Consider the following 54666-nt stretch of genomic DNA (forward strand, 5'->3'; position numbering starts at 1 on the left):
TGTGGTGCGGCGGGCCGCTGGCTTTCGGCGCTGTGTTGATAGCGACTTCCTACAACGTGATCTGGGAGATGCGCCTCAATCAAGTGAATTTGTGGCAAACCTCTGTGGTGCAGTCGGCGTTGCGTCGCCTTGATCTCAGCACAGATGGTTTCAGCCCCGCCCATTTGGAGCGCACGAGCTGGCTCGGTGGTGCGCTCCCCAAACTCATCGAGTACCTCACTCAATACTGCATTCCTCTCCTGACAGTGTTTGCGCTGCTCTTGTTGTTCCGGCTTCTGGCTGGGCTGTCATCTGATGGACTGACGCCACGACGACTTCAAGATCCGGGTGACTTGGTTGGTGATTCGCCTCGCCTTCTGATGCTTTGGAGCACTGGTCTTTCCTCCTTGCTCTGGGTGGTGACGATGAAAAACCTGTTCGTTTTTCACATTTATGCAGGCATGATGATCCTTCCGTTTCTGCTGCTTTGCTTGGCCAGTCTGCTGGAACGACTGGTTGTCGAAGTGGGTGATTTCTGGGCCATCAGTGATCGATCACTTCATTCCATTCTTGTTCTCAGTGCTGTTTCAGTGTTTCTCCTGGTTCTCCTGCTTGGGCCTTCAGCTGAGCAGCGACCTGATCAATCCAGGAAACTTGCACTTGAGGGGTTCTTTAAGGAATTGAATCACTATCGTTCAGCTTCTGAGACTTTGCCGCCGGTGCCGAAAAATGACGGTTGGTTTCCCCGTTCGCCATATGCCCAGTGTGCGCTGCTCGACGGACCGACGCTGCTGGAGCCACCAGCAGATGGAATCCAAGCTCCTCAGCCACCTGCATTCCCCCCCAAGCCTAATTCGCGTTGACGGTTCGATCAAAAATTCTGTTGCTCGCCACCGGCGGCACAATCGCAGGAAGGGCGAAAGATGTCACCGCTCTGAACAACTACTCAGCAGGCGTCATCCACGCTGAGCAGTTGCTGCAATCGGTGCCCCAGCTGCAACAGCTCGCTGAGATTCAGGTGGAGCAGATTGCCAACGTCGACAGTGCGGACCTGACCTTTGCCCATTGGCAGACGCTCGTCACCCATGTGCGTTCAGCCTTTGCAGCTGATGCCGATCTCGCTGGTGTTGTGATCAGTCACGGCACCAACACCTTGGAGGAAACAGCCTGGCTGCTGCAGTTGCTGATCGATGACCCGCGGCCGGTGGTGCTAGGTGGGGCGATGCGGCCGGCAACGGCACTCAGTGCGGATGGCCCGCTTAATCTGTTTCAGGCCGTTCAGGTGGCCAGTGCTCCGCAATCCCGCGGTCAGGGAGTGCTGGTGGTGATGGATGGATGGATCCATGCGGCACGCAAGGTGACCAAGGTGGCGACACAGGGGGTAGGGGCGTTTGCCAGTCCAGGCACTGGGCCGTTGGGCTGGGTTGATGATGCCGGCGTTCATTTGCCCCTGGTGTGTGAAGCGCGAGAGGCTCCATTCGCAGGCCTCACCTTGCCTGGGCAATGGCCCAAGGTGGCCATCCTCTATGGCTGTGTGGAGCCAGAGTCGAGCATGCTCACTGCGATGCTGAAGGCAAGGATTCAGGGCCTGGTGTTTACCGGCACCGGCGCCGGTCAGCTCTCGGCCGTGGAACGTGATGTGCTTAGAACCTGGTCGGGTCCGCGGCCATTGATGCTGCGGGCCAGCCGTTGTGGATCAGGTCCTGTGCATCGCTCGCCTGAAGATGAACGTTGTGGGACGCTGCCTGCCGGCAGCCTGAATCCTCAGAAAGCTCGGGTGCTGTTGTTGTTGTCTTTGAGTGCAGGCTTTAATGGTGTGCAAATGGCAGCAGTATTGGCTCAGTTGGAATCCATGAGTTGATGCCGGGAGGTTGCCATGGTTCTTGCCAATCTTTTGGCATTCATCTGACGGCATTTTTTGCTCTGTAGGAGCTGGATGAAATGCCTCACTTGCTCAAGGGTGGTGGAGAGGACCGAGTCTGATGTTTGAGTTTATGGTTTTGGTCTTGTGTCGCATTCAGCATGGAAAGAATGTGCGCATTTATTTAGCCCGTTAGTGCTCGTTTTTGGAAGGTCTGGCCTCAGGAGGAAAGGGCATTAATACCGAAATAAAGTGTGAAAAGTGCGTAGCTAATGTTGACAACTTTGCTGGCATATCGAGGTTGTTTGGCTGTTCTTAATTCGAGGAAATGCAAGACGGACGCTTGCAGCATATAGATTCCCACAAGAAGAATCAGGGATCCAAGGGCTTCGGTCCCCCAGCCTTGTGCGAGTCCGACGAAAGCGACTACTCCCCATCCGAGATTCGCGAAGCCGACTTCAAGTTGAAAGTCGTTGCGGGTGCCGTAATCCCATCCCATGCGTAATGCATCGCTGCGGTGGAATATTGCATGACGTACAAATGAAACCAGGCCCACGCCTCCGACAGACCATCCTGCAATCCATTGGGTGGCTGAATCTATATTTCCGGCGCCAAGAGCGTTAAAGCCATTCCATAATCCAATGCCACCAATGACCCAGGTGATTTGCATTAATATTTTGGAAATTTGCGGGTTGCTTGATAGGACCATTTCGGTATCGCTGCACTTTTAAAATACTTGCATGTAAGATTTGTTATTGCAACCCTTTGTTGATGTATCGCCCATGAATAATCTTTTGGTCGGGAGCTGGCTGAAGCATTCCTGGGCTGAATGGTAGTAGTGCGACTTCACTGAGTCATCGAAACAAGTGGAGTGATGGTCTTGCCGCAATGTCTGCGCAGTGATGTTGATCAGCTTGTGCGGCCAAGTGCTCGTGCGGCGGCTGGGTCTGCCTTTCCCGGGTTGTGAGATTGGTTCCTAGGTGCTCGTCTAGGAGGAGCAGCTGTAGTGAGAGATGCCCCCGGCGCCGAAGAACTCCTTGGGCCTTAATTGGTCGTAACGAATTGCGAGTTCTGGCGAAAGCGGCTCATAGGGATGACGGAACACTGTCTGCAATTCGCGCACGTGACCGTAGTCGCCCCGAGCTGCCTGTTCGTACGCAGGGGCGATCAGCCATTCGCGCCAGGTGATGGCGGGATTGGTGCGACTCATTGAGGCTGTGATCTCCCCTCGTTCGCCATTGCCGGCAAGTTGCAGATGCCAGCGCTGAAGCCATGCGTTCCACTTGTTGTCGAGTTGTTCATCGCTAGGTTGGTAAAAACCCCGTTTCAGAGGTGTGACGTTTTCCGGTAGTGCCGATAATTCACGGAAGGCAACCGTGTAGTCCGCCTTCGACGCCACCAGCAGCTGCAGAAGCTCTCCAATCAGCTCGGGCTCATGGCTGGCCAGGCCAAGCTTCCGAGCCCACATGGCATCCAGTTCTTGCTGCATGGCATCGCCGAAGCTGGCCTGCAGCTCATCCAGACGAGCCGTTTCTGGCGGGTGATCCTTGAGCAGCGTTTTGAGGGCTGACCAGAACATCCGGTAATTGGTTTCTGCCGCCTTCGGCTGATTGAAAAAGGAGAAATGAATCCCGCCTCCGGTCCAGGGCTGAAAGCGGGGGTCGAAAAGTTCGCAGAAGCCAAATGGTCCGTAGTCAAGGGTGAAGCCGCCGGCGGCACAGTTGTCGCTGTTGAAGTTGCCTTGGCAATATCCCACTCGCATCCAGTGGGATATCAGGGTGATCAATCGTGCTCGGAACAACGTTGCGAGCTGCACCACCTGCTCAGGGAAGCTCAGAGACTCATCAATCTCGGCGCGGTAGTTCCGATCGATCAGGTGCTGCACGATCATCTGCAGTTCCTGAAGCGCCTGAGGGTGAGCTTCTCTGCGGACGCGCCGCGCGAAGAGCTCGATCTGACCCACGCGCAGGAAGGATGGCGCCACGCGCGTGGTGATCGCTGCAGGGTTCTCGATCAGCACATCGGGATCCATGGATTGAGATTGATCTGAATACCAGGGGCGACGCACACTCTCGGCATGGGAGACATACAGCGTTAGGGAGCGTGATGTGGGAACTCCGAGTGCATGCATGAATTCCTGGGCCAGAAATTCGCGCACACTGGAGCGCAGCACGGCTCGACCATCAGCACCTCTGCAATAGGGCGTCGGTCCGCCACCCTTCAGTTGCATTTCCCAGCGGCGTCCTCGGAAAAGACCTTCGAACACGGATACGGCTCGACCATCGCCGTATCCGTTGCCATTGCCGAACGGACATTGCTGATCGTATTCGGTGCCGTAGATCGACAAGGCATAGCCGGTGGCCCACCCATAAGGGAGCATCTCGCCGCGGTTCACGCTGATGTCGCCGGAGAACAACCGTCGGAAGCCGTCGTCCTCGGCCAAGCTGTGGCTGAGTCCCAGTTCATCGAATAATTCGTCGCTGTGTGCCACGTATTCCGGGGTTGGCAGAGGCGTTGGCGTGACCGGCACGTAGTGGCCAGATTTCACCTGACGTGCCTGATGGTCGTGCCCGTTCACACGGGCCTCGGGGTCCGCTCTGAGTTGGCTCAGCAAGGAGTAATCGACGTGTTCAGCGAACTCGGCGAATGTGTCGGTTGTGGAGGATGCGCTCGAGCTGGTTGGCATCAGACCGGTCACTGCAGTCTTCCCATCATCGGCGTGAATTCACCACTGTTGGGATCAGAGGGATGTCGATAGCTTGTGGATTGACCTTCGTGGGCAAGGTTGATTGGCATGACCGCAGCGACTCCCTCGCCTTCAGCACGCCCTGAGGTTGAGCGCCTTAGGGGTTACAGCGCACCACTGGAGGGGCGCCGTGGTTTGCTCCGGCTTGATTTCAACGAGAACACCATCGGTCCCAGCCCGGCGGTTGCTGAGGCGCTACGGACCTTTCCGGCTGATCAAATTGCCGTTTATCCCGAATACGACGGACTGCGCGAGGCGGTGATCAGCAATCTGCAGGCCTCGCCTGCGGGTCTAGCGCATGCTTTGTTGCCACAGCAAGTGGGTGTGTTTAACGGGGTGGATGCTGCGATTCATGCGGTGATTCACGCCTATGGCGCTCAGGGAGACACCCTGCTCACCACGAGTCCCACCTTCGGCTACTACGCCCCCTGTGCTGGGATGCAGGGGATGGAGGTGGAAGCGGTGCCCCATGCCCTGCCTGGTTTTGGCTTTCCGCTGGAGCAGATTCGCGAAGCCCTGGAGCGTCGCCCGCGAATTCTGATGCTCTGCAATCCCAACAATCCCACCGGGACTCGTCTTTCCGCAGAGCATGTGCTGCAGCTGGCAATATCCGCGCCCGACACCCTGGTGGTGGTGGATGAGCTCTATGAAGCTTTCACGGGCGACAGCGTGCTGCCGACTGTTGATTTCGGGCGGCATGGCAATTTGCTGGTCCTGCGCTCCCTCGCCAAGACTTCAGGGCTTGCGGGTTTGCGGATCGGTTTTGCGTTCGGTCATGCCGATGTGGTTGATCGGGTCTGCAGGGTGACCGGTCCCTACGACGTCAACAGCCTTGCTGTGACTGCCGCGTTCGCTGCATTGTCGGACCAGTCGTACACAGACAGCTATGTGGCCGAAGTGTTACGTGCGCGTGACTATTTAGTGACGCAGCTGACGCAGTCTGGTGCCGTTTTCCATTGCGACGGCGGTAACTATCTGTTGATCTGGCCCTCGTCTCCCGCTCAGCAGGTGGAGCAGCAATTGCGGCAGGAGGGCATCCTGGTGCGTTCGATGGCCGGCAAGCCGCAGCTCGAAGGATCTCTGCGAGTCAGCATCGGCACCCTCACTCAGATGCAGAAGTTCTGGGCGTGTTACCGACAGCTTGACCCCTGAACGGATCGTCAGCGCATCACCTCGATCACGGTGCTGTCGTTCAGGCTCCCTGGCAGCGTGAGGCTGGGGCCCACCTGGCGAACCTTTGTACCGCTCATCGCATCCAGGAAGGGCTGTACTCCGCCTTGGTCACATCCGCTCGGAGCCTCCCCATTCACGTATTGAACGGGAATCACCCGGCGTGGATTCAGCTGTCTGACCACCTCAGCAGCCTCCTCACCGTTGTAGACCTTGCCTCCACCGCCGACGCCGATGATCAGCACATCTGGGCGACCCAGCAGCACCCTGTCCTCACCGCTGAGAGGGGCGGCTGTTCCTCCCAAATGGGCAAAGTTCAGGCCTCCCTGCTGCCAGCGCCAGATTGTGGCGTTGCCGAAACGGCGTCCACCCATACGGTCATGTGGAGCAGAAAATCCCTCGAGGTCCATGCCGCCAACGCGATAGGAACCCGGCTTGGAGAGGTAGGTGCCTCCTCCGATCCGTGCCCCTTCGTCAGGAAGTTCGGAGCTGGCCAGGGTCACGTTGGCGCTCACGCGCGGTTCGCTGAGTCCAGTGGCGCAGCCCACGGCCCGGAAGGGGTTTACAAGCACCGTCTGGCCTCCGCCGCGAATCAGCAGAGCACTGTGCCCGTAGCTCGTGATCGAGACGCCTGCAGCCTGCGCGGCAGTGCCGCTGATTCCGGCCAGGAGGGTTGATGCGGCCAGGGAGGCGATGGCCCGCCCAGGACCCTGGCGTTTCAGGAAGACTGTCATGGGGGAATGCCTGCTGGCAGAGGAAACTAGCAGTGCTGAATGCGCCCTTCCGCCAGTCGAAGGAAGTTGGCCAGCAGGTTATGCCCGGCCTCCGTCAACACGCTTTCAGGGTGGAACTGCACGCCCTGGAGATGGGGGTGCTCACGGTGACGCAGGCCCATCACGGTGTTGTCCTCCAGCCATGCAGTGACCTCTAGGCAGTCGGGAAGACTGCTGCGGTCAGCAATCAAGCTGTGATATCGGGTGGCGGTGAGTGGCTGAGGCAGGCCTGCAAAGACGCCTTCGCCTCGATGCAGCACGGGTGAGGTCTTGCCATGCATCAGTTCCGAGGCCCGCACCACTTTTCCTCCGTAGGCCTGAGCAAGAGCCTGATGGCCCAGACAGACCCCCAAGGTGGGGATGCTCGGGGACAACTCCTTCAGCACACTCAGGCAGACTCCCGCCTGATCAGGATCTCCGGGCCCAGGGGATAACAGGATGGCATCGGGGCTGAGGTCACGGATCTGGGCAACATTGAGCGCATCGTTGCGCTCCACGCGCAGGTCTTCAGCCAGAGGATGCTGAGCCGCTAACTCCCCGAAATACTGCACCAGGTTGAAGGTGAAGCTGTCGTAGTTGTCGATGACCAGGAGCATCGTTCAAAGGCCGAGGCGAAGAATCAGGGGCGGTAGCACCAGCAGCAGGGCAATCACCAGAGAGCTGATGGCCGCCACCAAAACCGCTGCCGCTGAACAGTCCTTGGCGATCCTGGCCAGGGGGTGGAAGCGACGTCCGATGGCCAGGTCGACGACAGATTCGATCGCGGTATTGAGCAGCTCAAGCACGAGCACGGCCGCCACGGTCAGGACCAGAACGGCCAGCTGAATCGCTGGCAACTTCAGCCACAGTCCCAAAAAGAAAACGACGCTGCCGATCCCCAGGTGGATGCGAAAGTTGCGTTGGCTGATGAAGCCGTAACCCAGTCCCTGAGCGGCGTAACGGAAGCTGGCGGGCAGGTCGCCGGCGATTTTCCAGGCTCCTCTGTGGGCAGCGTGGTGGGCACGGCGGGTGCTGCGCTGGCTGATCTCCTCGGTCAACGGAGTTCCATCGTCAGGTTTCCTCAGTGATTTCATCTGCTGATTCACAGTTGATCTCACCGTGGGATTGAACGATACCGGCCATGGCAACCAGTTGCTCCTGGCATTGCAACATGGCTTCAAGCCTCGACTCGTCTGGATGGTCCCATCCCAGCAGGTGCAGCAGGCCATGGCTCACCAACCAGCAGAGCTCCCGTTCCAGGCTGTGATCCTGTTCGAGAGCCTGACGTTCTGCAGTCGGTACCGACACGATGATGTCTCCCAGTTCAAGGCTGGGGCAGCTGTCCCGGGGCATGTCAGCTTCCAGTGCTGAAAAGGACAAGACATCCGTGGCCGTGGGCTTGTTGCGCCAGCGTGCGTTGAGATCAGTGATCTGGGCATCATCCACAAACTGCAGGCCCAGGCAGATCTCCTCACAGCTCTGAAGTTCCGCTGGGACGCTGTCGCCCTCGGCAGCGATCAGGTGTTGCAGCCAGAGGCGCACGGTTGATTCCCAGATATCTCCCTGGCTGAGCCGCTGCTGGGCTCCAATCCCTTTCCCGGCCTGGATCAGTTGCTCTTCAGCTGGCGTGAAGGCCAGGTCAATCGCAACAGCCCGCGTGTTGCTCACTGGGGCAGTGTTGGACGGCCCAGCCAGGCGACCACAAGGATGAAACCGATGAACCCTGCGGCCGTGAGTCCAAGATGAAACAGGCTCTTGCTGCCCTTGCGGACCATGTTGCGCATGGCCTGTTTGACGAAGCTGGGAGGAGGCGTGGTGGTGGCGCCGTCCGGCGAAGTCTCGATGCCGTCTGGCTTTGAGCTCATGGTTCAGCTGTCCTCGTCCTGTCCGGGGCTGTCCACACCCTGACGCAGCAGCGCCTGAATGAAGGGGTCTAGATCGCCGTTCATCACACCCTGAACATCATTGGTTTCCTCCTGGGTGCGCAGGTCCTTGACCATTTGGTAAGGGTGAAACACATAGTTGCGGATCTGATTGCCCCAGGCGGCCTCAACGATGTCGCCGCGGATGTCGGCGATCTCGGCAGCTCTTTGTTCCTGTGCGATCACCAGCAGCTTGGCCTTGAGCAGGGCCATGGCCTTTTCCTTGTTCTGGAGCTGGGAGCGTTCCTGGGTGCAGCGCACAGCCAGTCCTGTGGGGACGTGCAGGATGCGCACAGCGGTTTCCACCTTGTTGACGTTCTGTCCACCAGCTCCGCCGGAGCGGCTGGTGGTCACCTCCAGGTCCTTCTCGGGAATGTCGATGTCGACTTCCTCCTCGAGTTTCGGCATCACTTCAATGCCCGCAAAACTGGTCTGGCGCTTGTCGTTGGCATTGAAGGGCGAGATCCGCACCAGGCGATGGGTGCCCTTCTCATTGCGCAGATAGCCGTAGGCGTAGCGGCCCTCGATCTCGATCGTGGCGCTCTTGATGCCTGCTTCCTCACCTTCGCTGAGTTCGTCAACCGTGACCTTCATGTCATGGTCCTCGGCCCAGCGGGTGTACATCCGCAGCAGCATCTGAGCCCAATCCTGGGCATCGGTGCCACCCGCTCCGGCATTGATGGAGAGGACGGCTCCCTCCTTGTCGTATTCACCGCTGAGCAGGCGTTCCAGCTCCCACCGATCCAGCTCCTTGCGCAGCTGATCAAGGCCTGCCTGGGCCTCCGCAAGCATCTCGTCGTCCGGTTCAAGCTCATACAGCTCAAGAGTGGCCTGGGCATCGCCCACGGCCCCTTGCCATGTGGTCAGCTGCAGCAGCTGGGCCTTGACCTCATCGAGGCGGCGCATCTGCTTCTGAGCGTTCTGCTGGTCATCCCAGAAATCTGGCTGGGCGGCAAGCTGCTCGAGATCCTGTTGTCTTGCGTTCAGTGCAGGGACGTCAAAGACAGTCCTGGGCATTGCCCAGGCGGTCAGTGAGCTCGGAGAGATCGCGCTTGAAGTCGGTGAGATCGAGCAACGGAGTGCGTTGAACGGAATTTGCGACCCTATCAGTGCGGAATCCAGGCCTGATCGTGGGCCGAGGCGGGAGAGGGAGCGAATGCCCATCGCGATGAAGCGGACTGCCCTGCATAGGATTCAGGATCCATGTTGAGGGCACCATGCCGAGCGTCGAGATCTACACCTGGCGCACCTGCCCCTTCTGTATCCGGGCCAAGCAGCTGTTGGATCGCAAGGGTGTGGCTTACACCGAGCATTCCGTCGATGGCGATGAGCCCGGCCGTGATGCCATGGCCGCCCGCGGCGACGGCCGGCGCAGCGTTCCGCAGATCTTCATCGATGAGCGTCACATCGGTGGCTGTGATGACCTGCATGCCCTTGAGCGCGCGGGTGAACTCGATCCGCTGCTCTCCTGAGCCCCCTCTCGCGCCCGCTGTCCATGCGTCATCTGTTCGTGCTGGATCCGTTGGATCGGATCAACCCAGCCAAAGATTCCACCGCTGCATTGATGCAGGCCGCCAGTCGAGCGGCGCTGGAGGTTTGGGCCTGCACTCCTGCGGATCTCATCGCTCTGGGTGATGAACCTCTGGCGATGGCCATGCCGGTTCAACCTGAGCCTTGGATCACTGCCGGGGAGCCTGAAAGACTGCCGCTGGCCACATTCCAGGTGATCTGGATGCGGAAGGATCCACCGGTTGATGAGGCCTATCTCTATGCCACCCATCTTCTTGATGTCGCAGAGCGGGCCGGTGTTCGTGTTCTCAACCGCCCCGACTCGCTGCGCACTTGGAATGAAAAGCTCGGGGCTCTGCGTTTCAGTCGATGGATGGCTCCCACCCTTGTCTCCGGGAGGGTGAGTGAGCTCAAGTCCTTCGCCCAAGCGCACAGCGACATCGTGCTCAAACCTCTGGGAGGCCGTGCAGGGCTGGGGGTGATCCGTGTGTCCTCCCAGGCGCCAGGCCTGAAGGCCCTATTGGAGTTGGTCACGGAGCAGGAACGACTGCCTGTGATGGCTCAGTGTTTTCTTCCTTCGGTGAGCGAGGGCGACAAGCGCATCCTGTTGGTGGATGGTGAGCCGCTGGGTGCCATCAACCGCAGGCCAGCCGCTGGAGAATTCCGCAGCAATCTGGCGGTTGGTGGTCAGGCTGAAGCCACCGAGCTCACTGAGCGTGAACGACAGATCTGTGCGGCCCTTGCGCCCGCTCTGAGGGCCGAGGGTCTGTTCTTTGTCGGCATCGATGTGATCGGCGGCATGCTCAGCGAGATCAACGTCACCAGTCCCACCGGTATTCGTGAGGTGGAACGGTTGATGGATCAGCCCCTGGCCGATCAGGTCATCGCATGTCTGCGCGACCTGCTTTGAGCGATCAACATTGGGGTCTAACGATCAGGAAAGGTTTTGCTGAAAAAAGGACTGCGCTGGGGAACCGCTCTGTTGGTGGGCCTGGCGGGAAGCCTCACGATCTCCAGTCGCGCTATGGATGCCAGCTCCACGCCGCCGCTGATTCCGCGTGAGGTGTTGTTCGGTAACCCGGAGATCGCCGGGGTTGAACTCAGCCCCGATGGAACCCGTATCGCGTACCTCGCTCCTTACCGAGGAGTCCTCAATCTCTGGGTCCGTGATCTTGATGGGCGTGAACAGCCCCGTCTGCTGACCCGGAAGACGGATCGGCCGCAACAGAGTGCCGGATGGACACCTGATGGGCGATTTCTGATTTCTAGCAGAGATGCACAAGGGGATGAAAACACTGTGCTGGTCCGAATTGACCCAAGCACAGGGGATACGGTTGATCTCACGCCACCATCTGGTGTCTTGGCGATTGTCAGTGCATCAGATCGCGATGTGCCGGGCGAATTGGTGGTTGGCCTCAATGATCGGGATCCTCGCTATCACGATCTTTATGTGCTCGACATTGCAAGTGGTGAGCGCGAACTGCTCTATCAAGTTGACGATGGTCGACCCGTTCAAGTGGATCGCCTCAATGGTGAGTGGCATCCCTATCTGCGCACCGAAGCATTGGCCAATGGCGGCCAGGCTTATGAGCTTCGCTTGCCTGGTGAGAAGCAGTGGCGCCCCTTTCTCAAATTCGATTTTGAAGATGCCCGCTTGTCTGGGCTGGCAGGGTTCACCCGTGATGGTCAGTGGCTGTATGGGCAACTGAGCACGGGGGAAGACAAACCTCGTCTGGTGCGTTGGAGTCGTCAGGAGCTGGAGAGCTGCACGACCGACTGTCGTTTTGAAGTCGTGCACCGTTCAACGAGTGGATCGTTGGGTATCGGGATGAGCGCGATCGAGACTGGCGTGCCCACGGTGCTGGTCGAAACGGATCTGCGCAGTGAGCGTTTCATTTTGGATCCTTCGCTGCGCTCCGATTACGACGCCTTGGAACGTTTGGCGGGCTCCAATGAGTTCTCGGTTGTCGATCGCGACAGGAAGGATCGCCTCTGGCTGGTTTTGGTCGCTTCCGATCGTCAGGGCGAGCAAATCTGGCTCTGGGATCGGGATCGCCGCCAGCATCAGCTGTTGTTTTCAGTTCAGCCAAAACTGGACGATTATGACCTGGCGTCGATGGAAAGCCTCGACCTCAAGGCCCGTGATGGCAGGCGGCTTCCTGCTTATTTAACGCGCACTCCCCTCGCCAGTGATGGGCCGCAGCCCCTTGTTCTGGTCGTGCATGGTGGACCTCAGGCCAGAGATTACTGGGGATTGAATCGCACCCATCAGTGGCTAGCCAATCGGGGCTATCATGTGATGAGTGTGAACTATCGCGGCAGCACTGGCTTCGGAAAGGAGCACCTGCTGGCAGGAGAAGGTGAGTGGTACGCCCGGATGCAGGACGATCTGGTCGACGCCGTTCGCTGGGCGGTGGATCAGGGCATTGCAGACCCTGACAAAGTGGTGATCAAAGGCGCGTCCTATGGCGGCTATGCAGCTTTGGCGGGATTGACCCGTGATCCATCGCTGTTTGCCGCAGCCGTTTCAGAAGTCGGACCCTCCAATCTGCGCACATTGTTGGAAGCGATTCCTCCTTATTGGGCAGCGGTTCGCATCAATTTTGAACGCATGATTGGTGTCGGCAGTGTGGACCTCGATGCTATTTCTCCGATCAATCATGTGGATCAGATTCAACGCCCCCTTCTGTTGGGTCACGGTGCCAATGATCCGCGGGTCAGCTTGCAGGAGAGTGAATCCATCGCAGCTGCAATGACGTCTCGCAAACTACCGATCGATTTTGTTGTGTTTCCGGATGAGGGGCATGGCTGGGCCAATCCCCGTAATGCGTTGGCCTGGGCAGCGTTAGAGGAGCACTTTCTCCAACAACACATCGGCGGGCGTGTGGAGCCCTTCGGTGATGTGCTCAAGCAGTCATCAATGGATTGGCGACTGCGCTCCTTACCGACCCCCTGACACCAGATCCAGCTGATCGGCAAGGACGGTGAGCTTGAGCCCCACTTCCTGGAGCTCCCGTTCGGCCACGGATCCGCGCACCAGTCCAGCTCCGGCCGTGAGGTCGAGCTGGGTTCCGCGGGCATGGCCGCAGCGGATGGCCACACGCAGTTCCGCATCGCCAGCACTGTCGATCCAGCCGATCGGTGCTGCATAGCCATCGCGATCGAACGGCTCAAGGCTGCGCAACCAGTTCATGGCCTCTCGTCTGGGCAGGCCTGCCACAGCCGGGGTGGGATGGAGCACTCCAGCCAGAGCAAGGGGGGATTGGCCTGGAGCTGGAGTCGTGATCGGGGTGTGCAAATGGATCAGTTGGCCGTGTCTGGCCAGTTGTGGACTGCGCGGGCGCCGTGGCTGCAGTCCCTGGGCGCTGAGATGGTCTGTGATCGCCTGCACCACCAGTTCATGCTCGCGTCGGTCCTTGTCGGAGTTGAGCAGGGAGGTGGCGTGGTCGTTGCGACCGGCAGTGCCGGCAAGCGCATCGCAACGCAGTTGCCCGTTGCGCAGGCTCAGCAGTCGCTCAGGCGAGGCGCCGAAGAAGCTGTCTTGCTGGTTGCGCTGCCAGAGGAACCGGCAGCTGCCTGCCTGTTGGTGGCGCAGCCGTTTCAGCAACAGCACCGGGTCCAGAGTTGAGGTCAGGCTCACCGAGTGGCGTACGGCCAGAACAAGCTTGTGCAGTTCACCACCATTCACCAGTTCCAGACCGCGCTGAAGCGCCGTGGTGTAGCGCCGCTCCCAGTCGCCGGGAGTGATCCTGCCGCTCAGGTTGCCCGAGGCCTTGCTGGGCCAACTCCTCCAAGACTGCAGCTTTTCCGCCATCAACCAGAGCGACTCCGTCAGTGAGCGCACATCACTCGCCTGTTGGGCGATGCCGTGCAGACGCAGCCAGCCTTGCCGTCCATGACGACTCAGTTGCCAGCGGGGCAGAACGGCCTGGACCGAGGGCATGCTCCCCTGGGGCTGGAGCTCACCGGTCTGCTCAAAAAAGGAGAAGGCCAGCAGGATGCGCGAGCGGGCCTGAGCGGGTGCCTCGGGCGTGCCCTCCAGGATGCGTCCGAGTGTGATGTCACTGAAACGTTGTGCCAGTTCGAAACGTCGGGGACCTGATAGCTCCAGGTGATGGCAGCGGCCCGCTGCTGCAAGACAAAGGCCTGGCGCTCCATCCCAGAGAAAGCGGAACGGGTCAGTATCCTCGAGATCAGCGAGCTGGAGCAGTGGATCCAGCCCCTGCAATGGCATTGCTAAGCCAAAAACTCCGTCGTCGGCCAGGCGCTGATCCCACGCGCATAGTGCACGCTCCAGCAGTTCGCTGAAGTGCACAGCAGGTGAACTGTCGTGGTGCGCGGCCGACATCTTGACGGCAGGACGATGGATTACTGCTCAAATGTATGAGTCTTGAAGCGGGCTCCACGAGTCCAGTCCATGCCAGATCGAAAGGCTGTTGTAACCCTTCACTCCCGCGCCAACGACCGCCGGCGTCTTTGGAAGGCAGCGATCAAGTGGCCGATGTACTCCGTTGCGGTGATGCCCGTGCTGCTTGCGGCTGGATGGCGCCTGGGGGCAGGCTTGCCGGTGCGCTGGGCCCAGGGCTTCGTTTTTCTGTTGGCAGCCGTGCTGCTGTTGATCTGGGAGAACCTCAGCAACGACCTCTTTGATGCCGAGACCGGGGTTGATGACCAGGGCAAGCCCCATTCGGTTGTGGCGCTGGTCGGAAGGCCTCGTCCTGTTCAGCAGCTGGCCATGCTTGCGTTGCTGACGGGACTGATCCTGATGCTGTGGATTGCGCTGAGGAGCAGTCTTGCGGTGCTGGTGCTGGCGCTGGTGAGCTGTGGTCTCGGGTACCTGTACCAAGGACCTCCCTTCCGTCTCGGGTACCAGGGGCTGGGTGAACCACTGTGTTGGCTCGCTTTTGGCCCTTTCGCCACGGCAGCTGCGTTGTTGGTCATCGCCCCTTCAACGGATGTCGTGCCCTGGGACACCGCCCTGCTCCTCGGCTCCGGCCCTGCTCTGGCAACCACGCTGGTGTTGTTCTGCTCGCATTTTCATCAGGTCGAGCAGGATGCGGCACACGGAAAGCAGTCTCCTGTTGTACGCATGGGGACTGCGCGGGCGGCGTCTCTGGTGCCGTGGTTCGTTGCTGGGACTCTTGCCCTGGAGTGGACCCCCGTGCTGCATGGCGATTGGCCACCTACCGCACTTCTCGGAGCCCTGGGGTTACCTGCGGCCTCAGCGTTGATTCACTTGCTTCGCTGGCATCATGACGAGCCTGAACGCATCACTGGCAGCAAGTTCCTCGCATTGCGATTCCAGGCACTGAATGGCCTCGGTCTGAGTATTGGTCTGGGCCTGGGGCCATGGTTTGGCTCCCCTGTTCTGCTGCCGGGTTAAGTGAATGGCGCTGCAACTGGCGATCCGCTCCTATGCCTATTCCCTGTCGCGTCCGCTGAGAACCGCTTCTGGCGCTTGGCAGCAGCGTGAGGGTTGGTTGCTGCGTCTGACCTGTGCGATCTCCGGCCGCGTGGGATGGGGGGAGGTAGCTCCGCTCGATCCAGCAGACCGTCCGGCCTGTGTGCGGGCTTTGTCGCAATGGCAGAACTCTGTGGATATGGAGTGCAAGCGGGACCAGCTTGAGGCTCTTCTGCCGAAGCTGCCGGCTGAAGTCGCCTTTGCGCTCGGCGCTGCGTTGGCAGAGCTGGATGGCCTTGTTCAGGCATGGCTTCCTGCTCCGAGCTCGGCCTGTCTTTTGCCCGCTGGTCCGGCCATGCTTACGACGCTGGACCAGCTGCTAGCGACTCATCCAGTCGGGCATCCCATCACTGTGAAGTGGAAGGTGGCCGCAATGGATGCAGATCTGGAATGGTCATTGCTCTCCAGGCTTCTGGACCGTCTTCCACCGGAGGCGCGTCTGCGCCTGGACGCCAATGCCGGCTGGGATCGGTCTGAGGCGGATCGATGGGCTGGAGTGCTGGAGGGTGATCCCCGTCTGGATTGGCTGGAGCAGCCACTGGCAGTGGACGATCTTCAAGGCCTGGGGGATTTGGCGAAGCGTGTGCCGGTCGCTCTGGATGAGTCGTTGCTGAAGCAGCCTGCTCTGCGGGAGCAGTGGCAGGGTTGGCAGGTGAGGCGACCCCTGCTGGAGGGAGATCCTCGACTTCTGCTGCGCCAGTTGCAGGAAGGCCGGCCGCGGCTGATGCTCAGCACTGTTTTCGAAACCGGTATCGGCTTCCGCTGGCTGGCGTTAATGGCAGGGCTTCAGCAGCGAGGTCCTACTCCCGTGGCTCCCGGGCTGGCGCCAGGTTGGTGTCCTGAAGGTCGCCTGTTCAGCTCTGATCCTTCGCAGGTGTGGGCTGCCGCTGAGTTGGGCCGCTGATGGTTGGCCTGAGGGATCTGCACTGTGACCCTGCTCAGCCTGGTCAGGCTGCTGCTGCTCTCGAGCTGGCCCTGGCCGATCAGGTTTGGGTGCGTCTGATCGGTTCCGGAGTTCAGCCTGAGCGGCAAGTCCTGGATGCTGATGGCCTGGATTGGCCGCCTGGACCAGGGCTGGTGCTCTCAACAGGTGGAAGCAGCGGCGGACGACAGCTCTGCCTCCATCCCCTGTCGAATCTGGATCGTTCTGCCCGGGCCTGCGGATCGTGGCTGAAGACGATCGGCTTGGATCCAGCCTCAACTCTGGTTTGGAACCCCCTGCCGTTTCAGCACGTGAGCGGTCTGATGCCCTGGTGGCGTGCCCGTCAGTGGGGCGCAGATCACGCCTGGATCTCGCCCGCTCTGATTAAACAGCCGGCGCAACTTCTTAAACACAGCCGTTGCCATCCAGGCTGGCAACAGCGGCCGATGGTGCTGTCGCTGGTGCCCACCCAACTACGTCGGCTGCTGGCCGAACCCTGTGGTCGCGCCTGGTTATGTGAGATGGCTCTGATCTGGGTTGGGGGTGCAGCATTGCCAGATGAGCTGGCCGATCAATCCCGCGACCTGGGCATCAGGCTTTCCCCCTGTTACGGCGCGACGGAGACGGCCGCCATGGTGACGGCCCAGGCTCCGCTTGATTTTCTGGCGGGGATGGGTGGTTGTGGTCGCCCCCTTGACGGTGTTCGTCTGCGAGTGAATCAGCAGGGCGCTCTGGCGGTGCACTGCAATCGGTTGGCTGTGGCCAGGCTGGATGATGCAGGGGTGCTCTGTGCACTGTCGGATGGGGACGGTTGGTGGCATTCAGCTGATCTGGCGGAACTTGAAGGCTCACCATCTGATCCCCAGCTGCATCTCTTGGGGCGAATCGATCACGCCATCCAGTCCGGTGGGGTCACGGTGTTCCCTTCACAACTTGAGCAAAGACTGCTGATGGAGGCCCGCAAGCAAGGGTTGCCGCTCGATGCCGTGCTGTTGCTCGGGGTGGTGAACCGTGAATGGGGACATCGACTGGTGGCTCTTGTTCGCTGGTCGTCGGAGCACGAGCCGTCGGACGGTTGGGACCGCTTGCACAGATTGGTGTCCGACTGGCCCGCACCGGAACGCCCTCTCTACTGGGTTCAGTGCCAGGAGTTGCAATGCTCTGCAGCAGGGAAGTGGGAGCGTCCGCGATGGCAGAACTGGTTGACAGCTCAACAATCAGCTCAGTCATCAGCTCAGCTGTTCTGAATCCGTGCCGAAGTGATTCATCCCAGATTCATCCGCAAGGATTTGCACTGAGATGAACTTCCTTCCTGCTTAGTTGCATTCTCACTGTCAATCTTGAGGCAGATCTGTTCCATTTTATCCACCGGAGACTGGGATGTTTGTGAAGTTGGGATAAATGGTGCGCTCAACCGAATGGCCGATGAATCTGTCTGTTAAGCCGTTTGACGTGATGGCGAGAATCGCCCAGGTCTGGACAGTGATCTGCTCGAGTGCCTTTGGCTGATGCCTTGACCTTGCCCGGCGTATTCGCGCGTAAGAAGAAAGCAGCAAAAGGCAACGTTCTCTTTGCCACAGATGCGCGTATCAAATTAATTTCACCCCCCTGTTTTGGCGCCTGAATTGTGAATTAGTTTGCGGTTTTTCCCGCTGGCATATCGGCAAACTCTTAGTGTAATTTTCTGAGTTTTGCTGGGTTTCTTCGTTGCCAGTTCCCCTTCGGCCCTTTCGACCTGCTTCTCAAAATATTCGTGTGAGCACAATTGCTGCTCCCTCCATGGAAGGGGATGTTGTTGATAACGCTGGCGACGTAATTAACCGTTGTTATCGCCAGATCTATTTTCATGCAATGAGTAGCGACAGAGATCGCTATCTTGAGTCTCAGCTTAGAAATGGTTCAATTACGGTAAGAGATTTCATCCGCGGTCTGTTGCTTTCGGACCGTTTTTTGCGGGGTTATGTTGCTTGTAATAGTAATTATCGCCTTGTCGAGCAGGTCATCGGCAGGGCTTTAGGTCGCAAGGTGAAAGATAACACCGAAAAGTTAACTTATTCGATCGTCATTGCCGAAAAGGGATTCGAGGCTTTTGTTGACCTGGTCCTCAACAGTGAGGAGTACATGCAGAGGTTTGGCTACGACAGTGTGCCTCTTGAGATGTCAAGAGTTTTGCCCGGCCGAGCTGTTGGTGAAGCCCCTGTTTATCAGGAATTCCCGCGATACTCCTACGATTGGCAAGAGAAGTTGACTTCAAACGACATGATGATGTCAATTGAAGATCACCTGAATTTCGGTCCTACAAAGTCGTTCGCAGAGAAAGTGTTGTATGAGAGACCCTCGGATAAGGCGTTCCGTTATATTATCCCATCCTTCGTGATTCTTTCAGGATTGATTGTTGTTGGAATTGTGAAAGTCTTTACTAGTGTTTTTGTGGTGGGCTGAGCTGTTTAATAGGCAGCTCTAGCTATTTCTTCCTTTTTCTTTTCAATCAATTCTTCGAAGCTTATCCAATGGATGCAGTCCACTGGACAGGTGTCAATAGCTTCGTTGATCACCATGGTTGAATCACCGTCTTGGCGAATTGCTCTGCACTTTCCCGTGTCCTGATCCATCAGGAAGGTGTTCGTTGCCACGTGGGCACAATATCGACATCCGACGCACACTTTTTCATCGACCCAGATGGCCTGCAATCTCAGTTCGCCGCCGAGGCAGGGTTCCAGGCCTGAAGGTGACGTGATGTTGTGAGACGGTGCGGTGAATGCAGCCGAAGTGTCAAACGTCGTTTCAGCGTCTGAAGATGCTGTAAATGCCGCAGAGGTGTCGAACATTGTGGAGAGCTGGTATCACTTGCGAATCGAGAAGCCTGGCAATCTCTGCTCAGTGTTGAGCCTTGAGACTTTTAAATTGCTGCAGGACAACATCAATTGTTAAAGAGGTGACGAATGATGTAATTGAATGGGATTGAGGAATATTTCTCAGGATGTTTGGTTGATTTTGTATTGCTTAATCGCAACTTGTAGTTGGCTGGTTGCGGCTCTGCCAATGTTGAAAGCTGCCCAGCTCAGGGCAAGAAGAATAGGCAAGGCCACAAACAGAATTCTCAAATCCATTGGAATTTGGAAAATGACCCACAAATTAGCTTTGGTGCAAATATTTTCAGTGTTCTTTGACGGCTGCCTGCGTTGCAGATGCCTGATGTGTGAGCTGATTCTTGAACTTGTCGATGTCGCAATTGTGCTGCTAACGGCTTTCGGGGGCTGCCGTCGATCCGACACTGTCCCGGTTTGGAGGTTGGCTGAGTTGTGGGCTCAGAGTTCTTTGATTTGTCCGATTTCTGCAGCCTCGAGCCAGCGTGAGATTGCATCGGGTAACGGGCAGCGTCGCCGCGTTGGCACATTGATGGCCAGCTGTCTGATCAAGCCATTGGCGACTTCCTGTTCGTTCAGCAGAAATTGGCTGCGAACTTCAAAACATCCCTGATCAATCCGTTGTGGAGTCAGTCTTACGACGAGCCGATCTCCACCATGCACCGCCTTTTTGAAGCTGGCGCTGCAATGCACCACAGGGAGTGCAGTGTCTGGCCAGCATTCCTGATCGCGACAACCTGGAAACACTGTTTGGGCTTCAATTCCATAGAGCTCCAGGCTCTCTTCCCATGCCTCATGGCACCAGCGCAACAGCTGATGAAAATGCATGACCCCAGCGGCATCCGTATCGCCGAAGCGAACGGTTCTGCTGAGGTTGAGCCAGGTGGGCTTCGCCATCAGCGGATGATCTGGTCGCTCTGGGCAGCACAGCTCACCTGGATATCAGTGAGTGGTCGGAGATGATCAAGGGATTGGTGCATGTTTTGTTGGCTGATATCGGCATGTAGACCCTGCTTTTGGCGTTGTTGCTGGGCGCCTTGTAAACACGGCAGCAATGGCCACTCAGCCGTTGGTCGGAAGCCTTCTTGCCTTGGATCGCGTTCTGGGTTCTTGGTGTGGGTGGTGTCTCTGGATTCATCATGCATCTTGTCTTCGGGTCATTCCTTGCAGAACAGGTTGTCTGGCCCGTAGTTCTTTTCAGTACGAAGTGGCCTACGCCAATCTCACGATCGGATTCTCGGTTTCAGCAGCTTCCCGTATCGCAAAATGATGATCTTCTTGCGAGCATGGTGGCCTCTGCAAGTTGGGTCTTCGCTGACGGGACCGGTGACGTGGTTTCGCTTGTGGCGGATCAGAACAAGGCTCCCTCCAATGCCTGCACCGGGCTGTATGGCGATCTGCTGACTCCTTTGCTGGCACTTCTCCTGGTCTAGATGCAGTCGAGGTGAACGCCGGCGGCTGAGCTGATCAACGATCGACCGATCCCATGATCACGTCGATGGAGCCGAGGATCGCCATGATGTCTGCCACCTTGTGTCCCTTGAGGATGTGAGGAAGGATCTGCAGGTTGTTGCTGTCTGCGGCACGGATCTTGAAACGCCAGGGTGTCACGTCGTTGTTTCCCTGAATGAAGACCCCGATCTCGCCCTTCCCGGATTCCAGTCGGGTGTAGAGCTCGCCGTTGGGGATCTTGAATGTTGGTGCCACCTTCTTGGCCACATACTGGTACTCGAAGCCGGCGAAATCGCTGTCTTTGCCTTCGGCCATGCGTTTGGCTTCCAGGTTTTCCGTCGGGCCACCGGGAATCATGTCGCAGGCCTGGCGAAGAATCTTGAGGGACTGGCGCATTTCCTCGACACGAACCCTGTAACGGGCGAAGCAGTCGCCCTCTTTCTCCCAGACCACATCCCAGTCGAAGTCGTCGTAGCACTCGTAGTGGTCAACCTTGCGCAGGTCCCAGGCCACCCCGGAAGCCCTCAGCATCGGGCCGGAAAGGCTCCAATTGATTGCTTCTTCCTTGCCGATCACTCCTAGACCTTCAATGCGTCGACGGAAGATCGGGTTGTTGGTGATCAGCTTTTCGTATTCATCGATCTTGGGGCCGAACCAGTCACAGAAATCGCGACATTTTTCAAGCCACCCCCAAGGTAGATCGGCTGCCACACCGCCGATACGGAAGTAGTTGTTGTTGATCAGGCGCTGCCCTGTGGCCGCCTCCCAGAGGTCATAGATCATCTCCCGTTCACGGAAAATGTAGAAAAACGGGGTCTGGGCCCCGACATCAGCAAGAAAGGGTCCCAGCCAAAGCAAATGATTGGCGATGCGATTGAGCTCCAGCATCAGAACCCGGATGTAACTCGCTCGCTTGGGCACAGAAATATTCGCCAGCCTTTCAGGGGCGTTGACGACAATCGCTTCGTAGAACATGCCCGCTGCATAATCCATGCGGCTCACGTAAGGCACGAACATGACATTTGTTCGGTTCTCGGCGATCTTCTCCATACCGCGATGGAGGTAGCCGATCACGGGCTCGCAATCCACCACATCCTCTCCATCGAGAGTCACCACAAGGCGCAACACCCCATGCATTGAGGGATGGTGGGGGCCAAAGTTGACCACCATCGGCTCCGTGCGCGTTTCCAGCTGCGTCATGGGGCCGTGGCAGAACATTTGTTTCGGGATCTTAGGAAGGACCCATGCCCGATCTGCCATCCAGCCACGCCCTGGGCTTCATGCATGTGCCGGTTCTGGCTGAACCGTTGATGCAGACGCTGGCCACCGAGTTCAGTGATCACAGGCAATCTGGGGTGTTGATTGATGCAACGCTGGGTGGAGGCGGCCACAGCGGTCTGCTGATGGAGCGTTATCCGCAGCTGCGACTGATCGGGCTTGACCACGATGAAACCGCGCGTCTGGCAGCAGCCGAGCGGCTTAAGCACTACGCAGATCGCGTCACGATCGTGGCGACCAATTTCGCTGATTACATCCCTCCTCACCCGGCTGCATTGGTCCTGGTTGATCTTGGCGTGAGCAGCCCTCAGCTGGATGTGGCCCAGCGGGGATTCAGCTTTCGGCTGGATGGTCCCCTCGACATGCGGATGAATCCAGCCGGGGGAGGAGAAACTGCCGCTGAGCTGATCACAAGGCTGGACGAGTCGGCCTTGGCGGATCTGATCTATGCCTACGGCGAGGAACGCTTGTCACGGCGGATTGCACGCAGGATCAAAGCTGATCTGGACGCCAACGGCGCCTATACCGGTACGGCCGCGCTGGCCTATGCAGTCGCTGGCTGTTATCCACCCAAGGCCCGCCGGGGTCGCATTCATCCCGCCACGCGCACCTTTCAGGCCCTGCGGGTCGCGGTCAATGATGAGCTTGCTGTTCTGGACCGCTTGTTGCAACAAGCCCCTGACTGGCTCCAGCCCGATGGTCTGCTGGCAATCATCAGTTTCCATTCGCTCGAGGACCGGCGCGTGAAGACCGCCTTTGTCAGCGACGAGCGCCTGCAGCGCGTCACTCGCAAGCCGCTGAGAGCTGACGCGGCTGAGCAGCAATCCAATCCGCGCAGTCGCAGCGCCAAGCTGAGAATTGCCCGACGCCGCCCGACTGAGACGAGGTCTGAGGCATGAGCTGGTTCTGGACTCCCGATGGCGTGTGGTGGATTGCCCTGCTGGTTCAGCTTCTGGCGATTCCTGGCACGTTCTTACCCCTTCTTCCAGGTCTGATTTGGTTGCCGGTGGGAGCTCTTGTCTGGATGGGGGCTGTTGGCTGGGCTCAGGCATGGCCTGAGTTCATCCTGGCGACAGTGCTTTTCGGGTTGGGTCTCATCGCGGATCTGCTGGCTCTGGGTCTCGCATCTGCACGTCTGCAGGCCAGCCGCTGGTCTGCGGCGGGAGCTGGTGTGGGTTTGCTCGTTGGCGTGCTGGGCCTGCTGCCGGCACTCCCGTTTGGAGGGCCGCTTCTGGGGGCTTTGTTTGGTCCATGGCTGGGAGCAACCCTGGTTGAAACCTGGTTCACAACAAAGCCACCCCGGAATCTGGGGTGGCTTGAGGCGTTGCGCCAGGGATCAGTCGTTGGTCTTGCGGTGGTGGCTGGCCTGTTGATCAGCAAGATTGCCCAGTTTTTGATAGCTCTGTTCGGTCTTGCCGGTTTTGTGATTCTCAGTTTCCACTAATCAAACCTGTCTGATCTTCGCTCCCAAACAGTTGGCGATAGGCAGCAGTGGAGATGCAGATCAGGACGGGCACGACGACAAACAATCCCCCGTACTGGAATGCGGCGGCGATTGCATTAATGATCGCTTCGACGATGAAGAACCAGAGAACTGTCCACCAAGAAGGATCAACAACGGAGCGTCCTGTCTGAATGGCTTCAAAGGTGCCGTTGTTTTTAAACAGAGCGATAAAGGGGAGGAACTTCTGATTGATGGAGAGGTAAATGAAGAAAACAAGAGCAATGATCAGCGGGATAATGGCGAGTGCCTGGTTGATTTGCATAAGCCCAAATCCAACAAGGGAGCAGATCAAGCCGATCACGGCAAAGAGGACGAAAAGTTCAATCGCTCTGATGAATAAGCGACCTGTGGCTTCGCCATCCCAGCGTGTAAAAGTATTGAAATCGGGTTTGACTCCTTCAAGGCATTGCCAGGAGCCGCGGATCAGTCCCACGACCCCCCAAAGAACCACAATGATGTAGCCAACAAGGCCCACGACCAGCAGTATCCCAGCACCTACAGGATGGATATCAGGGATGCCTGGAACAGACGCGATTCGTGCTGAGCAAACTGCTGTCAAAGCTGCGAAAGGCAGGGCGATGACAGCAACAAGTGCTTGAAAGAGCAGGAAAGTCCAGGGAGCCTTTGCGAAGGCATTCCATCCGTCTTCGATGGCTTGAAGCACATGTAGCGGCTGGTTGGCCGGTGTCTCAGTCATGAATCACTCTGGAACTTGCGCGGAAGGTAGCTTCCCGGACACTTTTTTCCAGAGGTTGTGTCATGCGTCTTTTGGTTTCAGTGCTGAGTCAATGTCCTGATTGCGGATGTGATTACCTCGATGGCTCCGTCAATGTCCTTGGCTGTTGTGTCGCGTCCGAGGCTCAGCCTCAATGATCCTTCCGCCTCGACACGGCTTCGGCCAATGGATTGCAAAACGTGAGATGGCTCACCACGACTGCAGGCAGAACCGCTGCTGCAGGCCAGTCTTGGCCGCAGAGTCCGTTGCAGGCGGCTGCCTGAGACATTGGGAACAGTGATGTTGAGGTTGTGGGCCAGTCGCGGTTGCAGCGTGCCGTTGAGCTGGATTGTTGGATTCTGATCTTTGAGATCCGTCCACAGCTGATTCCTCAAGGCCTGGAGCCGAGCCTGACGTTCTTCCAGGTCTTGAATTGACAGCTCGGCTGCCGCAGCCATGCCCATGATTAGCGGCACTGGCAAGGTTCCCGCCCGCAGGCCCTGCTCTTGTCCTCCACCCCACTGCAGCGGTTGCAGCTCTGTGCCACTCCTGACCACAAGGGCACCGATGCCTTTCGGGCCATTGAATTTGTGTGCGCTGAGACTGATCAGCGCACATCCCAGCTCTTCGGCATCCAGCGGAAGATGCCCGTAGGCCTGGGCCGCATCGGTGTGCATGGTGATGCCGTTGTTGCTGCAGAGGGCGCTGAGTTCCCGGATCGGTTGGATCACACCGATCTCGTTGTTGGCCACCATTACGCTGATCAGCTGGGTGTTGGTCTGAATGGCCTGTTCCAGCTGTTCCCGCTTGATCAGTCCGTTCGTTTGCGGAGTCAGCAGCGTGATCTGAAATCCCTCCTGCTTCAGCTGCAGCAGAGGGTCGAGCACCGCGTGATGCTCACTGGCCACGCTGATCAGATGCCCTGGTCCACCGTCGGACAGTGCCCTGGCCCTGGCGTGGCCCAGCAGCGCCAGATTGTTGGCTTCGGTGGCACCACTGGTGAAGATCAGTTCATCGGATCTGATGCCCAGGCTGCCCGCAAGCCTCTCTCTGGCTGAGCCGATTGCAGCTGCGGCTGTCAGGCCAAGCCGATGTTGGCGGCTCGACGGATTGCCCCATTGCTCTCGCCACCAGGGCTCCATCGCCTGGATCACAGAGGGGTGACAGGGTGTGGTGGCCTGGTGATCGAGGTTGATCACAACTTCACTGCGCTTAGGAGGGTGTGTGGGGTCAGCATGGTGTGACTCTCGGATTGTCGCGATGCACTCCATCCGTTGGATCTTCAGTTTGGGCCTGGTTGCGTCAGCTGCTTTTCAGCCAGCTGTTGCTGAGGCCGTGAATCGGGAACAGCTGCTTGAGCAGATGAAGGCGATGCGTCCGGTTGATCTGGTGGTCCTCGATCAGAGCGAGGGGGCCGAGGAGTACACGTTGGGGATCTTTGCGGTTTCGGGAGACCCTGCTGATCCTGAAATACGCAGGTTCAAGCTGTGGCAGGAATCCGCCGACAATCTTGTGATTCCCTCCGAATCGGTGAACTGCAGTCGCGAAGAGCCGTTGCGGGTCACGAGGGACAGCGAAGCCATTTATGTACGCAAGCTCAACCCAGGGGGGACCAGGCGTGCGTCCACGCGCGAAGACCATCTGGTCTGGTGGGCGGCTTGTCATCCCGACCTCGCTGGCCAGGATCCAGGAGGTCTCTCGGACAAGGCCAGAGAGCTCGGTTATTCCACTGAGTTGATCGAATCCCAGGAAGTGTTGCGGTTGCCTGTGCCCTGACGCCCCTAGATTCCGGCCAGATGAGGTCAGGCCTTGACAACCTCCCAGCCCGAACAACCCTCTCAGCCCGAGCAGTCCTCTAAGACTGAACAGCCAACCCAATCAGAACAGCTGGCTCGTTCAGAACAGCCAACAGTTCGCCTGCTGCTGGTGGATGATGAACCTGGACTACGTTCAGCCGTGCAGGCCTACCTCGAGGATGAGGGGTTTGATGTCACGACTGCTGTTGATGGTGAGGATGGTTTCGCCAAGGCGCAGCAGATGCTGCCGGATGTGGTGATCAGCGACGTGATGATGCCCAGGCTCGACGGCTACGGGCTGCTCAACAAGCTCAGAGCTGATGAGCGCCTGGGTGGCACCCCTGTGATTTTCCTCACGGCCAAGGGCATGACGGCGGATCGCACCCAGGGCTATCTGGCGGGTGTGGACGATTACATCCCCAAACCCTTTGACCCGGATGAGCTGGTGGCGCGCGTGAGCAATGTGGCCCAGCGTCAGCAGCGGCTGCTGCAGGAAGCAGCCCGCTTCGCAGATGCTGACATGGGGCAGATGGCGAAACAGATCACTGAGATTCGCTCTCTGCTCGCCCAGGCGGAGGCACTGCCTTCCAGCGAGCCTGTGCAGCACAATTTCACGCCCAGGGAATCCAGTGTTCTGCAACTGGTGGCGGAAGGGTTGATGAACAAGGAAATCGCCCGCCAGTTGGAGACATCAATCCGCAATGTGGAGAAATATGTGAGCAGGCTGTTCATCAAAACCGGTACATCCAGCAGAACCGAGCTGGTGCGTTACGCCTTGCAGCATCGTCTGGTGGAGTGACCTGCCAACAGGCAGAGCCTTTGCCTGAGGGTTGGCGTGCAGCAGCACTCAATCAGGGATGGACGTACAGGGACATCACGCACCTTGGTAACCAAGGAACTCTGATCAGTGCGCTGCTGGCCGAACGTTATCCCCACTCCTGCGAAAACGTCTGGCTTGGCCGAATCGCAGCGGGTGAAATCCGACTCAACGGAAAGCTTCTGTTTAAGGATCGACCGCTGCCCGCCCAGGCAGAGCTGCTCTGGCACCGTCCTGGATGGATCGAGCCAGCGATCCCCGACAGCTGGTCGGTGGAACATGACGATGGGGATCTGCTGGTGATCAACAAACCCTCCGGACTGCCGGTGATGCCGGGTGGAGGCTTTCTGCAGCACACGCTGGCGACGCTGTTGGATCAGCGCAGTCGGCTGCTGGGTGAGCCCCTGGTTCCCAAGCCCGTGCATCGTCTTGGTCGCTTCACCTCCGGACTGCAGGTCTGTGCACGCCAGCCGAGCACCAGAGCCGCCCTCTCGCGATCTTTTCAGCCTGCTTCAGGAACCCGCAAGCTCTATCAGGCCTGGTCACAGCGTGTTGCAGGGCTCGAGTTCGGCAAGTCTCTTGTGGTGAAGACGGATGTGGTTGAGCGGCCCCATGCCTTGCTGGGCTGGGTCTGGGGGCCGCTGCCCCAATCGGATGGGTTGATCCGGCGACGACGAACAGCCCACAGTGAACTGAAGCTGCTGGACCGCTGTCCGCAGGGAGACCGTCTGCAGGTGGCGATCACAACGGGACGACCTCACCAGATCCGCATTCATCTCGCGCAACTGGGGTCTCCCCTGCTCGGTGATCCGCTTTACCTCAACGACCAGCGCATCAGCGATCTGGCCACTCCAGGAGACGGGGGTTATCTCCTTCATGCCTGGCGTCTGCAGCTGAATGATCTGCATCTCTGTTGTGAGCCGCCATCAACGTTCTGATGCAGCTCAGATTCACCATGCGTTGTCAGCATCGAGTGAGTTCAGACGTTGATGCCATGCCGAGGTCGGTTTCCGCAGTTGTTTTTGGGTCGCTGCTGTGTCTGCTGGCGGGCTGTTCCACCGGCGGCTCCGGGGCTGATCAACGGCAGTCCAAACAGCTCAAGGTGTTGTTCTGCAACGTGAAGTCAGGCACCTTCATCGATGCCAATCGTGATTCAGTCCTGTCGGTGGGGGATTCGGTCAGCTACAAATTGGCCGTGGCCCGGCTGGGTGGAGCTGTGCAGAGCTGTGAACAGCCGAACGGTTCGTTCTATGGGCTCGAAGAGGTGGTCGAACGACGAGTCCATGACGGCGAAACCGTGTTTCTGACTCATGCCCAGGGAACCCTGACCTTCAAGGACGGCAACATCCAGACCCGCTCTCTTGGCTCGCTTCAGCTCAGTGCCGGTGTGACACCAAGTCTGGAATCAGGATCCATGAAACTGCCGCTTGGAGCTCTCTTCCCCAGTAATCACGGTGCGACCCTGATCGGTCAGGGAGGCGCTTTCAGTGGCTATGTGGGGTCGGCTGACTTTGTCAGTGCCACCCCTCCCTACGCGCTGCTCAAGCTGCAGAGTCAGGTCTCTTCCTGATGGGCCTCGAGCCATGGCCTGTTCGAGGCGTTGTTTAGGCCTTGTGAAATTCGATCAGCCTTGAGAAGTAAAAAGGCGCCTTGTTGAGGCTGCGCCTTACGGATTTGAAGCCGCTGGCTTCCGCGGCCGCAACAATCCCTTTTTCCTTGAGGGTGTAAGCGCGGGTGGTTTTGCTGGGGCCTGGGAATAACTGGCCGATGCCTTTCAGAGCTGCCAGCAGCGGCGTGTAGGGCGCGAAGCTCACGATCAGGCGCTGTTCGGTGAGAGAGCAGAGGTGTCGCACCATCTCTTCCGCAGCCTCCTGGGGGTAGTGAATGAACACATCCAGACAGCACACGGTGTGGAACGAGCCGCTGAGACTTTCCAGATCGCTGGCCGCGAATTGGAGCTTGGACATGTCCAGGCCTGCATCACGTGCCCGGCGCTCCGCTTCCTCAGCCATCGCTTCAGAGATGTCGCTGGCATGGATGAAACCGGCTCCCATCCCTGCGAGGGGGATGCTCAGACTGCCGACGCCGCAACCGGCATCGCAGAAACGCACGTCGTGGAACTGGCCACTCTCCTCGATCCAGGCCAGCACCTCATCAACGGTTTTCTGGTGCCCGATTCTGATATTGCGCTGGACCTTGTTGACGTCATTGCTGTCGCTGTAAATCCGGTTCCAGCGATCGAAGCCCGTCGTCTCGAAATAGCCCTTCACCTCCTTTTTCTCGGCCTGCTTGTCATTCAGCAGTTGCTCGGGGGCCATCATTCATTCGCAGCGGCGGAATCTTAAGCAGCCTGCCGCCAGGCCAGCTTGCGTTCCGATTCGTTCCATTGCCAGCGCAGCAGATTGCTCAGTACGTCTCCAATCAGAAAGCAGTCTTGAAGACTCTCTTGGAGCACTTCTCTGGGCGCCATGGTGGCGGCCCAGATCGCGCCATCCGCATCACCGCCCCAGCTGGCCAGCCTGCAGGTCCCCTCGAGTAAAGGCAGGGTCACACCGGCCAGGGTGCCGTCTTCAAGCCGACAGGTGCCGTTTTTTACCAGGAGCACGCGCTCGTCCCAGCGATGTTCACCATCAGCCAGTCCGTAGGGAGCCAGGGCATCACTTACCAGCACCAGCTGATTCCCCACCAGTCTCTGCAGCAACACCGCAGTGGTGGGATGTACATGCACGCCGTCGGCAATCAGCCCAAGAGCAATGTCTCCGCGTCGGCAGGCTTCCCCCAATGGTCCCGGAGCGCGGTGGTGCAGTCCCGGCATGGCATTGAAAGCATGCGTGATCATCTCGACGCCCTGCCTGAAAGCCAGGGCTGCCTGATCGGCATCTGCTGTGCTGTGACCCAGAGCCACATGGATGCCGAGCTTCTTCAGCTGGCTGATCAACTCCTGAGCGCCCGGTTGCTCCGGCGCCAGGGTGATCAGGCTGATGTCGGTTTCAAATCCGGCGATCCGTGCCTCCAGGGCTGCGACGCTGGGAGCAGCAATGTGCTCCAGCGGGTGTGCACCTCGCCGTGCTTCCGCTAGGAACGGGCCCTCCAGGTGTGCTCCCAGCAGCTGGCAGCGGCCGGCTTGATGCCGTTCACGGGCCTGCCGGAGCACGGCCAGGGATTGGCGTAATGGGGCCACTGCACAGGTGACCAGGGTCGGAGCGATCGCCTCAACGCCATCGCGCCAAAGCAGCTCCAGCAACTGCAAGAGCCTTGGCAGATCCTGCTGCGTGAGTTCCGTGAAGGCCAGGCCAAGCCCCCCATTGATCTGCAGGTCGATCCCCCGACGACTGAGTCTGTCCCCCTGCCAGCTTTCTCCGGCCATCGCTCCACCGGCGGGCATGGGCCCGGCAGCTGTGATCAGATTGTGATCATTCAGGGTGAGCCAGGACAGACCGTCAGGGTCGTTGCTTCCGGGGCGCCGGGGCAGACGCACATCGGTGATCCGACGCATGCGGTTGGGCCGGCCTCAGGCCGGTGCGGGACGATGGCAGTCTCGCTGTCCTTCCGATTCTTGCCTGTGGCCGAGTTGCCATCGCCCCCCATTGATCCCGGTGCCGCGCCCAGGGTCGCCGTGATCATGGGCAGTGATTCCGACCTTCCCAGCCTCCAGCCTGCCGTGCTGGTGCTGGAAGAATTGGGCGTGGCGGTGGAGGTGCGGGTGCTGTCCGCCCACCGAACGCCTCTGGAGATGGTCAGCTTCGCCCAGCAGGCTCGCCAGCGCGGTCTGGCTGTGATTGTGGCCGGAGCCGGCGGTGCCGCCCATCTGCCAGGAATGGTGGCCGCACTCACAACCTTGCCTGTGATCGGGGTGCCGGTGCAGAGCAAAGCACTCTCCGGTGTCGACTCTCTGCATTCGATCGTCCAGATGCCTGGGGGTATTCCGGTGGCCACGGTGGCGATCGGCGGTGGTTTGAATGCCGGTTTGCTGGCTGCACAGATCCTCGCCGTCGAGGGTGGTGAGCTGGCGGAACGACTTGAGGCCTATCGCCAGCAGCTGCATGACACCGTTGTGGATAAGGATGCCCGCCTCAAGGATCTGGGCAGTCGTGAGTATCTCGAGCGAATGGAATGATGCAAGCAGGATCTCGGTCGACCATTCGTTCGACGGTTTTGACAACGCTTCTTCCAGCAGCCTTGCTGTATTGGATTTCGTTGGCTTGGAGTGCTGCTGAGGGCATCAGCTCAACGAAGGTGTTGCGTGATCTGGCTCAGGCCTGCGATGCGCCCCTTGGACAAGGATTTTTGTCGAGTGTTGGCTATCTTCTCTGGATGGCTGCAGCTGCGATTGCTTTATTTGCAGCATCAACGCATCTGATAAGAGGGTCCAGTGTTAATCGTCAGTTTGCATTCTGCGGTGGTGGTTTTTCGTTGTGGCTTTGCCTTGATGACATGTTTCTGGTCCATGATCGTTATCTGGGTCAATCGTTCCTCTACGTCACTTACAGCGTCTTCACGGTGTTGCTTCTCGTCTGTTTCCGTGAACCTTTGAAGAGGTTTGCTGGAGACTCATTCCTGCTCTCAGTGGTTTTCCTGGGGTCTTCGGTTTTGATTGACGCTTTCCAAGGAATCTTCCCGGCTTCCTATGAAACCGTTCAATTGTTTGAGGAGGGAGCAAAATTCCTCGGTATTGCGGCCTGGCTCGCCTTCTGGTGCCATTACGTCAATGCCACATCAAAGCTGAGCTCAATTTGATCTGCAGCTCCTGTCATCCATGACGTCCTGGCCAGCCTGGATTCGCTGGGGATTGGTGCTGCCGTTGCTGACCCTCAACCTGTTCGTGATCCGTCAGCTTCTCCTGCCGCTGGCTCCGTTTCCGGGCCTGTTCCTCACCGCGGCGTTGATTGCGTTCCTGCTGGATATTCCCTGCCGCTGGCTCACCGGTCGGGGGATTCGCCGCTGGGTGGCGATTGTGTTCGTCACCCTCGCTACGATCGGTGCATTGGTCTTCGCTGCGCTGACCCTGGTGCCGCTGCTGATTGAGCAGCTTGGTCAGTTGATCAATGCTTTGCCTGGACTGCTCCTGGCGGCTCAGGAGTGGGTCAATCGTCTTCAGGAGTGGGCATCAATGCGTGGACTGCCCACAGAGTTTGGAGACCTCAGCAGTGATCTGCTCTCCCGTGCAAGCACCGTGGCCAGTCAGCTCAGTCAGAGCTTGCTGAGCATCCTCGGGGCCACACTCGGCACCACGATCAACACGGTGATCGTGCTTGTTTTGGCGGTGTTCTTCCTGATCGGAAGCGACTCGATCACGAAGGGCCTGGCTCGCTGGCTGCCTGATGAATGGCGTGCTCTGGTGACCAGCACGCTGGTTCGCACCTTCCGTGGTTACTTCGGCGGTCAAGTGATCCTGACGCTGGGTCAGATCGTGGTCTTCACCCTTCTTGAGATCCCCTATGGAGTGCTGTTTGCAGTACTGATCGGTTTCACAACCCTGATCCCCTATGCCAGCGCTTTGACCATCGTCGCTGTGAGTGGCTTACTCGCTTTTCAGAATCCCAGTACAGGCCTCGAGACTCTGATGGCCGCGATCGTGGTGGGTCAGATCGTCGATCAGGTCATTCAGCCGCGTCTGATGGGAAGCATCGTGGGGCTGCAGCCAGCCTGGCTGCTGATTGCCCTGCCCCTGGGAGCGAAGGCCGGAGACCTTTACGGCCTCGGAGATCTGTTGGGTCTGCTTCTGGCAGTGCCTGTCGCCAGCTGCCTCAAGACGTTTGTGGATGCCTGGGCAGAGCATCAGGGCATCCACGCGGTCGTCAGTGACGTCAGTGCTGGGCCGGAATGATTTGCCGGGAGATCAGCTCGTTCACAACCTGATCCACGCAGTTGGCGAGGTCTGCTGCGCCAGTGTCGACAGAGAGTTCCGGGGTCTCTGGTGCTTCATAGGGGCTTGAGATCCCCGTGAATTCTTTGATTTCGCCAGCACGTGCCTTCGCATAGAGACCTTTGGTATCGCGCTGTTCGCACACGTTCAGATCAGCGGCACAGAAGATTTCGATGAAATCACCTTCGCTCACCAGGTTGCGTGCCTTGTCGCGGTCAGCACGGAACGGCGAGACGAATGCCGTCAAAACGATGGCACCGGAATCCAGAAAGAGTTTGGATACCTCTCCGATGCGACGGATGTTCTCCTCACGGTCGGCATCGGAAAAACCCAGGTCCTTGCAGAGGCCATGGCGAATGTTGTCGCCGTCGAGCACGTAGGTGGTAAGTCCCCGCTTGAACAGGGCCTGATTGACCGCATTGGCGAGTGTGCTCTTGCCTGCACCGCTCAGGCCTGTGAACCAGAGGATGGCGCTGCGGTGTCCCCGTTGTTCAGCGCGGGCTGCTCGGTCAACTGATGCCTGATGCCAGGCGATGTTGGTGGACGCACCCTGGTTGGTGAGCTTGCCGTAGCTGGACGAAGCGGTCATGGGGATCCGGCGGTCTCGGGCCGCCATTGTCCCTCAGCTTGTATCTCTCCAAGCCTGCATTGGCCTCAGCCCCCAGCTCGCTTGGGCCGGTACCCCTCTTTGTTGAGCAGTTGCAGCGCCATCTCCACCTGATCGCCTTGAAGTTCGATCAGGCCGTCTTTTGCGGTGCCACCGCTGCCGATGCGTGTCTTGAGTTTCTTCAGCAGTGCTTTGAGGCCTTCTTGGTTGAGCTCCAGACCGCGGATCACTGTCACTGTCTTGCCGCCCTTTCCACCTCGGGTCGGCTGCACTCGAACCATCTGCTGGGCTTTCGCGGTCGGTTGCTTCCCTGGGCCGCTCGGCCGCTGCAGACTGTCTGTGTTGCTGAATTCCTGCCACCCGCCTTTCGGCATCGCTTCTGCGCATCCGACACCATCCTGCCGTTCTTGTGATGACCGACTCTGCGTCTACGCCTCGATGGGCTGACTCAAGCCAGGGCCTTGGTCGCTGGATCGAACGTCTGATCGGTATCGCTCTGCTGAGGCGTCCCCTTTTCTTCCAGGCACGACAGCTGATTATTCGCACTGCCGAACGTAACGGCATTCCCTGGAGAGTCCGTCGCCGTGAACTGCAGCAGGCTGCAGCCCCGTTGTTGTCGAGCACCATCACTCCCGGCCTTGTGCCGCCCGCCTACTACGTGGCGCGTTTCCATGCCTATGAACAGGGCAACCTCTGCTGGCAGGCTGCTGCCGAAGCGGAGCAGGCCACCGATGCCATGGCCCTGCGCATCTGGCCGGAGGAATCGCTGGCGCCGTCCGTGGCGCAGACCCGCCTGAGGGATGAGATCCACCGCGCCGTGGCGCCCTTCCTGAACGACTCCATTGATCAGGTGCTCGATCTTGGCTGTTCAGTGGGTGTGAGCACCCTGCATCTCGGCCGCTGGTTGCGTAAGCGGGCTGAGCAGCGCCAAGAGCCCGCACCTCGTATTCAGGGTCTGGATCTTTCACCCGACATGCTCGCGGTCGCCCGGGTGCGGGATCGGGAGAGACTGGTGGATGGCTGGTTGCATGCAGCCGCGGAGGACACAGGTTTGGCGCATGCGTCCTTTGACCTGATCAGCCTCCAGTTCGTCTGCCATGAGCTGCCTCAGGACGCCACCCACGCCGTTTTGGGGGAAGCTGCGCGCTTGCTGCGGCCAGGAGGTGCTTTGTTGATGGTTGACCAGGATCCCGCCTCCTCCGTTCTTCAGCGCCTGCCGGCGGCGGTCGCCACATTGCTGAAAAGCACCGAGCCCTACATCGAGCAGTACTTCAGCCTCGACATGGCGGCGGCTCTGCGGGCAGCAGGGTTCCGGAATCTTCAAATCACTGCCTGCGATCCACGGCATCGCGTGATTGCCTGCTTACGCTGAACCGACGCTTCAAAGGCCGCGCGCGCGGTCAGCTGCATCTTGACCAGCACCCTGCCACCCAAGCCCACTGCTCAGGACCTGGCCGTCAGCTCCAGGCCAGCCTCCTCCGGTCGTTTCGGCCGTTTCGGTGGTCAGTACGTGCCTGAGACTCTGATGCCTGCCCTGGCTGAGCTCGAGAAGGCCGCGGCGGAGGCCTGGAAAGATCCGGCCTTCACAGCCGAGCTCAACCGCCTGCTGCGCAACTACGTGGGCAGGGCCACACCTCTTTATGAGGCGGAGCGGCTCACTGCGCACTACCGCCGCAGTGACGGCGGACCCAGGATCTGGTTGAAGCGTGAGGACCTTAACCACACCGGTGCTCACAAAATCAACAATGCACTGGGGCAGGCGCTGCTGGCCTTGCGAATGGGCAAAAAGCGGATCATTGCGGAGACAGGAGCTGGTCAGCACGGGGTCGCGACGGCCACGGTCTGCGCCCGCTTCGGCCTGGAGTGTGTGGTGTACATGGGTGCTGAAGACATGCGCCGTCAGGCTCTGAATGTGTTCCGCATGCGTCTTCTTGGTGCCAGCGTTCAGCCTGTCACCGCCGGCACAGCCACACTCAAGGACGCCACCAGTGAGGCCATTCGTGACTGGGTTACGAATGTGGAGACCACGCATTACATCCTCGGATCAGTGGCGGGTCCCCATCCCTATCCGATGCTGGTCCGCGACTTCCATGCGGTGATCGGCGAGGAAGCAAGGGAACAGTGTCAGCAAGCGTTCGGCCGTTTGCCGGACGTGCTGATGGCCTGTGTTGGTGGGGGTTCCAACGCCATGGGGCTGTTTCATCCCTTCGTGGAGTGCAGCGATGTGCGTCTGATCGGAGTTGAGGCTGCCGGGGATGGTGTCTCCACAGGCCGTCATGCCGCCACGATGACTGAAGGCACGGTTGGAGTGCTTCACGGTGCCATGAGCCTGTTACTGCAGGATCAGGACGGGCAGGTGCAGGAAGCCCATTCGATCAGCGCTGGCCTGGACTACCCCGGGGTCGGTCCTGAACACAGCTATCTGCGCGAGATCGGACGGGCCGAGTACGGCGCCGTCACTGATGCGCAAGCGCTCCAGGCATTGCAACTTGTGAGTCGACTGGAGGGCATCATTCCTGCCCTTGAAACAGCCCATGCATTCGCCTGGCTTGAGACCCTCTGTCCAACCCTGCCGGACGGCACTGAAGTTGTGCTGAACTGCTCTGGACGTGGTGACAAGGACGTGAACACGGTCGCTGATCAGCTTGGCGACGCACTCTGAAGTGTCAGACGCATGCTCAGCTAAGCAAGCGCTCCAGGGTGACTGCGACGGAGTTCACGGCTGCACGGGCTGTTGCGTAGGCCATCCGCATCGGCCCGATCAGGGCAACCTGTCCCACACCTCCGTCACCGCTGCGATAACTGGCATGCACGACTGAGCAGCGGCTGAGTGCTGTCTGCGGATGCTCCTGGCCGATCCAGACTCTTCCGTCGGACCAGGCAGGCGCGGGAACAAATGCTGCCGGATCGCTGTCCATGAGGTCGAGAAGAGGTCTCACTCTGGCGCTGTCACTGAATTCGGGTTCGGCCACCAGCCTCGACACCCCATGCACCAGAGGTGCCTGCTCGATCGGGCGATGAAAGGGATTCCCGTTTTCCAGGGCATCCTTGAGTGCCTTCCCACAGGGTTGCAGCTGCTGTGGCAGAGAGCTCCAGTCCAGTGTCCCGGCCTGCAAAAGCTGGTCGGAGGTCCAGCGTTCCAGGGCTTCCACCTGACCGGCACAGCCGTGGGGCAGCCGCAGATTGAGGTGATCGGCCTGGCTGGAATCGCCCACGAGCATCACCAGTAGGCGATCTTCACTGCGGACCAGGCGAATGGTTCGGAGCTGGCTCTGGGATCGTTGCGGCGGGCTGATCAGGCTCATCAGTCCTGTGAAATCCGTCAGCCGGCGCGCCAGCTGCAGCAGCAGATCATCCAGTGCCGCCCAGCGCAGACTCAGCTGGGTCAATTCCCGCTCCAGGTGATGGGCCCCCGCGCCGGGTTCGGGCAGCAGGCAGTCCACATAGTGGCGGTAGCCCTGGGGGCTTGGCACCCGACCCGCCGAGGTGTGGGGTTGAGTCAGGAGTCCACGTTGCTCGAGAGCTCCCATGGCCGAGCGCACCGTGGCCGAGCTGGCCTTGATCCCGAATCGCTGCACCAAAGCTCTGCTGCCCACCGGTTCGATGGTGTCGACGTAATGGTGGACCGTGGCCTGAAGGACCTCCTGCTGTCGACGGGGCAGCGGCTTCACGGGGAGCACCTTGCAGGCATTGATCCTACGAAGAATCCGAAACGACGATTCGTTCCTGTCATGAATGCACGCTGTTGGGCTGACTGGCGCAGCGATCAGTGGGGCGGCGATCAGTGGCGCAGCGATCAGTAGCGCGGCACTGCCGAATCCACCATGACGCTCCAGGCGTCAATGCCACCCTCGAGGTTCCATACGTCCAGTGACGGCCGATTCTCGAGCAGCCAGCAACCGAAATTCCAGCTGCGTACACCGGCATGGCATAGCACCACGATCGAGCCATCCTCTGGCAGCACCTCATCAATGCTGCCCATCCAGTTTTCAGCATCACTCAGGGGCAAATGCCGGACCGGATGTGGAAATGGAGCGATCGCCAACTCTTGTTGCTCCCGCACATCCACAACGGTCAAATCGGCGTTCTGGCTGAGCCAGTCGTTCAGTTCCCTGGCTTTAAGTGGTTTGGGGGTTGGTCCATTCATCGCTTCAGTCTGGCGTCGGGCTGGCACAGCTCCGTGGATGGATAGAAGATGAGCACCATGTGCTTCACCGCCTGTTCATGAAAGGGCGCTCGTTCCTGTTGGCTCTGGTCGCAGTGGCCATGGTGCTGCTCACGCTCGCACTGGGGTTCTGGTGGGCCATGGCTCGTCAGAGCCCGCTGCGGATCATGGACCGGTCACTTGAGTTGCCCCGGGCTGCACGTTTCATGCCCAGTGATGCAGCCCTGACCTTGCATTGGCTGGTTGATCCGCGTCAGGTACCTGCTTATGCCCAGGCTGTTGCACCAGTTCGCCAACGCCGCGTGGTGAATGAAAGCACCCGTCAGCTCAGAGATGGTGTTTTTGCTCTGGCCGGACTTGACTTCGAAACGGAGCTGGCCGGCTGGATTGGGCCCGAGGTCAGCTTTGCCCTGCTGGACGCTCCGGCTCAGCAGTCCGGTGAACAACCCAAGGAGGGCTGGGTCCTGGCACTGTCGAGCCGCGATCAAGACGGGGCCAAACGCTTTCTGCAGCGTTTCTGGCAGACCCGCAGCCTGGCAGGCACGGATCTGCAGATTTCCCGCTATCGCGGCATGGGACTGATCAGCGGTCGTGGTGCCCTGCTGGGAAGGGATCCACAACCGATCGCCACGGCCTTGATTGATGACGATCTGCTGTTGCTGGCTTCAGGGCGAGGCGTGCTTGAACAGGCGCTTGATGTCTCCCAGCTGGAAAGTCAGCATCAGCTTGGAGACCCTGTTCTGGCATCTGATCTCCAGAGCTTCGGTCGCGGTGCCGCTGTTCTGATTGCCAACCCTGCTGCCATGGACCGCTGGCTGGGGGTCCCCTCCGTGATCACGGCCCGCGAAGACCTGCAGGGGCTGGTGGCAGCGCTGACACCGCAGGGCTCTGATTTGGCGCTTGATGCCGTGGTCCACTTCCGTGAGCCTCGGATTCCTGTGGTGTCTCAGATGACCGACAGCCATGCATTACTGAGAGATGCCGGCGGTGATGCGGAGACAGTCGCACTGCTGACGAATCCTGCAGCTCTGCTGGCTGCCGATGCCAATGAGCCCCTGGCCCAGTGGATCGCTCCCCTCCTGCGGCAGTCGCTGGAATCCGTTCCGACCGGGGCCGCGGCTGCGGTCGTCGGACTTGATGAGGGGCCCATGCTCTGGCAGCAGGGGCCGCAGGGCTGGGTGCTGGGCACCCGGCCTAACCGTCCCGATCCCGACATGGTGGATGGGAAGCTTCAGCAGCTCGGATTGACAGGCTCAACCCTCGACAGCGAAGGCCAATCTGTTCAGGTCTGGACCCGTCTTGCCCGTCAGCGCCGTCGCGGCGAGGAGTCGCTGCAGGCTGAGCTCGCTGTCGCTCTGGAACGCCATGCCGGTGTGAACTGGTGGGCAGAGACGCTGGATGGTTTGCGCCGTCGCGGTGAGAGTGGTGATCTGATTCAGCGACAGCAGCAGTTGCAGGAGCTCGATTCTGCGAGCCAGTCAGCGCTGGCTCAGCAACTGGCATTCGCTGCGGCCTCGAGTCGCTCACACCTGGGTCATTGGCGACCCTGGGAGCTGGTGCAGGGTGTGGCGGGTCGATCACTGCTGCCGGCTGTGAAAGGGTTGTCCATTGCCGCTGGGGCTGACCACAACGCCGTCTCCGTGCAGGATGAACGTGTGAGCAGCTTGCGTCTGCGTGCGCGACTCCAGCTCGGTTGATCTTCTTCTCCTGCGCCATGGCATTGCCGCAGAACGTGTGTCGGGCTGTGATCATCCGGATCGCCCCCTGACCGATCGCGGCATGCGGCGAACCCTGGAGGTGGTCCGTCAACTGCGGATGCTGGATGTGCAGGTGGATTCGCTGATCAGCAGTCCTTACCGGCGAGCCAGGCAGACCGCTGAGCTGGCGATCCAGGCTGGGCTGGCGCAGTCGATCTGTCTGGATTCAGCCCTGAAGCCAGGCGGTGACCCGTGGCCTCTTGTCTCCCGCTTGTCCGGCTGTTGCCTGTTTGTCGGCCATGAGCCAGATCTGAGCACTCTTGCGGCGAACCTGATTGGAGCACCCTCAGGGAGCCTGCGTCTGCGTAAGGCCGGATACTGCCATCTCAGTTGGCCGGCTCATCTGAGCGATCCTCGTGGTCAGGCGGAACTCCAGGCATTGCTCAGGCCTCGTCTTTTGCTCCCGCGCTCCGTTTAAGTTGCCCTTGTGCTGAAGCGGAGGTTGGTGAGTCAGAACGATGGTGCCGAGATCCGTCATGAGCGAACCGGTCTGGTGTTCCGCCCCGGACTTGAGGGGGTGCCTGCCACCCAGTCGTCCATTTGTGACATCGACGGTCATGCGGGCTGCTTGTCCTATCGCGGCTATCCCGTCGACGATCTGGCCACCCACTGCAGCTTTCTTGAAACCACCTATCTGCTGATCTGGGGGGAATTACCGACTCCTCGGCAGTTGCGCGACTTTGAGGACGAAGTGCAGATGCACCGACGCGTGAGTTTCCGCGTCAGGGACATGATGAAGTGCTTCCCATCCGATGGGCATCCGATGGATGCTCTGCAGTCCAGTGCTGCGTCTCTTGGTCTGTTTTATTCCCGTCGTGCCATCGACGACCCTCAGTACATCTATGACGCGGTCGTCCGGTTGATCGCCAAGATCCCAACGATGGTCGCTGCCTTTCAGCTGATCCGCAAAGGCCAGGACCCCATCCAGCCCAGGGATGATCTCGCCTATTCCGCCAACTTTCTCTACATGCTCATGGAGCGTGAGCCGGATCCAATGGCCTCAAGGATCTTTGATCAGTGCCTGATCCTGCATGCGGAACACAGTCTCAATGCAAGCACCTTCAGTGCTCGCGTCACCGCCAGCACACTCACCGATCCTTACGCGGTTGTCGCCTCAGCTGTCGGCACGCTGGCGGGCCCTCTTCATGGCGGAGCCAACGAAGACGTCCTGGCGATGCTGGAGGAGATCGGTACGCCAGATCTGGCAGCTGGCTACCTCGATGAGGCCATGGCCAGCAAGCGCAAGATCATGGGATTCGGTCACCGTGAATACCGCGTCAAGGATCCTCGTGCTGTGATTCTTCAGGCTCTTGCGGAAGAGATGTTCAAGCGATTCGGTCACGATGAGATGTACGACGTGGCCAGAGCTCTGGAGGCAGCGGCGGAAACCCGTCTTGGCCCAAAAGGGATTTATCCCAATGTGGATTTCTATTCCGGACTTGTGTACCGCAAGCTGGGTATTCCAAGAGATCTGTTCACTCCGGTCTTTGCCATTGCAAGAGTCGCCGGCTGGCTGGCTCACTGGCGTGAACAGCTTGGTGCCAATCGGATCTTCCGACCATCGCAGATCTACACAGGCAGTGATCTGCGCCAATGGTCGCCATTGGAGGCGCGTGTTCCAACCATCACCACTTAAGTTACATTCATCACACCTTTGCTCATGGTGACTTTCCTCGCCACCAGCGCACCGGCTCTGGTCAGTCCAGGCCTGGATCTTGAACGAAGTTTCAGTCAGGCTCTTGAAGGTTTCGGTCTGTCTGAGCAGGCCGCTCGATTGATCTGGCTGCCACTACCCATGCTGTTGGTGCTGGTGGCGGCAGTGGTGGGGGTTCTGGTCACCGTTTGGCTCGAGCGCAAAATCTCAGCAGCGGTTCAGCAGCGCATTGGACCTGAATATGCGGGTGCGCTCGGCGTTCTTCAGCCCCTTGCTGATGGCCTCAAGTTGCTGGTAAAGGAAGACATCATTCCTGCCAGGGCGGACAGTCTGTTGTTCACTCTCGGCCCGGTTCTGGTCGTCGTTCCAGTGATTCTGTCCTGGTTGATCGTCCCCTTCGGTCAGAACCTGCTGATCAGCAATGTGGGAGTGGGCATTTTTCTGTGGATCTCCCTCAGCAGCGTTCAGCCGATCGGTCTGCTGATGAGTGGTTATGCCTCCAACAATAAGTATTCCTTGCTTGGCGGTCTCAGGGCAGCTGCACAGTCGATCAGCTACGAGATTCCTCTCGCGCTCGCCGTGCTTGCGGTGGTAATGATGAGCAATTCTCTCAGCACCGTCGACATTGTCGACCAGCAAACCGGAGCGGGCATCCTCAGCTGGAACATCTGGCGTCAGCCTGTTGGCTTTCTGATTTTCTGGATCTGTGCCCTGGCGGAATGTGAACGCCTTCCCTTCGACCTCCCCGAGGCGGAGGAGGAGCTGGTCGCCGGCTACCAGACTGAGTACGCCGGGATGAAGTTCGCTCTCTTCTACCTCGGCAGCTACATCAACCTGGTGCTGTCAGCCCTGCTGGTTTCAGTGTTGTATCTCGGGGGCTGGGGCTTCCCCTTGCCCGTGGAATGGCTGGCCGGCTGGCTGGGGCAATCGGTCGATGCTCCCCTGGTTCAGGTGATTACAGGCACCACAGGCATTGTGATGACTGTGCTGAAGGCCTATCTGCTTGTGTTCATTGCAATCCTGCTGCGCTGGTCGACGCCGCGGGTGCGTATTGACCAGCTTCTTGATCTCGGCTGGAAGTTCCTGCTGCCACTGGCCTTGGTGAACCTGCTCGTGACCGCAGCTCTGAAACTTGCCTTCCCGGTCGCCTTCGGGGGTTAGGTTTAATTACCTAGGCTCTTGTTCAGCGGTCTTTCCGTCTTCCCTCCCTCAGGCCATGTTCGGTTTTCTCAAACAGGTTGGTGACTACACCAGAGATGCCGTGGATGCGGCGCGCAATCTCACCCAGGGTCTGGCCGTTACCTTCGACCACATGAAGCGCCGTCCTGTGACGGTGCAGTACCCCTACGAGAAGCTGATCCCCTCTGAGAGGTATCGGGGGCGCATCCATTACGAGTTCGATAAGTGCATTGCCTGCGAAGTGTGCGTGCGGGTCTGCCCGATCAATCTTCCCGTGGTCGACTGGGTGATGAACAAGGCCACCAAGAAGAAGGAGCTGCGCAACTACTCAATCGATTTCGGCGTGTGCATCTTCTGTGGCAACTGCGTGGAGTACTGCCCCACCAACTGCCTCTCGATGACTGAGGAGTATGAGTTGGCTGCATTTGACCGTCACAGCCTCAATTACGACAACGTCGCACTGGGGCGTCTCCCCACCAGCGTGACCACCGACCCCTCAGTTCTGCCCTTGCGCGAACTTGCTTACCTTCCGGCCGGAGAGCTGGATCCCCATGTTGTGGACCCTGATCGTCCTCGTGCCGGTCAGCGCCCCGAACAGGTGTTGGCGGTCATGAAGTCAGCTGCAGCTGTAACAACAGTGGATGCGGGAGAATCGACCACAGCGTCCACTGATCGCAAGGAGGGTGCCGAATGACGATTGCAGCATCAACGCAGCTGATCTGCTTCCTGGTGCTCAGCTTTGTGGTTGTGCTGGGAGCCCTCGGAGTGGTTCTGCTCAGCAATATCGTCTATTCCGCCTTTCTGCTTGGGGGCGTGTTCCTGGCGGTGGCTGGTCTGTATCTGCTGCTCAATGCCAGTTTCGTGGCGGCAGCCCAAGTGCTGGTGTATGTCGGTGCTGTGAACGTGCTGATCCTGTTCGCGATCATGCTCGTCAACAAAAAGGAAGACCTTGCTCCGATTCCAGGGTTGACCTTGCGCCGACTGCTTTCAGGTGGGGTCTGCGCCGGCCTTTTCGCCCTGTTGACAAGGGTTGTTCTCACCACCCCGTGGGCAGAAGGGCCGGAGCCCATCGGAGAAGATGCCACGGTTCGAATCGGTGAGCATCTCTTCACTGATTATTTGCTTCCTTTTGAGCTGGCCTCAGTGCTGCTGCTGATGGCCATGATCGGAGCCATTGTGCTGGCTCGACGTGATGTTCAGGCCGTCGATCCAGGAACTGGCGAAACCGCCGACCAAGGCCTGATTGAAAAGGCTCGGACTCCCCTGCTGGTTGATCAACCACCTTCCTAACCTCACCTGCTTCTTCTCATGCTCTCCGAGCTGCTGTCCGGTTCCGTTCCTCTTGAGGCTTATCTGCTTGTCGCGGCAGTGCTTTTTTGCACTGGCGTCTGGGGGCTGATCAACAGCCGCAATGCTGTCAGGGTGCTGATGAGCATCGAGCTGATGCTCAATGGTGTGAACATCAACCTGATGGCGTTCTCCTCCTATGTGGATGGCCAGTTGATCCGTGGTCAGATTTTTTCAGTGTTTGTGATCACCGTGGCGGCTGCTGAAGCTGCAGTCGGTTTGGCCATTCTTTTGTCGCTCTATCGCAATCGCGTCACAGTGGACATGGAACGCTTCAATCTTCTGCGCTGGTAGGGCCGGCGCCCTCATCATGCGTCTGCAACGGGTCTGGTTGATCTACAGGGCTGAAAGCCCTCTGGCTCTGAAAGAGGCCAAGTCTTGCGCCAAGACGCTGGAGTCTCTAGGCGTGACAGTGTCCGTTGCCATGAGCGGTCTTACTGCCGACCCCTTCCCAGGTCTTCTCGCGTCGGAGCCGGAACTCCCTGATCTGGCGGTGGTGCTTGGAGGCGATGGCACAGTTCTTGGTGCTGCAAGGCATCTGGCTGTATACGACGTGCCGATTCTCTGTTTCAACGTTGGCGGTCATCTCGGCTTCCTCACCCATGAACCTGGGCTGATTCGGCGTGATGGTTTGTGGCGTCGCCTGCAGGATGATCATTTCGCGATGGAGCGCCGCATGATGCTGGAGGCTGTCGTGAATCGCGCGGATGACCTCCACTGTTCCGTGTCTGGAGAAGGAGGCCAGGCCGAGGATGAAACTGAGCGTCATTGGGCTCTGAATGATCTGTATCTGCGTCCCTGTCAGGAAGATCTTGCGCCCACCTGCACCCTGGAACTTGAGATTGATGGGGAAGTGGTCGATCAGGTGCGGGGTGATGGTCTGATCCTGGCGACACCAACCGGTTCAACCGGCTATGCCATGGCGGCAGGAGGACCCATCCTTCACCCAGGAATCGACGCCATCATCGTGAGCCCCATCTGTCCGATGAGTCTTTCCAGCCGTCCGGTGGTGCTTCCACCCAGATCGAGATTGGTGATCTGGCCCCTTGGAGATGGATACCGACCGGTGAAGCTCTGGAAGGACGGCGCCAGTGGGCCGGTGCTGTGTCCTGGTGAATGCTGCGTGATTCAAAGGGCTCCTCACCATGCGCTGATGGTTCAGCTGGAGCAATCGCCTTCCTATTACCGCACCCTTTCACGCAAGTTGCACTGGGCTGGAAGCCTGGTGGACACCATGCCCTCGCCTAACTGACAGCTCAGCGATGCCCCTTGAAATCGAACGCCGTTTCCTGGTGACAGGGTCCGGGTGGCGTGCCCATGCCGAAGAGCCACAGCACCTCAGGCAGGGTTACCTGGCTTCGAGTGAGGAAGGTTTCACCGTGCGGGTGCGGCTTCGGGCGGATGGAAAAGCCTGGCTCACGCTCAAGGCACCGGCGGAGGGAATCGCTCGCCATGAATTCGAATACGAACTGCCGTCTACCGATTCCGAAGCCCTCTGGACGCTTGCGCCCCATCGGTTGATCAAGACCCGTTTTGCCTTGTCACTGCCCGGTGGCGACTGGGTGGTGGATTGCTTTGAAGGAGGTAATGCACCGCTTGTGTTGGCGGAGGTGGAGCTCAGTGACGCCTCAGATCTCTTTGACCCACCCGAGTGGTGTGGTCAGGAGGTCACTGGCGAGGGCCTGTGGAGCAATGCAGCACTGGCTTATCAGCCGATTTCAAGCTGGTCTCTGGAGATGAGACAACGCCATGGTCTGGAGCTGACTTAAAACAATCACCCCACGACTCTTGAAAGAGTCTTTGGTTTTCCTTTAGATTTGGATTGGGAATGGTGAAGTGACTCGTGCACGGCCTTTACGACCACGACGGAATTCTGCGGTTCATCGGACTGGACCGGGAGGCCTGTGTCGCGTATGCCGAGCTGTTCGATCTTTCTCTGGCTAGGTGCTCCCTGATGGATCTGCCTGTGCCTCTGCCGCTGGCGGTCAGGACGCGTCAACGGATGATTCCGGGAGCAGGCAACAGTTGAAGCCGTCGCGGCAGATTTTTCCGTGATCCATGGCCCAATTGAGCAGGGCGACTCTGTTCTTGGAGCCAGTTTTGGTGAACACGTTGCTGACGTGATTGTCGACCGTTCGTTTGCTGATGGTGAGCCGCTCTGCAATCTCCTGGTTGGTCAGTCCCTCTGCCACCAGTTCGATGATTTCAACCTCCCGGGTCGAGAGTGAGATGTTCGAGGACCCATGTCCATCGCCATTCACCATGCTGGACACCGACGATTCTTCCAGCCCCCATCCTAGGCATTCATTCCTGACCGGCGATCTTCCATAGTGTCCATCAGAAGCATTTGAAGGGTTTGGGTTCAGCGCTGCAGCGCAGTCTTGAGGCTGGTGCCGTCACCGTCACGGCTGAGGTGATGCCGCCACGAGGGGGAGATCCCAGTCATACCCTCGCCATGGCCAATCTCCTGCGCGACTGGGTTCAGGCCATCAATGTCACTGACGGCAGCCGGGCTGTGATGCGCATGAGCAGTCTTGCTGTGTGCCGCTTGCTTTTGGACGTTGGCCTTGAACCTGTGCTGCAGATGGCTGGGCGTGATCGCAATCGCATCGGGATTCAGGCGGATCTACTCGGTGCCCATGCGCTCGGCATCCGAAATTTGCTTTGTCTCACGGGCGATTCAGTGAAGGCTGGTGATCAACCTGCCGTTCGCCCGGTGCATGAACTGGAGTCGGTGCGGCTGCTGCAGCAGGTGAGCGCTTTCAACCGGGGTGAGGACCCTGTCAAGGAGAGCCTGCCCGACGGCCCCACAGCCTTGTTTGCTGGAGCTGCCGCTGATCCGCACTGTGCAAGCTGGTCGGGGCTCAAGCGCAGGCTGGAGCGTAAACGCGAAGCAGGTGCTCGTTTTGTTCAGACCCAGATGGTGATGGATCCGCAGGTGCTGGAGCGTTTCTGCCGTGAGATGGCTGCTCCGATGGAGATGCCTGTTCTGGCAGGGGTGTTTCTGCTCAAATCGGCCAGGAATGCCAGCTTCATCAATCAGAAGGTCCCTGGAGCCAACATTCCAGACAGCCTGATCGCGCGACTGGATGCCGCCACAGATCCTGCGGCCGAGGGCATCGCCATCGCGGCTGAGCAGGTCCGTCAATTTGCCGGGATTGCTCATGGCGTTCACGTGATGGCCGTGAGAGCGGAAGAGCGGATTCCTGAGGTGCTGGAACGCGCTGGGCTCAGCTCGCAGCAGTCGTGAGATCAGTCCCGAGCAGTTCGGCCATCGCTTTCTGCTGAGGAGAGGGTTCAACCAGATCCTGGCGCCTGGCATCGGTAATCAACCAGTCGAGAGCAGCTTCCTGAAGATCGAAATGGTCGCCATTTTTGCCGACGCAGTAGCGGCCGAACACCAGCTTTTCAACGAGCTGGACGCCTGCGCCAATGCGTGAGTAGTCGAAGATGATCGAATTATCGATCGTGGCACCTTCGCAGATGTGGCAGCTGGGCCCGATCATCGTGGGACCAATCAGCGTTGCGCCGTCTTCGATCTTGGTCATGCCACCGACATAGACGGGCCCCTGAACGTCGATCCGCTCCCAGTTGGCCGCCACATTCAGACCGGTGTAGACCCCGGGACGAACCTCTTTGCCAGGAATGCCAACCTGGCGAACGTCACCCTGAAGCACACTGCGGATCGCCCGCCAGTAATCGGGAACCTTGCCGATGTCGACCCATTCGAACTCCATGGGCAAGGCATAGAACGGTGCACCGACCTCAACCAGCTTTGGGAAGAGATCCGAGCCGATATCGAAGGACTCACCCGAAGGGATGTGTTCAAAAATCTCTGGTTCGAACAGGTAGATGCCTGTGTTGATGGTGTCGCTGAGGGCTTCGTCCACTTTCGGCTTTTCCTGGAAAGCCTGAATGCGTCCTTCTGCATCGCTCACGACAACGCCGTAGCTGCTGACCTGTTCCTTCGGCACACGCTTGGTGATCAGGCTGGCGAGAGCACCCTTCTCCCGGTGTCGTCTCACCGCTTCGCTGAGATCAAGGTCGATCAGCGCATCGCCACACAACACCACGAAGGTGTCATCGAAGAACGTCTGGAAATCCTGGATTTTCTTGAGGCCTCCAGCGGAGCCCAGAGCGTCTCCGATCAGTTCGCCATCTTCGATGCGGCCTTCGAAGCTGTAAGCGATTTCAACGCCAAATCGCTGGCCGTCCCGGAAGTAGTTCTCGATCTCCTCGGCCAGGTGGGACACATTGACCATCACCTCTGTGAAACCATGCTCCTTGAGCAGTTCCAGCAGGAACTCCATCACCGGCTTCTGCAGGATCGGAATCATCGGTTTAGGGATCACATGCGTGATCGGCTGAACCCTTGTTCCTTTGCCCGCGGCCAGGATCATCGCCTTCATCGGCGTTACAGGCTTACAACGGATAAGCCAACATAAGGGTGTGGTTAGGCGGCTACGGCCCCCTCGGCCGGCATGACAGCTGGCACGTCAACGCTGGCCAGAGGCATTTGGGCCATAGTGCCTGGAGCGAGCAGGCGTTTGAGTCGGATCGGACCATGCAGGGAGTCCATCTGCTCCAGCTCGACCTGGCCTTGTGAGGACAGGAACAGGAGCGCCCAGAAGACGCCCACGCGGTCCTTGTCCAGGTCGTCGTCGGCAACGTCATGCCACTGTGTCACCAGGTGTTCGAAATTGACCCATTGCAGGGCGGCCTCCCAGCTGTTCAGAAAGACACCCATGGCAGCTGTGGTTTCAGGCAGTTTCTCCCGGTGAGCAAGAGCCGCCACTTGAGCGATCGCTTCCTTATTGGAGTAGCGCTTCTGACGCTGACGCCGGCGCATTTCCAGTTCGTCTGATTCGAGCTGTTCCGCAATCGATTCCAGTTGTTCAATCAGTTCCCCAAGCGTCACCGGGCGCCGCAGCGGTGGTGGAGCCACCGGGCGGCGTTGCAGGTGCCGCTCGGGGTGGCGAGGAATGTCGAAGCTTGGATCAAGCCAGCCCTGGTCAGCAAAATCCGCTTCAAACATCTCCTCCACGTCTGGTTGTGGCGGAAACGTGCTGGCTTCAAGCACTTCCGCCTTCAGGCCCACCAGCACCGACGCTGCCAGGAAGGCCTCACTGCTGTCGGCCAGGTCACGTTCATAGCTTCCGCCACGTCGCTTCAAGGCTTCCTCCACCTGGCGAGGAACTTCGATCCGTTGTTTCAGCTGATCCAGAAAGCCGTCGACCACAGCGATGACATCCACATCCCATGGATCTAGATCACCCTGCTGAGCAGCATCCTGAAGGAGACGAATGGCGAGCCTGGCCCCGGCATCAGCTCTCTGACTCAGCCCGGCATCCATCTCAGCCTGTGGCCGTCTTCAGGAAAAATACCGGTGATGGATTGATCGGGCCAGCCCCTAGCGGCCTCAGCTCCTCAGCTTCCTGGCCGCGTCAAGAATCAGGATCCGTTGTGGGAAATCAGCTGAGGCGCCTTGAGCATGGCTGGCGCCAGAGTGCCACTGCGAATCAGCGGTGCAGTCGGTCGGCTGATCACCTCCATGGCTGCAACATCTCGGTCAACCAGTGCTTCGATCGCTGTGCGGTAACTGTCAGTCATCAGACGCGGGTAGAGACCGATGCCGATGATTGGCACCAGCAGGCAGCCAATGATGTAGATCTCACGGGGCTCCGCATCCACCAGGTTGGTGTTGGTGGTGAGCTGGGCGTTCTCCTTGCCGAAGAAAATTTCCCTCAGCATGGAGAGCAGATAGATCGGCGTCAGGATGACACCGATCGCGGCTAGTCCGTCGATCACGATCCTGAAGCTGAGCGTGTAGGCCTCGTCGGTGGCGAAGCCTGTGAACACCATCAATTCACTGACAAATCCACTCATGCCTGGGAGTGCGAGCGATGCCAGGCAGCAGACGGTCCAAAGCGCAAACATGACCCGCATCTTCTGGCCCACGCCACCCATCTCATCGAGCTGCAGGGTGTGGGTACGGTCATACGTGGCACCCACAAGGAAAAACAGGCTGGCGCCGATCAGGCCATGGCTGATCATCTGCAGCATGGCGCCGCTCGTTCCCAGAGCGCTGAAGCTGCCGATGCCAATCAGCACAAAACCCATATGGCTGATGGAGCTGTAGGCAATTTTGCGTTTGAGGTTGCGCTGAGCGAAGGATGTGAGTGCTGCATAAATGATGTTGACCACACCCAGAACCACCAGCAGCGGTGCGAACTGGGCATGCGCTTCAGGCAGCATTTCTGCGTTGAAGCGCATCAGGGCATAGCCGCCCATTTTCAGCAGGATTCCCGCCAGCAGCATGTGCACTGGTGCTGTCGCTTCCCCGTGAGCATCAGGTAGCCAGGTGTGCAGCGGAACGATCGGTAGTTTGACTCCGAAGGCGATCAGCAGACCGGCATAACAGAGCAGCTGAAATCCTGTGCTGAATCCTTTCTGTGCCAGCACGGTGTATTCGAAGTTTGGGGTGCCGCCTCCCATGAAGCCCATGGCCAGAGCCGCGAGCAGGATGAACAACGAACTGCCTGCTGTGTAGAGAATGAATTTTGTGGCGGCGTACTGACGCCTCTTGCCGCCCCAGATGGCCAGTAATAGATAAACAGGCAGCAGTTCCAGCTCCCAGGCCAGGAAAAACAGCAGCATGTCCTGGACTGCGAAGACCGCGATCTGGCCACCATCCATGGCCAGAATCAGAAAGAAGAACAGCTTGGGTTTGAAGGTGACCGGCCAGGCGGCCAGCACCGCCAGAGCGGTGATGAAGCTGGTGAGCAGGATGAGAGGCATGGACAATCCATCTGCGCCAACGGCCCAGGTGAGTCCCAGATTCGGCAGCCAGCTGACACGTTCGGAGAGCTGCAGGCCGCTGAAGCTGGGGTCATAACCGCTCAGATAAGCAGCCACAGTGATCAGAAAGGTGATCAGGGCGATGCCAAGAGCGAACCAGCGGACCTGTCGACCTTCTCCCTGATCAGGGATGAAGGGGACGATCAACGCGCCCACGATCGGGAACAGGATGGAAAGACTCAGCCAAGGAAACTGAGCTGGAATGATTCCTGCTGCGATATCAGCTGCAGGGTCAAAGGGAGCACTGACGGCAAACTCCAGCAACGAAAAGGCCTTTCACCACTGTTCGGAGTGTAGAAATCCTGGCTGTGCTGGCACTGAGTCGATAGGCGTTGACACACATAACCCGGATTGATGTGCTGATCTGCTGATCAGCCCTCTCCAGAACCCTGAACAACAGGAAAAAATTGACTCTTTCTGCAACCACAACTTGTGGGGTTGATGACATGTTCGCTGCATTCATCTTCAAGTCCTCAGTGGTCGATCCAGATCGCTTTTGAGGATTCAGTGGGACCAGGTCGTTGTTTTCAGAAGCAAAGAACGACTCGGTCCAGCAACAAAAAAGCTTCCTCATTGAAGCAGCTTGAAGTGGTCGAACAATCAATAGAGATCCGCAGACCTCAGATCAGAAACACCGGCAATATGGAGTTCAGTTGGATCATCAACAACATCAGCCAAAAGGCCCTGGGCAGCAGAAGTAACCAGCAGTTGCTGGAACGATTCCAAGGCGAAGGCTTCTCACACAGAACCGGCACTTCGAGCGCGACCAACCCGTTGAGGCTTGTTCATGCTGAGCGCTTCAGCTGATTGGGCCACCAAGCACACCAAAGAGAACCACCAGTCCGATAACACCGCCGAACACGATCAGGGCATAGAACTGAGCGCGGCCGGTTTCGAAGTATTTGAGACCTTCACCGCTGCCCAGCGTGAGCAGACCGGTGAGGTTCACGACACCGTCAACCACCTTGGCGTCGACTTCCAGCACCTCTCGAGCAATCTTGCGGCTGCCGCGGACGAACAGCTTGTCGTTGATGTCATCCAGATACCACTTGTTGGCCAGGAAGGCATTAACGGCTGGGAAACGAGCTGCCACCAGCTCACCCAGGTCGATTCGGCGTAGGGCATAAGCGAGCACAGCCACACTGATTCCAATCAAGGAGATGGCAACGGAGGCTCCTGCCAGAGGCAGGAATTCTCCCCAGCTGAAGTGCTCCGCCATCTCAAGGGCTTCTTCGGTGTCGAGCAGTCCGGCGAAGCGGCTGTTCCAGGGGGTTCCGAGCAGACCGATCAAGACGGATGGGACGGCGAGCACCACCAGTGGCAGGGTCATCGGCCAAGGGGATTCATGCAGGCTGCCCGCATGGTGGGCATGCTCCTCATCCACCGCTTTGCCCGCGGCAGCCATGAGATTGGCCTGCATGGCTTCGTCGTTGCCACGAAACTCTCCCTCGAAGGTGAGGAAGTAAAGGCGAAACATATAGAAGGCGGTCATGCCAGCGGTGAGAAAGCCCACTACCCAGAGCAGAGGGAATGTGCCGAAGGCCTGGCCAAGAATCTCGTCTTTGCTCCAGAAACCTGCCAGCGGCGGGATGCCACTGATCGCGATGCAGCCGATCAGAAAAGTGATGGCTGTGATCGGCATTTTTTTGCGCAGACCGCCCATCAGTCGCATGTCCTGGGCGAGCACAGGTTCATGGCCCACCACATCCTCCATGGAGTGAATCACGGATCCTGATCCCAGGAAGAGCATCGCCTTGAAGAAGGCATGGGTCACCAGGTGGAACATGCCGGCCACAGGGGCTCCACAGCCCATGGCCAGCATCATGTAACCCAGCTGGGAAACGGTGCTGTAGGCCAGTCCTTTTTTCAGGTCCATCTGGGTGAGGGCGATCGAGGCCCCCAGAAAGCAGGTGATCGTGCCGGTCACGGCGATGAACACTCCAACGCTCGGGAACTGGCTGTAGAGCGGTTCCAGACGTGCCACTAGGAACACGCCTGCAGCCACCATGGTGGCTGCATGGATCAGTGCAGAGATGGGTGTGGGCCCTTCCATCGCATCCGGTAGCCACACGTGCAGAGGAAACTGGGCCGATTTCGCCATCGGGCCCATAAAAACAAACAGACAGAGGAGCAGTGCTGCCCAGCCAGGCACGATGCCGCTGCTCACACCCGTTGAGAGACCATCAGCAATTCCCTGGAAGTCAAAACTGCCTGTTGCCCAGAACAGACCGAGGATGCCGAGCAAGAGGCCGAAGTCACCAACCCGGTTGACCACAAATGCTTTCTGAGCCGCATGCGCGGCACCATCACGGTCGTACCAGAAGCCCACCAGCAGATAGGACGACATACCCACCAACTCCCAGAACACGTAGATCTCGAGCAGGTTGGGGCTCACCACCAACCCCAGCATCGAACTGCTGAAGATGGCGAGGTAGGTGAAGAAGCGCACGTAACTCTTGTCGTGCGCCATGTAGCCGTGTGAATAGATCATCACCAGCAGGGCCACTGTGGTGACCAGCGCCAGCATCACTGCGGCCAGCGGGTCGATCACATAACCCATCGGCAGAATGAAATCACCAGCGCTGGCCCACACGAACAGGTGTTCAACCGGTGGTGCGCCTCCGATTTGCTCCAACAGCACCGCATAACTGATCACCGCGGCAGCACCGATGCAGCTGATCAGCAGCAGAGCCACCGGTTTTCGCAATCGGTTGATGGTGCGGTTGAAGCTGATCAGACCAAGACCGGTGATCAGGGCCCCGAACAGGGGCAGCACTGGAATCAACCAGGCGGAGTCGGCAGCCGAGGGCATCCAGACAAAACAGCTTGTGACGAGTGTAGGCAGCTCAGCTCAACAGTTCTCCGAGACGCGAGTGCAGAAAGGCCATGCCCCCTCTGGGGATGTAGCGATGCGCCCACCAGAACACCCCCACGGCGATGGCGATGCCCAGCTGGGCCGGTCGGACAAGTTCGCTCAACACCAGCTGCTGGCGGCCATCGATCACAGCAGCGAAAGGCATCACAGATGTTTCGGCCTGAAGCCTGTCGAAAGCTTCCCCGAAGCGGGCTTTCAGTCGTCGGTCGCCATGCCAGACGGCGAATAGATGATGCGCAATCAGGCCCGTACAGGTGACCAACATGAAGCTGCTGCCGATCCAGAGGGCGTGGCTCATACACCAGAGAATCTGACCGATAGCCTGAGGATGTCGGCTGATCCGAATAATGCCGCTGGCATAGAGGCGGACCTGAGGCTTGAGCACCGCCGGGATTTCCAGCAAGTTGTAAGTGGCTGGATAGAGAAACAGAAAACTGATCGCCGTCACGACCCAGATGGAAGGCACCATCCCCGGCACACCCTGGAGATTCCAGATTCGGATGCCGTCATAGCGGTGGGCCAGGAAGTAGGCGATCACCACCACGGCTGACGGGATGCTCAGGGCTGCAAAGATCAGCCGCCAGGCTCGCGCGCCGATCTTGGCCTCAGCCCGGGTACGCAAGGCTGCCCCACCGCTGTGGATCACTGCGAAGACAATCAGCAATCCCAGCATCACCAGGCTGCTGTGATGGATGCCTGCTGTTGCGTCAGCCAACGAGATGCTGCGGGAGCCGTGATTCTGGCGTTCGGCAGGGGAGAGTACCCCTACAGTTTTCGGGCTTCCGCTGTTCGCCGGGCAGCTTTTCATGGCCGATCTGCCCTTCACCCTGGATCAGCTGCGCATCCTGCGGGCCATCGTCAGTGAGGGCAGTTTCAAAAAGGCGGCCGACAGCCTCTACGTCACTCAGCCGGCGGTGAGCCTGCAGATTCAGAACCTGGAAAAGCAGCTGGAGGTGGCCTTGTTCGACCGTGGCGGTCGCAAGGCACAGCTCACAGAAGCAGGCCACCTTTTGCTCAGCTACTGCGATCGAATTCTCAGCCAGTGCCATGAGGCGTGCAGGGCACTGGACGATCTTCACGATCTCAAGGGTGGTTCTCTGCTGGTCGGTGCCAGTCAGACCACCGGGACTTATCTCATGCCTCGCATGATCGGTTTGTTTCGTCAGAAATTCCCTGATGTGGCTGTGCAGTTGCATGTGCACAGCACTCGACGCACCGGTTGGAGTGTCGCCAATGGACAGATCGATCTGGCGATCATCGGAGGGGAACTTCCAGCTGAATTGAATGAATTGCTGCAGGTCGTCCCCTATGCCAGTGATGAGCTTGCTCTGGTGCTGCCGGTGAAGCACCCTCTGGCGCGTCTCGTGGAGCTCAGCAAGGATGACCTCTACCGGCTCGGATTTGTGAGCCTGGATGCGCAGTCAACCACCCGCAAGATGGTTGATCAGTTGTTGGGCCGTTCCGGATTGGATGTGCAGCGGCTGCGCATCGAGATGGAACTGAATTCATTCGAAGCGATCAAGAACGCGGTCCAGGCTGGCCTGGGTGCTGCTTTCCTGCCAGTGGTCTCGATCGAGCGGGAACTTACCGCCGGGACTTTGTTGCGC

At 58.9% G+C, this 54666-nt stretch carries 62 protein-coding genes (2 of these 62 only partly in view); 33 read left to right on the forward strand and 29 right to left on the reverse strand.

Translation table 11 applies throughout. The annotated features are described in order from the left end of the window. A protein-coding gene (locus SIB58_RS16045; protein ID WP_066909186.1) for a hypothetical protein crosses the window boundary here: on the forward strand, nt 1-842 show its 3' portion. It extends 682 nt beyond the left edge of the window; 842 of the gene's 1524 nt are visible here — the last part of the coding sequence; its start codon lies off the left edge, out of view; its stop codon occupies nt 840-842. A 20-nt stretch (nt 843-862) separates the two neighbouring features. After that, nucleotides 863-1840, forward strand: coding sequence for an asparaginase (locus SIB58_RS16050; RefSeq protein ID WP_414494686.1), 978 nt, complete (start codon nt 863-865; stop codon nt 1838-1840). Between the two features lie 220 nt (nt 1841-2060). Here the strand turns inward: SIB58_RS16050 and SIB58_RS16055 are convergent, their stop codons facing one another. Beyond that, on the reverse strand, nt 2061-2549 hold the full coding sequence (locus tag SIB58_RS16055; RefSeq protein WP_066909180.1) for a DUF6790 family protein: 489 nt from the start codon (nt 2547-2549) through the stop codon (nt 2061-2063). A 279-nt stretch (nt 2550-2828) separates the two neighbouring features. Then, nucleotides 2829-4526: a protein adenylyltransferase SelO family protein gene (locus tag SIB58_RS16060; protein WP_066909346.1), complete on the reverse strand. Its 1698-nt coding sequence runs from the start codon at nt 4524-4526 to the stop codon at nt 2829-2831. Between the two features lie 108 nt (nt 4527-4634). Here SIB58_RS16060 and SIB58_RS16065 point away from each other — a divergent pair, with 108 nt between their 5' ends. Further along, nucleotides 4635-5738 (forward strand): pyridoxal phosphate-dependent aminotransferase, encoded by a 1104-nt coding sequence (locus SIB58_RS16065; protein ID WP_066909177.1) that lies wholly within the window; start codon nt 4635-4637, stop codon nt 5736-5738. Nucleotides 5739-5746: 8 nt separating this feature from the next. On the opposite strand, the gene SIB58_RS16070 is transcribed toward SIB58_RS16065, so the two are convergent. The 7 genes from SIB58_RS16070 to SIB58_RS16100 form a co-directional block, all read right to left on the reverse strand. After that, nucleotides 5747-6490 carry an MBL fold metallo-hydrolase gene (locus tag SIB58_RS16070; RefSeq protein WP_066909174.1) on the reverse strand — a complete coding sequence of 248 codons (744 nt, stop codon included), beginning with the start codon at nt 6488-6490 and terminating at the stop codon, nt 5747-5749. 26 nt (nt 6491-6516) lie between these two features. Beyond that, a complete protein-coding gene (locus SIB58_RS16075) occupies nt 6517-7125 on the reverse strand; it encodes an anthranilate synthase component II (protein WP_066909171.1) in 609 nt (202 codons plus the stop codon). Nucleotides 7126-7128: 3 nt separating this feature from the next. Continuing rightward, entirely contained in the window at nt 7129-7602 is a 474-nt protein-coding gene (locus tag SIB58_RS16080; RefSeq protein ID WP_066909168.1) for a diacylglycerol kinase family protein, read from the reverse strand. Beyond that, entirely contained in the window at nt 7580-8176 is a 597-nt protein-coding gene (gene ybeY, locus SIB58_RS16085; protein WP_082823344.1) for an rRNA maturation RNase YbeY, read from the reverse strand. Before ybeY ends, SIB58_RS16080 begins: the two co-directional genes overlap by 23 nt. Continuing rightward, a complete protein-coding gene (locus SIB58_RS16090) occupies nt 8173-8373 on the reverse strand; it encodes a DUF3285 domain-containing protein (RefSeq protein ID WP_066909162.1) in 201 nt (66 codons plus the stop codon). Before SIB58_RS16090 ends, ybeY begins: the two co-directional genes overlap by 4 nt. A gap of 3 nt (nt 8374-8376) precedes the next feature. Next, a protein-coding gene (gene prfB, locus SIB58_RS16095; RefSeq protein ID WP_156486621.1) for a peptide chain release factor 2 occupies nt 8377-9505 on the reverse strand; the annotation gives its coding sequence in 2 pieces (ribosomal slippage) (nt 8377-9429 and nt 9431-9505; 1128 coding nt in all). Further along, nucleotides 9428-9649, reverse strand: a complete 222-nt coding sequence (locus tag SIB58_RS16100) for a hypothetical protein (protein ID WP_170953676.1) — start codon at nt 9647-9649, stop codon at nt 9428-9430. The genes prfB and SIB58_RS16100 overlap by 78 nt, the downstream gene beginning before the upstream one ends. Between SIB58_RS16100 and grxC the strand changes: the two genes are divergently transcribed. The 3 genes from grxC to SIB58_RS16115 are packed head-to-tail and all read left to right on the forward strand — an operon-like array spanning nt 9648 to nt 12895. Further along, a complete protein-coding gene (gene grxC / locus SIB58_RS16105) occupies nt 9648-9902 on the forward strand; it encodes a glutaredoxin 3 (protein WP_066909153.1) in 255 nt (84 codons plus the stop codon). The genes SIB58_RS16100 and grxC overlap by 2 nt on opposite strands. Before the next feature lie 23 nt (nt 9903-9925). After that, nucleotides 9926-10849 carry a glutathione synthase gene (gene gshB / locus SIB58_RS16110; protein ID WP_066909150.1) on the forward strand — a complete coding sequence of 308 codons (924 nt, stop codon included), beginning with the start codon at nt 9926-9928 and terminating at the stop codon, nt 10847-10849. Between the two features lie 36 nt (nt 10850-10885). Next, nucleotides 10886-12895, forward strand: a complete 2010-nt coding sequence (locus SIB58_RS16115) for a S9 family peptidase (protein ID WP_082823345.1) — start codon at nt 10886-10888, stop codon at nt 12893-12895. Here the strand turns inward: SIB58_RS16115 and SIB58_RS16120 are convergent. Beyond that, nucleotides 12881-14287 carry an isochorismate synthase MenF gene (locus tag SIB58_RS16120; protein WP_066909147.1) on the reverse strand — a complete coding sequence of 469 codons (1407 nt, stop codon included), beginning with the start codon at nt 14285-14287 and terminating at the stop codon, nt 12881-12883. The two genes, SIB58_RS16115 and SIB58_RS16120, sit on opposite strands and share 15 nt — an antisense overlap. A 69-nt stretch (nt 14288-14356) precedes the next feature. Here SIB58_RS16120 and menA point away from each other — a divergent pair, with 69 nt between their 5' ends. The 4 genes from menA to SIB58_RS16140 all read left to right on the forward strand — a co-directional run bounded on the left by menA (nt 14357) and on the right by SIB58_RS16140 (nt 18764). Further along, nucleotides 14357-15322 (forward strand): 2-carboxy-1,4-naphthoquinone phytyltransferase, encoded by a 966-nt coding sequence (gene menA, locus SIB58_RS16125; protein ID WP_067326186.1) that lies wholly within the window; start codon nt 14357-14359, stop codon nt 15320-15322. Nucleotides 15323-15326: 4 nt separating this feature from the next. Beyond that, nucleotides 15327-16304, forward strand: a complete 978-nt coding sequence (gene menC / locus SIB58_RS16130; protein WP_067326189.1) for an o-succinylbenzoate synthase — start codon at nt 15327-15329, stop codon at nt 16302-16304. Beyond that, a complete protein-coding gene (locus SIB58_RS16135; protein ID WP_067326192.1) occupies nt 16304-17569 on the forward strand; it encodes an AMP-binding protein in 1266 nt (421 codons plus the stop codon). The genes menC and SIB58_RS16135 overlap by 1 nt, the downstream gene beginning before the upstream one ends. Nucleotides 17570-18029: 460 nt before the next feature. Beyond that, nucleotides 18030-18764: a phycobilisome rod-core linker polypeptide gene (locus SIB58_RS16140; protein WP_067326195.1), complete on the forward strand. Its 735-nt coding sequence runs from the start codon at nt 18030-18032 to the stop codon at nt 18762-18764. 5 nt (nt 18765-18769) lie between these two features. Here the strand turns inward: SIB58_RS16140 and SIB58_RS16145 are convergent, their stop codons facing one another. The 4 genes from SIB58_RS16145 to SIB58_RS16160 form a co-directional block, all read right to left on the reverse strand. Next, nucleotides 18770-19150, reverse strand: a complete 381-nt coding sequence (locus SIB58_RS16145) for a ferredoxin (protein WP_067326198.1) — start codon at nt 19148-19150, stop codon at nt 18770-18772. Between the two features lie 147 nt (nt 19151-19297). Beyond that, nucleotides 19298-19432, reverse strand: coding sequence for a photosystem II protein Y (locus tag SIB58_RS16150; protein ID WP_066909339.1), 135 nt, complete (start codon nt 19430-19432; stop codon nt 19298-19300). A 198-nt stretch (nt 19433-19630) separates the two neighbouring features. After that, nucleotides 19631-20086 (reverse strand): acyl-CoA thioesterase, encoded by a 456-nt coding sequence (locus SIB58_RS16155; RefSeq protein ID WP_066909129.1) that lies wholly within the window; start codon nt 20084-20086, stop codon nt 19631-19633. Then, nucleotides 20086-20334 carry a hypothetical protein gene (locus SIB58_RS16160; protein ID WP_156486618.1) on the reverse strand — a complete coding sequence of 83 codons (249 nt, stop codon included), beginning with the start codon at nt 20332-20334 and terminating at the stop codon, nt 20086-20088. The genes SIB58_RS16155 and SIB58_RS16160 overlap by 1 nt, the downstream gene beginning before the upstream one ends. Nucleotides 20335-20475: 141 nt before the next feature. Between SIB58_RS16160 and SIB58_RS16165 the strand changes: the two genes are divergently transcribed. Further along, nucleotides 20476-20622 carry a DUF6790 family protein gene (locus SIB58_RS16165; RefSeq protein WP_156486619.1) on the forward strand — a complete coding sequence of 49 codons (147 nt, stop codon included), beginning with the start codon at nt 20476-20478 and terminating at the stop codon, nt 20620-20622. A gap of 34 nt (nt 20623-20656) precedes the next feature. Here the strand turns inward: SIB58_RS16165 and SIB58_RS16170 are convergent, their stop codons facing one another. Next, on the reverse strand, nt 20657-21841 hold the full coding sequence (locus tag SIB58_RS16170) for an NAD(P)H-quinone oxidoreductase subunit H (RefSeq protein WP_066909123.1): 1185 nt from the start codon (nt 21839-21841) through the stop codon (nt 20657-20659). A 44-nt stretch (nt 21842-21885) separates the two neighbouring features. Here SIB58_RS16170 and rsmH point away from each other — a divergent pair, with 44 nt between their 5' ends. Together rsmH and SIB58_RS16180 are read left to right on the forward strand one after the other, a co-directional pair. After that, nucleotides 21886-22818, forward strand: coding sequence for a 16S rRNA (cytosine(1402)-N(4))-methyltransferase RsmH (rsmH, locus tag SIB58_RS16175; protein ID WP_066909120.1), 933 nt, complete (start codon nt 21886-21888; stop codon nt 22816-22818). Further along, nucleotides 22815-23363 carry a DUF456 domain-containing protein gene (locus SIB58_RS16180; protein WP_066909117.1) on the forward strand — a complete coding sequence of 183 codons (549 nt, stop codon included), beginning with the start codon at nt 22815-22817 and terminating at the stop codon, nt 23361-23363. Before rsmH ends, SIB58_RS16180 begins: the two co-directional genes overlap by 4 nt. Here the strand turns inward: SIB58_RS16180 and SIB58_RS16185 are convergent. Both SIB58_RS16185 and SIB58_RS16190 read right to left on the reverse strand, forming a co-directional pair. Continuing rightward, the gene (locus tag SIB58_RS16185; RefSeq protein WP_067326204.1) at nt 23350-24120 is read right to left on the reverse strand and encodes a hypothetical protein; all 771 of its coding nucleotides are present in this window, start codon (nt 24118-24120) and stop codon (nt 23350-23352) included. The genes SIB58_RS16180 and SIB58_RS16185 overlap by 14 nt on opposite strands. Before the next feature lie 77 nt (nt 24121-24197). Beyond that, nucleotides 24198-25409, reverse strand: coding sequence for a cysteine desulfurase family protein (locus SIB58_RS16190; RefSeq protein WP_082823346.1), 1212 nt, complete (start codon nt 25407-25409; stop codon nt 24198-24200). Here SIB58_RS16190 and SIB58_RS16195 point away from each other — a divergent pair. From SIB58_RS16195 to SIB58_RS16210, 4 genes are all read left to right on the forward strand, one after another. Beyond that, on the forward strand, nt 25399-25914 hold the full coding sequence (locus tag SIB58_RS16195) for a hypothetical protein (RefSeq protein WP_066909111.1): 516 nt from the start codon (nt 25399-25401) through the stop codon (nt 25912-25914). The genes SIB58_RS16190 and SIB58_RS16195 overlap by 11 nt on opposite strands. Before the next feature lie 111 nt (nt 25915-26025). Next, nucleotides 26026-26733 (forward strand): response regulator transcription factor, encoded by a 708-nt coding sequence (locus SIB58_RS16200; protein WP_066909333.1) that lies wholly within the window; start codon nt 26026-26028, stop codon nt 26731-26733. Further along, nucleotides 26730-27689, forward strand: coding sequence for a pseudouridine synthase family protein (locus SIB58_RS16205; RefSeq protein ID WP_197461121.1), 960 nt, complete (start codon nt 26730-26732; stop codon nt 27687-27689). Before SIB58_RS16200 ends, SIB58_RS16205 begins: the two co-directional genes overlap by 4 nt. Nucleotides 27690-27724: 35 nt before the next feature. Next, nucleotides 27725-28321 (forward strand): hypothetical protein, encoded by a 597-nt coding sequence (locus SIB58_RS16210; RefSeq protein WP_197461549.1) that lies wholly within the window; start codon nt 27725-27727, stop codon nt 28319-28321. A 34-nt stretch (nt 28322-28355) separates the two neighbouring features. Here SIB58_RS16210 and bchM read toward each other — a convergent pair whose 3' ends face one another. Both bchM and SIB58_RS16220 read right to left on the reverse strand, forming a co-directional pair. Continuing rightward, complete coding sequence (gene bchM, locus SIB58_RS16215; protein ID WP_066909105.1) at nt 28356-29069, reverse strand: magnesium protoporphyrin IX methyltransferase; 714 nt, start codon at nt 29067-29069, stop codon at nt 28356-28358. A 23-nt stretch (nt 29070-29092) separates the two neighbouring features. Further along, nucleotides 29093-30247: an N-acetylglucosamine-6-phosphate deacetylase gene (locus tag SIB58_RS16220; RefSeq protein WP_066909102.1), complete on the reverse strand. Its 1155-nt coding sequence runs from the start codon at nt 30245-30247 to the stop codon at nt 29093-29095. Between the two features lie 33 nt (nt 30248-30280). Between SIB58_RS16220 and purE the strand changes: the two genes are divergently transcribed. Genes purE through SIB58_RS16235 form a run of 3 tightly spaced genes read left to right on the forward strand, consistent with a single transcriptional unit; the run spans nt 30281 to nt 32578 of the window. Further along, on the forward strand, nt 30281-30868 hold the full coding sequence (gene purE / locus SIB58_RS16225; RefSeq protein WP_082823347.1) for a 5-(carboxyamino)imidazole ribonucleotide mutase: 588 nt from the start codon (nt 30281-30283) through the stop codon (nt 30866-30868). Nucleotides 30869-30906: 38 nt separating this feature from the next. After that, complete coding sequence (locus tag SIB58_RS16230) at nt 30907-31488, forward strand: oxidoreductase (RefSeq protein ID WP_231857125.1); 582 nt, start codon at nt 30907-30909, stop codon at nt 31486-31488. 19 nt (nt 31489-31507) lie between these two features. After that, nucleotides 31508-32578, forward strand: coding sequence for an AI-2E family transporter (locus SIB58_RS16235; protein WP_067326207.1), 1071 nt, complete (start codon nt 31508-31510; stop codon nt 32576-32578). Here the strand turns inward: SIB58_RS16235 and cysC are convergent. Together cysC and SIB58_RS16245 are read right to left on the reverse strand one after the other, a co-directional pair. Continuing rightward, the gene (cysC, locus tag SIB58_RS16240; RefSeq protein ID WP_066909093.1) at nt 32559-33206 is read right to left on the reverse strand and encodes an adenylyl-sulfate kinase; all 648 of its coding nucleotides are present in this window, start codon (nt 33204-33206) and stop codon (nt 32559-32561) included. The genes SIB58_RS16235 and cysC overlap by 20 nt on opposite strands. Nucleotides 33207-33271: 65 nt before the next feature. Then, complete coding sequence (locus tag SIB58_RS16245; RefSeq protein ID WP_066909090.1) at nt 33272-33598, reverse strand: translation initiation factor SUI1; 327 nt, start codon at nt 33596-33598, stop codon at nt 33272-33274. Between the two features lie 38 nt (nt 33599-33636). Here SIB58_RS16245 and SIB58_RS16250 point away from each other — a divergent pair, with 38 nt between their 5' ends. Together SIB58_RS16250 and trpB are read left to right on the forward strand one after the other, a co-directional pair. Then, a complete protein-coding gene (locus SIB58_RS16250) occupies nt 33637-34596 on the forward strand; it encodes a class I SAM-dependent methyltransferase (protein ID WP_066909087.1) in 960 nt (319 codons plus the stop codon). 39 nt (nt 34597-34635) lie between these two features. Then, nucleotides 34636-35886 (forward strand): tryptophan synthase subunit beta, encoded by a 1251-nt coding sequence (gene trpB / locus SIB58_RS16255; RefSeq protein WP_066909084.1) that lies wholly within the window; start codon nt 34636-34638, stop codon nt 35884-35886. A gap of 16 nt (nt 35887-35902) precedes the next feature. On the opposite strand, the gene SIB58_RS16260 is transcribed toward trpB, so the two are convergent. Together SIB58_RS16260 and SIB58_RS16265 are read right to left on the reverse strand one after the other, a co-directional pair. Further along, the gene (locus tag SIB58_RS16260; RefSeq protein ID WP_066909081.1) at nt 35903-36895 is read right to left on the reverse strand and encodes an HrcA family transcriptional regulator; all 993 of its coding nucleotides are present in this window, start codon (nt 36893-36895) and stop codon (nt 35903-35905) included. Nucleotides 36896-37020: 125 nt separating this feature from the next. Continuing rightward, a complete protein-coding gene (locus SIB58_RS16265) occupies nt 37021-37371 on the reverse strand; it encodes a rhodanese-like domain-containing protein (protein WP_066909320.1) in 351 nt (116 codons plus the stop codon). A gap of 77 nt (nt 37372-37448) precedes the next feature. Between SIB58_RS16265 and SIB58_RS16270 the strand changes: the two genes are divergently transcribed. The 9 genes from SIB58_RS16270 to SIB58_RS16310 are packed head-to-tail and all read left to right on the forward strand — an operon-like array spanning nt 37449 to nt 45095. Continuing rightward, nucleotides 37449-39086 carry a DUF3352 domain-containing protein gene (locus SIB58_RS16270; protein ID WP_067326217.1) on the forward strand — a complete coding sequence of 546 codons (1638 nt, stop codon included), beginning with the start codon at nt 37449-37451 and terminating at the stop codon, nt 39084-39086. Then, entirely contained in the window at nt 39064-39564 is a 501-nt protein-coding gene (locus SIB58_RS16275) for a SixA phosphatase family protein (RefSeq protein WP_066909078.1), read from the forward strand. Before SIB58_RS16270 ends, SIB58_RS16275 begins: the two co-directional genes overlap by 23 nt. A gap of 27 nt (nt 39565-39591) precedes the next feature. Continuing rightward, nucleotides 39592-40782: a citrate synthase gene (locus tag SIB58_RS16280; RefSeq protein ID WP_066909317.1), complete on the forward strand. Its 1191-nt coding sequence runs from the start codon at nt 39592-39594 to the stop codon at nt 40780-40782. Nucleotides 40783-40806: 24 nt separating this feature from the next. Beyond that, entirely contained in the window at nt 40807-41961 is a 1155-nt protein-coding gene (gene nuoH / locus SIB58_RS16285) for an NADH-quinone oxidoreductase subunit NuoH (protein ID WP_066909075.1), read from the forward strand. 55 nt (nt 41962-42016) lie between these two features. Then, entirely contained in the window at nt 42017-42673 is a 657-nt protein-coding gene (gene ndhI / locus SIB58_RS16290) for an NAD(P)H-quinone oxidoreductase subunit I (RefSeq protein ID WP_066909072.1), read from the forward strand. Further along, nucleotides 42670-43269 carry an NADH-quinone oxidoreductase subunit J gene (locus SIB58_RS16295; RefSeq protein WP_066909069.1) on the forward strand — a complete coding sequence of 200 codons (600 nt, stop codon included), beginning with the start codon at nt 42670-42672 and terminating at the stop codon, nt 43267-43269. The genes ndhI and SIB58_RS16295 overlap by 4 nt, the downstream gene beginning before the upstream one ends. 18 nt (nt 43270-43287) lie before the next feature. After that, on the forward strand, nt 43288-43620 hold the full coding sequence (nuoK, locus tag SIB58_RS16300; protein WP_066909066.1) for an NADH-quinone oxidoreductase subunit NuoK: 333 nt from the start codon (nt 43288-43290) through the stop codon (nt 43618-43620). A 16-nt stretch (nt 43621-43636) separates the two neighbouring features. Beyond that, on the forward strand, nt 43637-44578 hold the full coding sequence (locus SIB58_RS16305) for an NAD(+) kinase (RefSeq protein WP_066909063.1): 942 nt from the start codon (nt 43637-43639) through the stop codon (nt 44576-44578). Between the two features lie 10 nt (nt 44579-44588). Next, nucleotides 44589-45095 carry a CYTH domain-containing protein gene (locus SIB58_RS16310; RefSeq protein ID WP_066909060.1) on the forward strand — a complete coding sequence of 169 codons (507 nt, stop codon included), beginning with the start codon at nt 44589-44591 and terminating at the stop codon, nt 45093-45095. A 216-nt stretch (nt 45096-45311) separates the two neighbouring features. Here the strand turns inward: SIB58_RS16310 and SIB58_RS16315 are convergent, their stop codons facing one another. Then, nucleotides 45312-45590 (reverse strand): helix-turn-helix domain-containing protein, encoded by a 279-nt coding sequence (locus SIB58_RS16315; protein ID WP_066909057.1) that lies wholly within the window; start codon nt 45588-45590, stop codon nt 45312-45314. A gap of 92 nt (nt 45591-45682) precedes the next feature. On the opposite strand from SIB58_RS16315, the gene SIB58_RS16320 reads away from it, so the two are divergent. Then, nucleotides 45683-46576 carry a methylenetetrahydrofolate reductase gene (locus tag SIB58_RS16320; RefSeq protein WP_066909054.1) on the forward strand — a complete coding sequence of 298 codons (894 nt, stop codon included), beginning with the start codon at nt 45683-45685 and terminating at the stop codon, nt 46574-46576. Here the strand turns inward: SIB58_RS16320 and SIB58_RS16325 are convergent. The 5 genes from SIB58_RS16325 to SIB58_RS16345 form a co-directional block, all read right to left on the reverse strand. Then, complete coding sequence (locus SIB58_RS16325) at nt 46557-47735, reverse strand: nucleotidyltransferase family protein (RefSeq protein WP_066909051.1); 1179 nt, start codon at nt 47733-47735, stop codon at nt 46557-46559. The genes SIB58_RS16320 and SIB58_RS16325 overlap by 20 nt on opposite strands. Nucleotides 47736-47779: 44 nt before the next feature. Further along, nucleotides 47780-48679: a segregation/condensation protein A gene (locus SIB58_RS16330; RefSeq protein ID WP_066909048.1), complete on the reverse strand. Its 900-nt coding sequence runs from the start codon at nt 48677-48679 to the stop codon at nt 47780-47782. Nucleotides 48680-48777: 98 nt separating this feature from the next. Beyond that, entirely contained in the window at nt 48778-50448 is a 1671-nt protein-coding gene (locus SIB58_RS16335; protein WP_066909045.1) for an NAD(P)H-quinone oxidoreductase subunit 4, read from the reverse strand. Between the two features lie 535 nt (nt 50449-50983). Next, nucleotides 50984-52996: an NAD(P)H-quinone oxidoreductase subunit 5 gene (locus SIB58_RS16340; protein WP_067326209.1), complete on the reverse strand. Its 2013-nt coding sequence runs from the start codon at nt 52994-52996 to the stop codon at nt 50984-50986. Nucleotides 52997-53030: 34 nt separating this feature from the next. Continuing rightward, on the reverse strand, nt 53031-53732 hold the full coding sequence (locus tag SIB58_RS16345; protein WP_066909314.1) for an NnrU family protein: 702 nt from the start codon (nt 53730-53732) through the stop codon (nt 53031-53033). Between the two features lie 133 nt (nt 53733-53865). On the opposite strand from SIB58_RS16345, the gene SIB58_RS16350 reads away from it, so the two are divergent. Further along, nucleotides 53866-54666, forward strand: partial view of a LysR family transcriptional regulator gene (locus tag SIB58_RS16350; RefSeq protein WP_066909033.1) — the 5' portion only. Its footprint extends 204 nt past the window's final position; only the first 801 of its 1005 coding nucleotides appear in the window; its start codon is at nt 53866-53868; its stop codon lies off the right edge, out of view.

Source organism: Synechococcus sp. MIT S9504 (assembly GCF_047497135.1).
Classification (GTDB): Bacteria; Cyanobacteriota; Cyanobacteriia; order PCC-6307; family Cyanobiaceae; genus Synechococcus_C.

Bases quoted from the DNA above. Each gene is read 5' to 3' on its own strand.
- SIB58_RS16055 (WP_066909180.1), bottom strand. From the start codon at position 2,549: ATGGTCCTATCAAGCAACCCGCAAATTTCCAAAATATTAATGCAAATC.
- SIB58_RS16060 (WP_066909346.1), bottom strand. From the start codon at position 4,526: ATGCCAACCAGCTCGAGCGCATCCTCCACAACCGACACATTCGCCGAG.
- SIB58_RS16065 (WP_066909177.1), top strand. From the start codon at position 4,635: ATGACCGCAGCGACTCCCTCGCCTTCAGCACGCCCTGAGGTTGAGCGC.
- SIB58_RS16070 (WP_066909174.1), bottom strand. From the start codon at position 6,490: ATGACAGTCTTCCTGAAACGCCAGGGTCCTGGGCGGGCCATCGCCTCC.
- SIB58_RS16075 (WP_066909171.1), bottom strand. From the start codon at position 7,125: ATGCTCCTGGTCATCGACAACTACGACAGCTTCACCTTCAACCTGGTG.
- SIB58_RS16080 (WP_066909168.1), bottom strand. From the start codon at position 7,602: ATGAAATCACTGAGGAAACCTGACGATGGAACTCCGTTGACCGAGGAG.
- SIB58_RS16090 (WP_066909162.1), bottom strand. From the start codon at position 8,373: ATGAGCTCAAAGCCAGACGGCATCGAGACTTCGCCGGACGGCGCCACC.
- grxC (WP_066909153.1), top strand. From the start codon at position 9,648: ATGCCGAGCGTCGAGATCTACACCTGGCGCACCTGCCCCTTCTGTATC.
- SIB58_RS16100 (WP_170953676.1), bottom strand. From the start codon at position 9,649: ATGGTGCCCTCAACATGGATCCTGAATCCTATGCAGGGCAGTCCGCTT.
- gshB (WP_066909150.1), top strand. From the start codon at position 9,926: ATGCGTCATCTGTTCGTGCTGGATCCGTTGGATCGGATCAACCCAGCC.
- SIB58_RS16120 (WP_066909147.1), bottom strand. From the start codon at position 14,287: ATGTCGGCCGCGCACCACGACAGTTCACCTGCTGTGCACTTCAGCGAA.
- menA (WP_067326186.1), top strand. From the start codon at position 14,357: ATGCCAGATCGAAAGGCTGTTGTAACCCTTCACTCCCGCGCCAACGAC.
- menC (WP_067326189.1), top strand. From the start codon at position 15,327: ATGGCGCTGCAACTGGCGATCCGCTCCTATGCCTATTCCCTGTCGCGT.
- SIB58_RS16135 (WP_067326192.1), top strand. From the start codon at position 16,304: ATGGTTGGCCTGAGGGATCTGCACTGTGACCCTGCTCAGCCTGGTCAG.
- SIB58_RS16145 (WP_067326198.1), bottom strand. From the start codon at position 19,150: ATGTTCGACACCTCTGCGGCATTTACAGCATCTTCAGACGCTGAAACG.
- SIB58_RS16150 (WP_066909339.1), bottom strand. From the start codon at position 19,432: ATGGATTTGAGAATTCTGTTTGTGGCCTTGCCTATTCTTCTTGCCCTG.
- SIB58_RS16155 (WP_066909129.1), bottom strand. From the start codon at position 20,086: ATGGCGAAGCCCACCTGGCTCAACCTCAGCAGAACCGTTCGCTTCGGC.
- SIB58_RS16160 (WP_156486618.1), bottom strand. From the start codon at position 20,334: ATGCATGATGAATCCAGAGACACCACCCACACCAAGAACCCAGAACGC.
- SIB58_RS16165 (WP_156486619.1), top strand. From the start codon at position 20,476: ATGGTGGCCTCTGCAAGTTGGGTCTTCGCTGACGGGACCGGTGACGTG.
- SIB58_RS16170 (WP_066909123.1), bottom strand. From the start codon at position 21,841: ATGACGCAGCTGGAAACGCGCACGGAGCCGATGGTGGTCAACTTTGGC.
- rsmH (WP_066909120.1), top strand. From the start codon at position 21,886: ATGCCCGATCTGCCATCCAGCCACGCCCTGGGCTTCATGCATGTGCCG.
- SIB58_RS16180 (WP_066909117.1), top strand. From the start codon at position 22,815: ATGAGCTGGTTCTGGACTCCCGATGGCGTGTGGTGGATTGCCCTGCTG.
- SIB58_RS16185 (WP_067326204.1), bottom strand. From the start codon at position 24,120: ATGACTGAGACACCGGCCAACCAGCCGCTACATGTGCTTCAAGCCATC.
- SIB58_RS16195 (WP_066909111.1), top strand. From the start codon at position 25,399: ATGCACTCCATCCGTTGGATCTTCAGTTTGGGCCTGGTTGCGTCAGCT.
- SIB58_RS16190 (WP_082823346.1), bottom strand. From the start codon at position 25,409: ATGGAGTGCATCGCGACAATCCGAGAGTCACACCATGCTGACCCCACA.
- bchM (WP_066909105.1), bottom strand. From the start codon at position 29,069: ATGGCCCCCGAGCAACTGCTGAATGACAAGCAGGCCGAGAAAAAGGAG.
- SIB58_RS16220 (WP_066909102.1), bottom strand. From the start codon at position 30,247: ATGCGTCGGATCACCGATGTGCGTCTGCCCCGGCGCCCCGGAAGCAAC.
- purE (WP_082823347.1), top strand. From the start codon at position 30,281: ATGGCAGTCTCGCTGTCCTTCCGATTCTTGCCTGTGGCCGAGTTGCCA.
- SIB58_RS16235 (WP_067326207.1), top strand. From the start codon at position 31,508: ATGACGTCCTGGCCAGCCTGGATTCGCTGGGGATTGGTGCTGCCGTTG.
- cysC (WP_066909093.1), bottom strand. From the start codon at position 33,206: ATGACCGCTTCGTCCAGCTACGGCAAGCTCACCAACCAGGGTGCGTCC.
- SIB58_RS16245 (WP_066909090.1), bottom strand. From the start codon at position 33,598: ATGCCGAAAGGCGGGTGGCAGGAATTCAGCAACACAGACAGTCTGCAG.
- SIB58_RS16250 (WP_066909087.1), top strand. From the start codon at position 33,637: ATGACCGACTCTGCGTCTACGCCTCGATGGGCTGACTCAAGCCAGGGC.
- SIB58_RS16265 (WP_066909320.1), bottom strand. From the start codon at position 37,371: ATGAATGGACCAACCCCCAAACCACTTAAAGCCAGGGAACTGAACGAC.
- SIB58_RS16270 (WP_067326217.1), top strand. From the start codon at position 37,449: ATGAAAGGGCGCTCGTTCCTGTTGGCTCTGGTCGCAGTGGCCATGGTG.
- nuoH (WP_066909075.1), top strand. From the start codon at position 40,807: ATGGTGACTTTCCTCGCCACCAGCGCACCGGCTCTGGTCAGTCCAGGC.
- ndhI (WP_066909072.1), top strand. From the start codon at position 42,017: ATGTTCGGTTTTCTCAAACAGGTTGGTGACTACACCAGAGATGCCGTG.
- SIB58_RS16295 (WP_066909069.1), top strand. From the start codon at position 42,670: ATGACGATTGCAGCATCAACGCAGCTGATCTGCTTCCTGGTGCTCAGC.
- nuoK (WP_066909066.1), top strand. From the start codon at position 43,288: ATGCTCTCCGAGCTGCTGTCCGGTTCCGTTCCTCTTGAGGCTTATCTG.
- SIB58_RS16305 (WP_066909063.1), top strand. From the start codon at position 43,637: ATGCGTCTGCAACGGGTCTGGTTGATCTACAGGGCTGAAAGCCCTCTG.
- SIB58_RS16310 (WP_066909060.1), top strand. From the start codon at position 44,589: ATGCCCCTTGAAATCGAACGCCGTTTCCTGGTGACAGGGTCCGGGTGG.
- SIB58_RS16315 (WP_066909057.1), bottom strand. From the start codon at position 45,590: ATGGTGAATGGCGATGGACATGGGTCCTCGAACATCTCACTCTCGACC.
- SIB58_RS16325 (WP_066909051.1), bottom strand. From the start codon at position 47,735: ATGAAGGCGATGATCCTGGCCGCGGGCAAAGGAACAAGGGTTCAGCCG.
- SIB58_RS16330 (WP_066909048.1), bottom strand. From the start codon at position 48,679: ATGGATGCCGGGCTGAGTCAGAGAGCTGATGCCGGGGCCAGGCTCGCC.
- SIB58_RS16340 (WP_067326209.1), bottom strand. From the start codon at position 52,996: ATGCCCTCGGCTGCCGACTCCGCCTGGTTGATTCCAGTGCTGCCCCTG.
- SIB58_RS16345 (WP_066909314.1), bottom strand. From the start codon at position 53,732: ATGCTGGGATTGCTGATTGTCTTCGCAGTGATCCACAGCGGTGGGGCA.